Source organism: Minwuia sp., assembly GCF_048263705.1.
In the GTDB taxonomy this organism is placed as follows: Bacteria; Pseudomonadota; Alphaproteobacteria; order Minwuiales; family Minwuiaceae; genus Minwuia.
In genome coordinates, this window is record NZ_JBLXDV010000020.1 from 1 (window position 1) to 44,127 (window position 44,127).

Genomic DNA, 44,127 nt, shown 5'->3' on the forward strand with positions numbered 1-44,127 from the left:
CCACCGCGCCGATGGTACTCCTGCTTAGAGCAGCGGAAGAGTAGGTCGCCGCCAGGTCAATCCAGTCGACATGAAAAAAACCCAAACCAGACACCGCAACACCCAACACACAACACACAACCCGTCAGCCCGTATCAAACCCTCTCCAATGCAAAAATAACCCAAACACAACACCCCCAGACCGCAACGACCAGGCTGCAGCTGCACCCCCGCATGCCCGCCCGACAAGCCCCGGGGGAATACAGCGAACCATCCGTGGCCGGCTACTGCTCCTCTGATATCAGCCGCGCGTAGAGATGCCAGCTGGTGTGCCCGAGTATCGGAAACAGGATGATCACCCCCAGGAAAAGGGGCGCGATCGCGAGCAGCGTCAGCGCGCCAATGGCAGCGCCCCAGCCCAGCATGACCATCGGGCTTTGAAGGACTGTCTTGACGCTTGTGATCATGGCGGTCACGACGTCCACGTTCTTGTCCAGCAACAGCGGCATCGCAATCACGGTCAGCGTGAAGAGAATGGTGGCGAGCACGGCACCGACAAGTGAACCGAGAAGAAGGAAGGTGGCACCTTCGCCGGTAGTGAACAGGCTGTCGAAGAAGTGGTCGATCGATCGGAAGCTGCTGTAATGCAGCGTCAGGGCCAGCACGAGGCGGACCTGATAGGCCCAGATCCAGAAGATGAAGAGCACCAGAAACGACATCCAGCCGAACTGCCGCCGCTGCTGGTTGAAGATGACCAGAAAGATATCCGAAGCGGTATAGGGTTCGTTGCGGCTGTGACGCCGGGACATCTCATACAGCCCGGCGGCAAGAAATGGGGCAACAAGCGGGAAGCCCACGGCGACGGACACAAGGATCCAGATCTGCTCGAAATTCGCCAGTCCGAGGATCAGAGTGGCGCCGAACAAGGCATAGATCAGCCCGAAGAAGATGCTGAGAGCCGGGCGCTTTCCGAGGTCCCGAAGGCCGGCTCGCAGGGCGGCCTTCACATCGGCCAGGCTGGCCGTTCGAACGTCCAGACGGATGGGTTCGGATGTCTGAAGCTGGCTCTGATCGGCTTGCATATCGAGGTCTCCCTTCGGAAATCGATCAACAGCGCGCACTTGCACTGTCCAGTGCGGCCACCCCGTTCAGCCGGTCAGGCCGCCATGGCCGCCTCGGTTTCGGGGTCGCCCGCGATACGGCTGTGCCACATGCGCCGGGCCTGCTTGAAGTTCCAGGGCGTGGCCTGATGCATCAGGCGGCGATTGTCCCAGATGACCACATCGCCGGGTTCCCACTGATGGTGGTAGACGCGCGGCGGCTGGCAGGCGAAATCGACCAGTTCCTGCAACAGTTTCTCCGACTCTTCCGATGACATGCCGATGATGTCATAGGCGTGCCGCCCGATGATCAGGTTCCGGTACCCGGTCTCGGGGTGCACCTTCACCAGCGGCCGGACCGAGACCGGTCCGTCGTGGAAGCCGTAGCCGCCATAGGTCTTGCCCTTCTGGTCCGTCGCCGTGTCGTCGGTGTTGACGCTCGCGTCCTTTACCGGCTTGGCGTCATGGCCGACCTTGGCCTGCGAATGATACAGCGAATGATGCGCGCGCAGGTTCTCGATCTTCGCCCTGGTCACCTCATCGAGTGCGTCGTAGGCCGCGCGCATGTCGGCGAAGCCCGTCGCCCCGCCCTCGTCAGGCACGATCTCGGCGGAGAACACGGCACCCTTGGCCTGCACGGGCATGTAGGTGCTGTCATGATGCCAGCCCATGTTGCCCCGGTTGACCTTCATCATGTCATCGGATCCGTCGTCGGGCCGCAACGTGCCGTCTTTCCGCATGTTGCCGATCTCGGCCATCTCGAATTCCAGGTCGCCGAAGCGTTTCGCAAACGCGATCTGGTCGTCCCGGCCCAGGAACTGTCCTCCGACGACCAGAAGCCCCGCGTCCAGCCAATGGTCATAGAGTGTGCGGAACGCCTTCTCGTCCAGGTCGGTCAGCGTGACGTTCCTGACCCGTGCGCCGAAGCAGGCACCTTCAAGCGGTTCAAAACTCATGTCGGCCATGTCATCCTCCCCGGAGGTCATATTCAACTGCGGACCGATTGTGACGCAGCGGAAAGGCCGTGCCAAGCTGAACGGTTGCAGGTCTGTCATCCGGTACGGGCAGGCGCGACCTGCGTCCCACCGGAACGGAGATAATCATGACCACAGCGCTGACACCGAATGCCGACAACCATGCCGGGCTGGGCCCGATGGCCTCCCGCTTCGTCGGCGTCGACGGCCTGCCGTGGGAAAAGACGGCGTTCGCCGGCGTGGAGACGAAGACGCTGCTGTTCGAGAAGGCATCAGGCCTGCTCACGGCGCTGATGCGTCTGGCACCGGGGGCCGAACTGCCCGATCATGCACACATGCAGATTGAGCAGACCTTCGTGCTGGAAGGCCATCTGGTCTGCGGCGAGGGCGAATGCCGCGCCGGGGACTTCGTCTGGCGTCCCGCTGGCGGCCGTCACCGCGCCTGGAGCCCCGAGGGCGGGATCATGCTCGGCATCTTCATGGTCCCCAACAAGTTTTTCTCGAAAGACGGGGAGACCGACCTGCTGGGTCAGGACTGGAACGAGGTCTGGAAGAGCTGCGGAAACATGCGCTGAGCGGAAGACGATTAGTCCAGCCGATCCAGATACGCCCCGTACCCTTCGGCTTCCATTTCATCCTTCGGGATGAAGCGCAGGGCGGCGGAGTTGATGCAGTAGCGCTTGCCGGTCGGCGGCGGGCCGTCGGGGAAGATGTGGCCCAGATGGCTGTCGCCATGCTTCGAGCGGACCTCGATGCGGACCATGCCGTGGCTCAGGTCGCGTTTCTCGATGATGTTGTCAGGCTCCAGCGCCTCGAAATAGCTGGGCCAGCCGCAGGATGAATCGAATTTCTGCGACGAGGCGAACAGGGGCTCGCCCGAGACGATATCGACATAGATGCCCGGTTCGTCATGGTCCCAGAATGCGTTGCGGAACGGTGGCTCGGTCGCGTCGGTCTGGGTCACGGCGTACTGCATGCGATCCAGTTTCGCGACGGCTTCCTCGGTCTTGCTGTAGGTCTTGCTCATCTCCGCCTTCCGGTTCTGGCTGTCATGCCATCAGAATAGGACCGCGGCGCCGATTTGGCGAGAGCATGGCACAAGGGTTGCTGATCCGGGAACGCCGTCCTGTTTCAGCGTGCCGCCGACGGCCGGAAATTAAGCAATTCTGAAGTTTCGTGTGACCAGATGGTGCCGCAATGGGACAGGTCCTGAAAATATGGGCGCGACGCCTGCGATCCGGGCGGATTCCCCGACTGGGTCAGGCGACCGCCTGCGTCGCGGTGCTCGTGCTGGGATGGATGCTGTTCGCACCCGCCCTGCAGCAGGCGGACGACAGTCGCGCTGTGCCCCAGCAGCCGGAGCTGTCGCTGGCCTATCACATCGGCGAGATCGAACCGTTCTGGCGTTCGGGCAAGTGGCTGACGCACGCGGACGTGGCATGGACCGATGTCGACGATGCGGCAGAGGAGTTGCATCTGGGTTTCCGTCAGGCACCGGTCTGGCTGCGGTTGCGGCTGACAAACCCGACATTGCGGTTTTTCGACGGTGTGCTGGTCTACAAGTTCCCCTACATCGACCACCTGAGATACCAGGGCGTGGGCGAGGACGGCGACAAGGTCGTCTATCGCGCCGGAGACAGCGTGCCGACGGACCCCGCGCTGCCGAAGAGCCATTTCCCCAGCTTTCCGTTACAGCTGTCGCCCGGGGAGACGCAGACGGTGATGCTGCGCGTCGAGAGCACCTCGTTGATACTGGCGCCGCTGCGCCTGTATGAGCAGACGGCGTTCGCGTCGGTCAACCTGCGCGATCAGCTGCTGTTCGCGGCCCTGTTCGGGGCGGTGCTGGCCGTCTGCATGTATGTGGTGACGGTCTATCTGACCGTGCGCGACAAGGCGTTCCTCGATTTCATCGTCTTCAGCCTGACCTACGCGTTCTACGTCGCCGTGGCCTCCGGCATGGGGCAGACCTGGATATGGCCGCACGCTTGGGCCAACGCGAACGACCTGTTCTTCGTCGTTCAGGGGCTGCTGTTCGCATCCGGCGTGCGGTTCTTCCAGCGTTACCTCGGGACCGCCCGGCGCGCACCGCGCATCAATCAGGTCATGCGTGTGCTGATCGCGGTCGGCCTGCTGACCAGCCTGACACCGGTCCTGCCGCCGATCGTGGGCAAGCTGACCATCGCCTTCGTGGCCGGCCCCGGTGCGATCTTCGTGCTGGGACTGTCGCTGTTTCTGGCGGTCAGGGGCATGCACCGCGCCAGGGTCGTGGCCATCGGCTGGGGCTTCAGCCAGATCACCTCGGTGTTCATCTATCTGCGGATCTTCGACGTCACCCCCTATCTGCCGGTCAATCACTATCTGACGGCCATCGGCTGCGCGATCGCGACCCTGTTCTTCGCCATCGCCCTGGCGCTGGGCTTGCGGCGTCAGCAGGAGCAATTGTTGCTCGCCGAGAAGCTGAACGAGACCCGCTCCAGCTTCATGGCGGGGATGAGCCATGAACTGCGCACGCCGCTGAATGCGATCATGGGTTTCTCCGAAATGATGAAGGAACAGATGCTGGGTCCGATCCAGCCGCCGGTCTATCAGGACTATGCCAACGATATTCACGCCAGCAGCCGGAACATGCTGGCGCTGGTCGACAATGTGCTGGACATCTCGCGCATCGAGGGCGGCCTGTTCAGCATCAATCCGGAGCCGCAGAAGCTGAAGCACCTGCTGGATGAACTGGTTACGATGCTGGAAGAGAAGGCAATCGAAGCCCAGGTGAGCCTGCGAATCGGCGATATCGACCCCGAGGCGGAGGCCGACCTGGATCACGACGTGATCCTGCGCGTGCTGGACAATCTGACGGTCAATGCCATCAAGTTCAGCGAGGCGGGAGGTGAAGTCACGGTTTCGGCGAATGTCTCGGATCGCTCGATCGCCTTCGCGATCCGGGACCGGGGGGCGGGTATGAACCCGGACCAGATCGACAAGCTGCTGATCCCGTTCGAGATGGTGCGCGCCAGTGCCTACACGGCGAAATCCGGCGCGGGTCTGGGACTGCCGCTGTCGAACGCGCTGGTGAAACAGCATGGCGGCGAGATGACGTTCGATACCGCGCCCGGACAGGGGACCATGGTGACGGTGGTCCTGCCGCGCGCGGCGTAGGATCCGCTACCGGTAGACCGACAGCTCCAGGCGTTCGGCCAGTGCACCCAGCGCCTTCATGGCCCCGATGGAATTGCCCATGGGGCCCAGCGCGGGTCCGAACCCGGCAATGGTCAGGCGCCCCGGCGCGACGGCGAGCACGGCACCGCTCACCGAGCTTTTCGACGGCAGACCGACTTCGATCGCGTGGCTGCCGACCTCGTCATACATGCCCGACGTCGCCATCAGGGCGACCACACCGTGATTGGTGGCGGGCGTGATCAGCCGCTTGCCGGTCAGCGGATCCTTGCCGCCGTTGGCCAGATAGAGGCTGGTGCGGGCCAGGCTTTCGGCGGTGCAGGTCACGGCGCACTGGCGGAAGTAGGTTTCGACCGCGACCTCGACGTCCGGGATGACCTTGTGATGGCGCATGATCTCGGCCAGGGCGCGGTTGCGGTGGCCGGTATCGGCTTCCGAGCGATAGACGGCCTCGCTGACCGGAAAGGCGTCCCGATCCATGCCGGATGCGCTGGCGAGAAAGGTTCGGAAATGCCGGATCTTCTGGTCGGCGGTTTCTCCGGGCAGGTGGCTGCTGGTCAGGATCGCGCCGGCGTTGATGTAGGGATTGCGGGGCTGTCCCTTCTCTTCCTCCAGCTTGACGATGGAGAAGAAGGCGTCGCCCGATGGCTCGACCGACATGTGCTCGAAAACGGTCTCTCCGCTGTCGGCGACGACCGCCGACAGCGAGAAGACCTTGGACGCGCTTTGCAGGGTGAACCGGTAGTCCGCGTCGCCGGCGCTGAAGCACTGTCCGTCGACCGTGTGGATGGCGATCCCGAACAGGGACGGGTCAACGCGCGCCAGTTCGGGGATATAGTCCGCCACCCGGCCATCGCCGCAGCGGTCGCGGCCGATCCTCCAGGCTTCATCCAGCGCGGCCTGTATCTCGGCTGCTGCTGGAAGGGTGCGTGTCACTGGCATTCGTCCCAGTCGTTCAGGGGCAGGTTGCGCACCATCTCCTGAATGGAACTGCTGTAGCGGCTGCGGATCGTGTGGAAGTAGTCATCGTTTTCCGGAATGCGGCGCGCCTTGACCGGTCCGATGCTGTCACGGCGATAGACCGCCATGTCGAACGGCGGCGCCACCGACAGGTTCGACCGGACTGTGGCATCGAACGAGATCAGGGTCAGCTTCACGGCCTCCGACAGGCTGATGCCGTAGGTCATCGCGCGATCCAGGATCGGCTTGCCGTATTTGGTCTCGCCGATCTGCAGGAACGGCGTGTCCGCCGATGCCTCGATGAAGTTGCCTGCCGAATAGATCTGGAACAGGCGATGCCTGCCGCCCGCGATCTGGCCCGCGAACAGGAAGCTGGCCGACGCATCGCCATAGCCCGCCACATATTTGGCGTTCGTGTCCATGACCTCGCGCAGCACACCACCGACCATGGTGGCGGCATCGAACATGGTGCGCGCCGTGTTCAGGTTGTAGGGGCTGTCCGGCTGCGCCAGGCGCTGGTTCAGCAGGGTGACGACCGCCTGGGTCGTCGCCAGATTGCCGGCGGACGCCAGCATCATCACCCGTTCGCCCGCCGTCTGGAACAGCGAGATCTTCTCGACGGTGGCGACATGATCCACACCGGCGTTGGTGCGGGTGTCGGCGGTCAGCACGATGCCGTCGTGCAGATACAGGCCGAGGCCATAGGTCATTTTCGGTATCCTTCGGGAAACGAGGGCCCCCCAGCCCTTCGCGAATAAAAATGTGCCTGTATGATGTGCAGTGCAAGCATATTCGCATGGTCTTGGGGAGGACAGAACGATGGCGTTGGATCAGGCATGGCTGGATCAGGTGACCGAACCGATCATCGAGCCGGAACGTCGGATCATCGATCCGCATCATCACCTCTGGGACACGCCGAAGGTCAAGGCGCTTGCCGGAAACCGCTATCTGCTGGACGAGCTTCTGGCCGACACCGGATCGGGTCACAACATCGTCGCGACCGTGTTCGTCGAATGCGGCGTATTCTACCGCGCCGACGGTCCGGCGCACCTGAAGCCGGTGGGCGAGACCGAGTTCGTGAACGGCGTCGCGGCCATGAGCGCGTCCGGGGACTACGGACCCATCAGGGCCTGCGCGGGTATCGTCAGCATGGCCGACCTCAATCTGGGCGCGAAGGCCGGGGAGACGCTGGATGCGCATCGCGAGGCCGCGCCGGCCCGCTTTCGCGGCATCCGCCACGCGGGCGGATTCGATGAAAGCCCCGAAGTGCGCAATTCCCACACCGAGCCCTTTCCCGGCATGTTCGCGGACCCGACCTTCCGGGAAGGGTTCGCCGAACTGGGCCCCCGCGGCATGAGCTTCGAAGCCTGGGCCTATCATCATCAGTTGCCGGAGGTGACGGCGCTGGCCCGGGCGTTCCCCGACACCACCATCATCGCCGATCATTTCATCGGCCCTGTCGGGATCGGCCCCTATGCAGGCAAACGCGACGAAATCTTCGAACAGTGGAAACGGGATTTCGCCGACCTGGCGGCCTGCCCGAACGTCGTCGCCAAGCTGGGCGGCATCAACATGGCGATCAACGGGTTCGAATGGCACAAGCGCGACACGCCGCCGACCGCGCGCGATCTGGTCGCGGCCACCGGCGACTGGTACGCCCACGCCATCGACTGTTTCGGCCCGGACCGGTGCATGTTCGAAAGCAACTTCCCCGTCGACAAGGTCTCGGTCAGCTATCCGGTGCTGTGGAACGCGTTCAAGCTGATCGCATCCGCCTATTCGGAGGCCGAGCGCGACGCCCTGTTCTTCGGCACCGCGAACCGGGTCTACCGGCTGGGGCTTTGACGGCCTTCGGTCTGTCGCCTCTGCGATAGTCGCTCTCCGGTGCCTCTGATAGGCTCGGTGTCATGACAGATACGCTTCAGGATATCCGCGAACGGCTGCGCGCTGAGACTCTGGCCGATGAGGCCGTGGTGCTCGAAAGGCTCACGGCGGAGGCGGGCCTTTCCGCCGCCGAACGTGCGGCCATCTGCGACCGGGCGGCGGCACTGGTGCGCAAGGTCCGCGATGCGGGTCCGCCGGTTGCCCTTGAAGCCTTCCTCGGCACTTACGGGCTGTCCACCAGCGAGGGGGTGGCCCTGATGTGTATGGCCGAGGCCATGTTGCGCGTGCCCGATTCCGAGACCGTCGACGAACTGATCCGCGACAAGATCGCGCCGCACGACTGGGGCAGCCATGTGGGCGACTCGGGTTCCATTCTGGTGAACGCATCGACATGGGCGCTGATGCTGACGGGGCGCGTGCTGGAGGATGAGGAGCCGGGGATCACCGGCGCGCTGCGCGGCCTGGTCCGGCGCATGGGCGAGCCTGTAATTCGAACCGCCGTCGCCACGGCCATGAAGGAACTGGGCGGCCAGTTCGTGCTGGGTCAGGATATCGGCGAGGCGATGAAGCGCGCCCGCGAGATGGAGCGCCGGGGCTACACCTATTCCTTCGACATGCTGGGCGAGGCCGCGCGCACCGAGGCGGATGCGGCGCGTTATGGCGAAGCCTATCGCACGGCGATTGCCGGGATCGCGAAACGGGCGGAATCCGAGGAGATCGCCGCCAATCCCGGCATCTCGGTGAAACTGTCCGCGCTGCATCCCCGCTATGAGTACGGGAAGGCCCCTCAGGTCGTCGGCGAACTGGCCGAGCGCACGCTGAAACTGGCGCGTCAGGCAGCGGAAGCGCGCATCGGCTTCAACATCGACGCCGAGGAGGCCGACCGCCTCGACCTGTCGCTGGATGTGATCGAAGCCATCCTCGCCGATTCGTCGCTGAAGGACTGGGACGGGTTCGGCGTGGTGGTTCAGGCTTACGGGCAGCGGGCGGGGCACGTCATCGACTGGCTGCATGCGCTGGCCAGCCACATGGACCGCCGGATCATGGTGCGACTGGTGAAGGGGGCCTACTGGGACACGGAAATCAAGCGTGCCCAGACCCTTGGGCTGGACGGCTTTCCTGTCTTCACGCGCAAGATCAACACCGACATCAGCTACATCGCCAATGCGCGCAAGCTGCTGGACTACCGCGACCGCATCTACCCGCAGTTCGCGACCCACAATGCCCACACGGTGGCGGCGGTGCTGCAGATGGCGGGCGGCGATGTCGATAGCTTCGAGTTCCAGCGCCTGCACGGCATGGGCGAGGCCCTGCACGAAGCGGTCAGGCAGGATCGGGGCACGCGCTGCCGGATCTATGCGCCGGTCGGCCGGCATCGCGATCTGCTGGCCTATCTGGTCCGGCGGCTGCTGGAAAACGGGGCCAACAGTTCCTTCGTCCATCAGATCGCGGACACGGATGTCGCGCCCGAGGCCATCGCCGCCGATCCGTTCGCCGAGGCGGAGGCACTGTCGCAGATCGCGCATCCCGCCATCCGGCGCGGTCCGGACCTCTATGGCGAGGCGCGCCGGAACGCCCGGGGCTGGGATGTGACCGATCCGGTCGATGTATCGGCCATCCAGCACGCCCGCGCTGATTTCGCGCCGCCCCACCGCTGGCGGGCCGGTGGCGACGGCGAGGATCGCGAGGTGCTGAATCCTGCCGATGCTTCCGATGGCGTCGGCGTGGTGGTCGAAGCCTCCGCGGCAGAGGTCGGAGCAGCGGTGAAGCGTGCCTGCGATGCTCAGCCAGCATGGGCGGCGATGCCTGTGGCAGACCGGGCCGCGATCCTGAGAAAGGCCGCCGATCTGTATGAAGCCCACGCGGTTGAGTTCTTCGCGCTTGCGGCGCGCGAGGCGGGCAAGACGCCACTGGATGCCGTGGCCGAGGTGCGCGAGGCCGTGGACTTCCTGCGCTACTACGCGCTTCAGGCCCCGCGCGCCGAGAACGGTACGGTCCCGCGCGGTGTCATCGCCTGCATTTCGCCCTGGAACTTTCCGCTGGCGATCTTCACCGGACAGGTCGCGGCGGCGCTGGCGGCCGGCAATGGCGTCATCGCCAAACCTGCCGAACAGACGCCGCTGATTGCCGCGCGGGCGGTCGAACTGCTGCATCAGACAGGGGTGCCGGCCGACGCGCTTCAGCTTGTGCCGGGCGACGGGCCGTCGGTGGGTGCGCCGCTGACCGCCGATCCGCACATTGCCGGCGTCTGCTTCACCGGGTCGACCGAGGTGGCGCGCCTGATCGAACGGCAACTGGCAGAGACCGCCGCACCCGATGCCATGCTGATCGCGGAAACAGGCGGTCTGAACGCGATGATCGTCGATTCGACGGCGCTGCCGGAACAGGCTGTGCGCGACATTCTCGCCAGTGCTTTCCAGAGCGCCGGGCAGCGCTGCTCGGCGCTGCGGGTGCTGTACCTGCAGGCGGACATCGCCGACGGTTTCCTGGAGATGCTGTCCGGGGCCATGGATGCGCTGGCGCTGGGAGATCCCTGGGCTTTCGCGACCGACGTGGGGCCGGTCATCGACGCCGAGGCGCGCGACGGCATCGAGGCTCATGTCGCGCAGGCGGAACGGGAGGGGCGTCTGCTGAAACGGCTGGATGCCCCGGAAGATGGCCTGTTTGCCGGGCCTGCCGTGATCCGTGTAGGCGGCATCGCCGATATCGAGCGCGAGATCTTCGGACCGGTGCTGCATGTTGCGACCTTCGACCCGGACGATCTCGATCGGGTGGTGGCGGATATCAACGCGCGCGGCTTCGGCCTGACGTTCGGCGTGCACAGCCGGATCGACGGGCGGGTGCAGGAACTGGTCGAGGGCATCGCGGCGGGTAATCTCTACGTCAACCGCAACCAGATCGGTGCCATTGTCGGCTGCCAGCCCTTTGGCGGCGAGGGCCTGTCGGGCACGGGACCGAAGGCGGGCGGGCCGCACTATCTGCGCCGCTTCCGGCGTGTCGAAAGTGCGGCACCGGTTGAGCCGGACGCCGCACCCGTCGCCGCCGAGACGATTGCCCGGGCGCTCGACGATCTGAAGGGTCGCGACTGGCAGGGCGAGGCAGGCCGGGTGCCGGCGCTGCGACAGGCGCTGCGGGGCCGTGCCGAAGACGCCATGACGGCGGCGGCGGCGCTGGACTGCGGCCCGATCGACCTGCCGGGACCGACCGGCGAATCCAATCGCTACTGGCTGCACGGGCGCGGACCGACACTCTGTCTCGGTCCGGGTGCCGAGGCCGCGCTGGATCAGGCCGTTCAGGCGTTGCGGGTCGGATCTGTGGCTGTGCTGGCCGCGCCCGGCGCCGCCGCCGCCGCGCAACCGCTGACCGATGCGAAACTGCCGGTGGTCGCGCTGGACGGGACTGTCGATCCGGCGGCGCTGTCGGAACTGGAGATCGCCGCCGTCGCCTTCTGTGGCGGCGCGGATCGGATGCGGGCACTGCGGCAGGCGCTTGCGGCGCGCGACGGGCCGATGCTGCCGCTGATCGCCGAGCGTATCTACCCGGCCGCCTTTGCACACGAACGTGCGATCTGCATCGACACGACGGCGGCGGGCGGCAATGCGCAACTGCTGGGCAGTGTCTGAACCGGACGATCCTGCGTTCACTCGCCTCGTGTCCGTGACCGTATGGGAGTCTACACCGCCGTTGCCGCCGACAGATCGCTGCCGTCGTGGAAGCGGCTGAAGCGGAAGGCGGACAGGTCCAGGGACGGCTGACCGTCGGCGATGATCTCCGACACCAGCCTGCCGACAATCGGTCCCATGCCGTGGCCATGGCCCGAGAACCCGGTCGCCACGACCAGTCCCTTCGGTGTGTCCATCGCCTCGATGACCGGCAGCAGGTCGGGCGTCATGTCGATATAGCCGGCCCAGCTTTTCGCCATCCTGATGTCGCCCAGCGCAGGCACGGCCCGTTTCAGTTCGGCCAGCGCGCCCTCCAGCACCTTGTGGTTGGGTTCCGGATCCAGCGTCCGGTAGCGCACCAGTTCGCGTTCCAGCGCGGTCTGCGAAAAATGCCCCAGTGCCGTATCGAACGACAGCTTGCGCAGGCGGAAATGGAAATCGCGCAGGTGCTGCGTACCCAGCTTCATGAAGGTTCGGCTGTGCAGCAGCATCTGCATGGTCAGGTCGGCGTCGGCGGACCGCACTGCGAAATTGATGCTGCCGTCCTGACGCTGGCGCAGGGCCACGCCGGCCCAGACGGCAGGCCCCGTGACCTCCGGTGCGGGTCCGGTGCGCCCGACGGAGCCCTTCACCCAGACCTGCGGGAAGACGAGACCCATGTGCGCCATCATCTTCGACGACCAGGCCCCGGAGGCCAGCACGACGTGCGGCGCGCGGATCTCGCCCTTCTCGGTCACGACACCGGCGACCCGGCCCGCCTCGCGGATCAGGCCGAAGACGGCGCAGTTCTCAAGGAACGTTGCACCGCGGCCCTCGGCGGCCCGCGCGATGGAGGGCGTCACCTTCGCGGGTTCCGCGTGGCCGTCGCTGGCGGTGTAGATGCCGCCCAGCGCGCCGAGCGTTGTGCCGGGGATCAGACGCCCGATCTCGGCGCGGTCCACGATTCGGCTGTCGAGACCGTGCGCCTTTGCATGATCCATCCAGCCTTCGAACATCGCCCGCTCGGCTTCGTCGCGAAAGACGACAAGGTTGCCGCGCCGGGTCCATTCCAGATCCGCGTTGAGCTCGCGTTCGAGGCCCTGCCAGATCCGGTTGGCTTCCATCATCAGGGGGATTTCGGCGGGGTCGCGGCCCTGCTGGCGGACGAAGCCCCAGTTGCGGCTGGCCTGCTCGCCCGCGATGCGGCCCTTTTCGCAGACCACGACCTTCAGGCCACGTTTCGCCAGATACCAGGCGCTCGCGGTTCCGGCGGTGCCTGCGCCGATGACGACGACATCGGCTTGCGTCGGGATGTCGCCCATCGTCAGATGCGGGCCAGAAGTTCCGCCTTCTTGGCGTCGAACTCTGCCTCGGTCAGGGCGCCCTTGTCGCGCAGGGATGCCAGTCGCTCGATGGTGTTCAGGATCGAATCGATATCGCCGGAAAGCGCAGCCTGCGGGGCGGGTGCGGGCTGCGTCGGCGCGCTGACAGGCTCATGGGCGTGCACGGGCGCGATCTCCGGTTCCGGCGCAGCTTCCGGTTCTGGACTAGACGCGACAACTTCTTCGGCCGTCACTTCTTCGGGGTCAACGGTCTGCGGTTCGACGGCCTGAGGCTCGGCGGGGCGTTCCTCGTCTTCCGCGCGCGGCAGTTCGACGACGGACATCGTTCCGTACTGGCTCTGGAAACTGAGGGTCGAGAGGCCGCTGCCGCTCTGGCTCTGCGAGACGCCGCCGATCCTGTGATCGCCCGTGTCGAACAGGTGCAGCCGCCCGCCGTAGCGGATGGCCAGCCGCCGGGATGACGGAAAGACGGCATAGCTGATGTCGTTCTGGCCGCCTGTGGAAGTCGGCTGGCCCAGTTCCTCGGGCCACGTGCTGTAGCCGCCGAAACCGCCCATGGCTCCGGCCCTGGGGGCCTCGACCAGCCGTGCCGACGCCATCGCCTGGCTGAGGTCGCTGGCCAGCCCGGACACCGTGGCCTGAAGCCCGTGATTGAACATGTCGCCGACCATGGTCATGCCGCCGGCCAGCCACTGGCCGCTGCCGCCCAGTTCGGGGATGTTGAACTGGGCCATCGTGCCGTTGCCCCGGATGACTGCGTGCAGCATCGCCTCGGCAGCCTGTTCGCTGACGCCGTATCGGGCGGCGGAATCTCTCACCGCCTCGCGGCCGGCCTCGGTAAGTCCATTCATGGCGCGCTCCTTCGGTGCGGGGATATCAGGATGCCGCGCGGCGCTCGTTCTTCTTGCGCTCGTGGCGATCCAGATACCGCTTGCGGATGCGGATGTGGTTCGGCGTGACCTCGACCAGCTCGTCGTCGTCGATATAGGCGATGGCCTGTTCCAGCGACATGATCCGCGGCGGGGTCAGGGTGACGGCGTCATCCTTGCCCGACGCACGCACGTTCGACAGCTTCTTGCCCTTCAGCGGGTTCACTTCCAGATCGTTGCCGCGCGCGTTCTCACCGATCACCATGCCATCGTACAGGTCTTCGCCCGCGCCGACAAACAGGGTGCCGCGTTCTTCCAGGTTCCACAGCGCGTAGGGTACCGACTTGCCCGTCTCCAGGCTGATCAGCACGCCGTTGCGCCGGCCCTGGATCGGCCCCCTGTATTTGTCAAAGCTGTGGAAAACGCGGTTCATGATGCCTGTTCCGCGCGTATCGGTCAGAAATTCGCCGTGATAGCCGATCAGACCGCGCGCCGGCGCCAGGAAGGTGATCCGTGTCCGGCCCTCGCCCGAGGGACGCATGTCGGTCATCTCGCCCTTGCGACCGGCCATCTTCTCGACCACCACACCGGCGTACTCATCGTCCAGATCGATGACCACCTCTTCGATGGGTTCGACCCGATTGCCCTCCTCGTCGGTCTGGAACAGCACGCGGGGGCGGGAAATCGACAGCTCGAAGCCCTCGCGGCGCATGGTCTCGATCAGCACGCCGATCTGCAACTCGCCGCGACCGGCAACCTCGAAGGCGTCCTTGTCGGCGGTTTCGGTGATCCGGATGGCGACGTTACCCTCGGCTTCCTTCATCAGACGGTCGCGGATGACGCGGCTCTGCACCTTGGAGCCGTCGCGGCCCGCCAGCGGTGAATCGTTGATGCCGAAGGTGACGGCCAGGGTCGGCGGGTCCACGGGCTGCGCCGGGATCGGCTCGGTCACCGACGGGTCGCACAGGGTGTTGGCGACGCCTGCCGCCGTTACACCGGCGATGGCGATGATATCGCCCGCGTAGGCCACATCGACCGGCTTGCGCTCCAGCCCGTCGAAGCTCAGCAGCTTGGTCACGCGCAGGCTCTCGACCTGCTTGCCCTCATGGTCCATCGCCTTGATGGTCATGTTCGGGCGGATGGTGCCGTCATAGACCTTGCCGGTCAGCGTCCGGCCCAGGAACGGATCCGCGTCCAGCAGGCTGGCCAGCATCCGGAAGGGCTTGTCGATATCGCCCTGGGGTTCGGGGATATGGCTCAGGATCAGGTCGAACAGGGGCTTCAGGTCGCCGCCGCGATCGTCCGGATCCTCAGCGGCCCAGCCCTCGCGGCCCACGGCATAGAGCACGGGGAAGTCGAGCTGGTCCTCGTTCGCGTCGAGCGCGGCGAACAGGTCGAAGCATTCCTCGTACACTTCCAAAGGCCGCGCATCGCTGCGGTCCACCTTGTTGACGACCACGATGGGACGCAGGCCCAGCTTCAGGGCCTTGGTGGTGACGAACTTGGTCTGGGGCATCGGGCCTTCCGCCGCGTCGACCAGCAGGATCACGCCATCGACCATCGACAGGATGCGTTCCACCTCGCCGCCGAAATCGGCGTGGCCCGGGGTGTCGACGATGTTGATGCGGGTCTCGCCGTACTGCACGGACGTGCACTTGGCCAGAATCGTGATTCCGCGCTCTTTCTCCAGGTCATTGGAATCCATCGCCCGTTCAGCAAGCTGCTGATGCGATTTGACGGTTCCGGCCTGCTGAAACAGGGCGTCAACAAGGGTTGTCTTGCCATGATCGACGTGGGCGATGATGGCTATGTTGCGGCGCGGCATTTTTTCCATGCGCGCGTCATACAGCGCGATGACCCTTACGGCAATGCAACATATTCGGTGCTGTCAGTGACGTCTCAGGCTTCAGTTGCGGAAAATGCTTCAAGCACCTAATCTGATTGAGTCTTTCTGTCACAACTGATTCGCGTCGAGCCAAACCCATGACCAACGCCCGCCTGGACGAACTGAACGAATACCCGTTCCAGCGCCTGCGCGACCTGCTGGACGGGGTTGAAGGCGGCGGGCCGATGCTGAATTTCGCGCTGGGTGAGCCGCAGATCGGGGTGCCCGCGCTGCTGGGCGAGACTCTGGCGAAACATGTGGCCGGGTTCGGCAAGTATCCGGCAGCCAACAGCACGCCGGACCTGCGCCGCGCCATCGCCGACTGGCTGGACCGCCGCTATGGGCTGGACGGTGATGACGCGATGAACGCCGATACCGAGATCATGCCGCTCAACGGGACGCGCGAAGGGCTCTACAATATCGCGCAGCTGGTGGTGCCTCAGGTGCGCGCCGCGACCCGGCCGCTGGTGCTGGTCCCGAACCCCTTCTATCAGTGCTATCTGGGGGCCGCGACCATGGCCGGTGCCGAGGTCGGCCTGATGCCCGCGACCGCGGGGACCGGCTTCCTGCCCGATCTGGACGCGCTGGATGCCGAGATGCTGCGGCGCGCGGCGCTGATGTATGTCTGTACCCCGGCGAACCCGCAGGGTGCGATGGCCGACGAAGCCTATCTCGCGAAGGCCATCGACCTGGCGCGCCGCCATGACATCGTGCTGGCGCTGGATGAATGCTACGCCGAGATCTATGACGAGACGCCGCCGCCGGGCGGGTTGCAGGTCGCGGCGCGGACGGGGGAACGGTTCCGCAATCTGGTGGTCTTCCATTCCCTGTCGAAACGCTCATCGTCGCCGGGCCTGAGGTCGGGTTTCATGGCGGGCGATCCGGATCTGGTGGCCCGTTACGGCAAGCTGCGCGGCTACGGCGGTGCGCCCCTGCCCGACCCGATCGCTGCCGCGTCCGCCGCGCTGTGGCGCGACGAGAAACATGTCGAGGAGGTGCGTGCGCACTATCGGCATCTCTTCGACATCGCCGATGAGACCCTGGGCAACAAGCAGGGCTATTTCCGCCCGCCAGGCGGGTTCTTCCTGTGGCTGGACGTGGGCGACGGCGAAGCCTTCGCGAAAAGGCTGTGGCAGCATTCGGGCGTGCGTTGCCTGCCCGGCGGCTATCTCGCGCGCGACGAGGCCGATGGCACGAATCCCGGCGCGCGGTTCCTCCGCGTTGCGCTGGTACATGATGCGGGAACCGTGCGTCAGGCGCTGACGGCGATTTCCGAACTGATGGAGTAAGCGCGATGTCCAGCACCGATGCAGGCCGCACACCGATCTCGTTCGCACCGCCCGAGCTGAAACGCTTCCTGAAGCGGCGTCTGGTCGAGCTTGGCGGGCTGGCGCTGGCTCTGATCACGCTGGCCGCGATCCTCGCGATCGCAACCTATGATCCTGCCGATCCGAGCTGGAATCACGCGAGCGCGACGCCCGCTGCCAATCTGCTGGGGCTGCCGGGCGCGGTCTTCGCAGATCTGGTGCTTCAGGCCATCGGCCCGATCGCGCTGCTGGCACTGGCCGTGCCGTTCGCGCTGGCGTTGCGGATTGTCGTGCATCAGGTCGCACCGCGCCCGCGCCGCCGGGCCCTTGTCACCGTGCTGGCGGCGATTGCCGGTGCGGCCGGTCTGGGCGGCATCGCGGGCTTTCTCGATCTGTCCGCGACGCAGTTCGGTGGTGTGATGGGGGCAGGCGGCGCTTATCTGAGCGCCTTGCTGCCTGCCACGGTTGCTTGGGTTGCCCTGCTGATTGCAGCCGTCGTGACCATCAGTGCGCTGATGGGGCTTGCCTGGGCGTCCGCGGTCCCGCCCGCATGGATGTCGCTGCCGTTTGTCGCCGTCGTCGGCCTGTTCCGTCGCCGGGATGCGGCGGATGAGCATGACGAAGACGCAGGTTATGGCGGCGCGGCTGAGTGCGGTGCGCCTGCACCGAAGAAGAACAAGGCCGCCAGGGCCGAGAAGCGGGTGAAGCAGAAGGCGGTGAAGCCGAAGGAAAGCAAGCGCGCCGAAAAGGAACGCCAGCCCGAACTGGCGCTTGCCCCCGAACCGGACGATGGCGAACCGAAGCTGCCGCCGCTGTCGCTGCTCTACGAACCGACCGCAGACGATTATCCGGCCCGCGCCAGCGCAGAGGCGCTGGAACAGAACGCGCGGATGCTGGAAAGCGTGCTGGACGATTTCGGCGTGAAGGGCGAGATCACCGACGTGCGCCCCGGCCCGGTCGTGACGCTGTACGAACTGAAGCCTGCACCGGGCACCAAATCGTCCCGCGTGATCGGTCTGGCTGATGACATCGCGCGGTCCATGAGCGCGATTTCCGCCCGCGTGGCCGTGGTGCCGGGGCGCGATGCGCTGGGCATCGAACTGCCGAACAACACCCGTGAGATCGTCTTCCTGCGCGAGATGCTGGCGTCCGCCGATTTCGAGAAGCACAAGGGCACGCTGACCCTGGCGCTGGGCAAGGATATCGGCGGCGATCCGGTCTTCGCCGACCTGGCCAAGATGCCCCATCTGCTGATCGCGGGCACCACCGGCTCGGGCAAGTCCGTCGGCATCAACACGATGATCCTGTCACTGCTCTATCGCCTGACGCCGGACCAGTGCCGCATGATCATGATCGACCCGAAGATGCTGGAACTGTCGGTCTATGAAGGCATCCCGCATCTGCTGACGCCTGTGGTCACCGATCCGAAGAAGGCCGTGGTCGCGCTGAAATGGGCGGTGAAGGAGATGGAGGCCCGCTATCGCAAGATGTCGGACCTGAACGTCCGCAACATCGCCGCCTTCAACGAGCGGGTCGCCGAGGCCGCCGCCAATGGCGAGGATCTGTCCAAGCGCGTGCAGACCGGCTTCGATCCCGAGACCGACGAGCCGATCTTCGAGGACGTGCCCCTGGATACCGCGCGCATGCCGCAGATCGTCATCATCGTGGACGAGATGGCGGACCTGATGCTGGTCGCCGGCAAGGAGATCGAGGGTGCGATCCAGCGGCTGGCCCAGATGGCACGCGCCGCCGGCATCCACCTGATCATGGCGACGCAGCGCCCGTCGGTCGATGTCATCACCGGCACGATCAAGGCCAACTTCCCGACCCGGATCAGCTTCTCGGTCACCTCCAAGATCGACAGCCGTACCATTCTGGGCGAACAGGGCGCGGAACAGTTGCTGGGTCAGGGTGACATGCTGCACATGCCGAACGGCAGCCGCGTCGTGCGCGTGCACGGCCCGTTCGTGTCCGACGGCGACGTCGAGAAGATCACCAAATGGATCGGCAAGACCGGCAAGCCGGAATATCTGGAAGACATCACCCGCGATACGGAAGAAGAGAACGAAGGCGGCTTCGGCGGCGAGGGCGGCGGGTCGTCCGACGAGCCCATGTTCGATGAGGCGGTCGAGATCGTCGCCCGGACGGGCAAGGCATCCACCAGCTTCGTCCAGCGCCAGCTCAAGATCGGCTACAACCGCGCGGCCCGTATCATCGAGGAGATGGAGGCGCAGGGCATGGTCTCGGCAGCCGACCACGTCGGCAAGCGCGAGGTTCTGCTGCGCAATCCCGATGAAGAACAGTGATCTGGAGGGCTCATCCTCGCACAAGGTGAGGACGGGGTTTCCGGGTCAGTCGAGCTTGAGGCGCGACAGCCAGTAGGCCACGAGAGGCATTCCGATCAGTTCCAATGCCAGGGAGCCCAATACCTCGGGGCCGAACAGAATATCCATGTCTGCCGCCGACAGGCGCGCCAGTCCGCCAACAAAAATGGCGAAGAAGCAGGCATAGAGAACCGGTTTCATCGGTCGAGGACAGACGGCACCCAACAGCAGCAACAGGCCAACGGCCAGCCAGACGCCGCCGATGAAACGCACGTGATTGTCCTGCGCCGCGAAAGCATCGGCGTCGGTCACCGCAAGGAACGCGCCACTGGTCTGCCACCCCATCGTCATGATGCCACCGAGGGAGAAATCCAGTCCGGTGAAAACGATGAACAGGCCACCGAGGCACAGGAAGATGCGAAACAATATCAGGCCGGGGCCGCTGTGCTGCTGACTCAATTCCCGCTCCTATCCCGGCTTTGTGTCCGTTTGGCGATCTCTGGCGGGCCGGCGCACCAGATGTTCCGGAATGCTAGCAGGATCACTTCGCGCTGGGGAGGTGGCTGCAATGCGAATGGGCCGTTTTCCCTGAGCGGCGCTCTGTCCTATGCTGTTGCCCATCAACAGATTGGGGAGAGAGAACATGGCCGACACTGCACCGGCAAACGCCTGGGAGAGCATTCAGGAGCCTGACAGCTATGACTGGAAGGCCATCGTCGAGGGCTTGAACACCTATCTGCGGCTGCGCACCACGCCCATCGGCATGAAGATGTTCGAGAAGAAGGCGGACATGGAGGCGATCAACCGCATCCGCCGCCCGAAGGACGTTCACACCACCGACCAGATCGTCGGACAGGCGTCCCGCCTCGGCTGGACCGTGGGCATCACCATGGACGACCTGGTGGGCGCTCAGTGCGGTGCCGTCATCGGCCTGCATCCGCAGAACGACGAATGGCTCGGCGGCGAGCGCATGAAGGGCGTCTGGTACGAGACCGAGGTGGACACCGCCGCGCATCAGGCGGCGATGGATGTCGTGCCCTTCGGCAAGTACGAGGCGATGGCCGTGTCACCGCTGGCCGCGGGCCGTCTGAACCCGCCGGACATCGCGCTGATCTATGCCACGCCGGCGCAGATGATCCTGTTCATCAACGGGCTGCAGTGGGCCGGCTACAGGAAGCTGGAATGGGGCTGCGTCGGTGAAAGCTCGTGCGCCGACAGCTGGGGCCGGGCGCTGTCGACGCGTGAGCCGAGCCTGTCGATCCCCTGCTTTGCCGAGCGCCGCTACGGCGGCGTGATGGAGGATGAGCTGCTGATGGCGATCCCGCCGAAATTCCTGCCGAAGATCATCGAGGGGCTGGGCCGGCTGTCGGCCAACGGGCTGCGCTATCCGATCCCGCCCTATGGTATCCAGAACGACGTCCGCGCGGGCATGGGCGCGTCCTACGACTGACTCAGAAGGACAGGCGGGGCCGGCCGTTCATGGCCGGCCCCGTCGTCCGTCAGATTACAGAAGCTCCTTTGCCAGGATTTCCATGGCCTCGATGGAACCGGCCCGGCAGAGCATGGCGTTGACCTGGCGCTTCCTGCCCGCGTCCTTCCAGACCGAGAGCTGCTCGCGGATGTGACCGGCGGGTCCGACCAGGGCGACCTTGTCGACCAGTTCGTCGGGCACCATCGCGAAGGCCTCCGCCTTGCGACCGCCGAAGAACGCATCCTGGATCGCCTGCGCCTGCTCGCCATAACCCAGGCGCGTCGCATATTCCTTGTAGTAGTTCTTCTTCTTCGACCCCATGCCGCCGATGTAGAAGCCCATGTTCTCCTTCACGGGCACGCGGGCCTTCTCGATGTCGTCGTGCACCGACATGGTCACGAACGGGCAGACATCGAAATCGTCGAGGCTCTTGTTGCCGTCGGCCTGCTCGAAGCCCTGATCGATGTAGACGCCGATGGATTCATAGTTCGACGGGTCCATGTAGACCGGAATCACGCCGTCGCAGACCTTGGCGGCGTTGCGGATGCCGCCCGGTGATACGGACGCCGAATAGACCTTCAGGTCGTGTTCGGGGTGCAGCACGGTCTTCAGCGGCTTGCCCATGCCGGTGGCACCCTCGCCCATGTAGGGGATCTGATAGTGGGTGCCTTCGTGGGTCAGCGGCTCCTTCCGCGCGACCACCTTCTTGACGATGGAGACATACTCCTCGGTCAGTTCCAGCGGCTTGCCGTAGGGGCGGCCGTGCCAGCCTTCGATGACCTGCGGGCCCGACGGGCCGAGCCCCAGGATGAAGCGTCCGCCGGACATGGCCTGCAGGGTCATGGACGTCGTCGCCATCAGGGCGGGGCTGCGCGCCTGCATCTGGCAGATGCCGGTACCGACCTTGATCTTCGTCGTCTGGCCGAGGATCCACGCGGCGGGCGTGATGGCATCCGCGCCCCAGGCTTCCGACGTCCAGACCGAATGGAAGCCCATCGATTCCGCCGCCTTGATCATCTCGATATCGACCCGGTACTTCGCGTTGCCCGTGCCCAGAATCAGTCCGACTTCCATGTTCTTCTCTCCCCGATTGGTGTCTTTCAATGTGGCTGCGGACGTTAAAGGATATTTTCGAACGTGGGAACGTTCTCAATCGGCGCGCCGCGCGCTATCTCCACGGTGTCTCTACTGCAGCCTGACGAAGGGGGATCACCATGGGGCAAAAGAAACTCTGGCAGGTCGATGCCTTCGCCAGCGCAGCCTACAAGGGCAACCCGTGCGCGGTGGTCTTCGATGCCGCCGATCTGTCCACGGATCGGATGCAGACCATCGCCGCCGAAATGAACCTGTCGGAGACGGTGTTCCTGCTGCCGCCGACGACGAACGACGCGGACTACCGTGTTCGCATCTTCACCCCGCGCAGCGAACTGCCCTTCGCCGGGCATCCGACCATCTCCGCGGCCTTCTGCGTGCACCGCAGTCTGATCGACGCGGGCTACGGGCGCGAAATCAATCTTCTGCGGCAACAGTGCGAGGCCGGAATCATTCCAGTTGCCATCACGCAGGATGGAGGGCGGACGATCTACACCATGACCCAGAATCCGGCACGCTTCATTGATCTGGACATCGACCGCGAAACGGTGCGGGCGGCGCTGGGCTGTGCGGATGCCGCTCTGTTGGACCCGCATCTGGAAGCGTCGGATACCGGCATCCCGTGGATGTTCGCGCGCATGGCCGGGCCGGAGGCTTTGGCGGCGCTGGATCCCGACATGACGGCGATCGCCCAGATCTCAAAACAGACCGGCATCACCGGACTGGCGGTCTACAGCATCGGCGCGACCAATGACGGCGTCGATGTGAAACTGCGCGGCTTCGCACCGGCAGAGGGCGTGCCCGAGGATGCCGTGACCGGCTCGGCGAACGGCTGTCTCGCGGCGGTTCTTGCGCGGAACGGTGCGCTGGGTCCGGTGCCGCTCGATTATACCGCCGAACAGGGTGTCGAGATGGGCCGCGACGGGCGCATCCATGCCGCCATCGACGGTGCCGACAGCGGCCCGCGCATCGGCGGCGAGGTCGTTCGCGTCATGGAAGCGGTGCTGGACGTCTGATCGGGCGGTCTTGACCCGGTGCTGCACCTGTAGGATGCAGGGCGCAGCAAGGAATACGGGGACGGAACATGGCCAATCATCTGTTCGACAGGCTGCTGGGGCATCAGGCGACCGAGGACAAGATCTTCATCGACGTGCCCGGCGGTCGCAAGATCAGCTTTCGCACGCTGCATCAGGAAAGCGGTCAGGTCGCGAATGCGCTGATCGGCATGGGTGTCGAGCCCGGTGATCGTGTCGCGGTTCAGGTCGACAAGTCGCCAGAGGCGCTGGCGGTCTATCTGGGCGTTGTCAGGGCGGGCGCGATCTTTCTGCCGCTGAACACGGCCTACACGCCGTCCGAGGTCGACTACTTCATCGGCAACGCTGCGCCCCGCGTCTTCATCGGCGCTCCGGCGAAGGAAGACGCGCTGGAGGACATCGCCGATGCGCACGACTGCCGGCTGGAAACGCTGGCGGCGGACGGGTCGGGTTCATTCTGGGAAACGGTCGCGGCTGCGGAAATCGACTTCGATACCGTCGCGCGCGGGCCGGACGATCTGGCGGCGATCCTGTACACGTCAGGCACCACGGGCCGGTCGAAGGGCGCGATGCTCAGCCACGACAACCTGTATGACAACTCGGCGGTGCTGAAGGATTACTGGGGCTTCACGTCGGACGATGTGCTGCTGCACGCGCTGCCGATCTATCACACGCACGGTCTGTTCGTGGCGACCAACATCTGCCTGCTGGCCGGGGCGTCGATGATCTTCTTCGCGAAGTTCGATCCCGACGCGCTGGTGGCCGAGATGCCGAACGCGACGTCGATGATGGGCGTGCCGACGTTCTATACCCGCCTGCTGAGGACACCGTCCTTCACGCGCGAGGTGGCGGCGCCGATGCGGCTGTTCATCTCCGGCTCGGCACCGCTGCTGGCGGAGACGCACGAACAGTTCAGCGCGCTGACCGGGCACGCCATTCTGGAACGCTACGGCATGACGGAAACCAACATGAACACCTCGAACCCCTACGACGGCGACCGGCGCGCCGGCACGGTGGGCTTTCCGCTGCCGGGCGTCGAGCTGCGGGTCGCCGATCCCGATGACGGGTCGGTGCTGGGTCCGAACGAGATCGGCGTGATCGAGGTGAAGGGGTCGAACGTGTTCAAGGGCTACTGGCAGATGCCCGAGAAGACGGCGGAAGAATTCCGCGAAGACGGTTTCTTCATCACCGGCGATCTGGGCAAGGTCGATGCGGACGGCTATGTCACCATCGTCGGGCGTGGCAAGGATCTGGTGATCTCGGGCGGTTTCAACGTCTATCCAAAAGAGATCGAGGAGAAGATCGACGATCTGCCGGGCGTGCTGGAATCCGCGGTGATCGGTGTGCCCCATCCCGATTTCGGCGAAGGCGTGACGGCGGTGGTGGTGGCCGACGGCTCGCGCGATATTTCCGATGCCGACATCGCTGCGGCCATCAGCAGCGATCTGGCTGCCTTCAAGCGGCCCAAGCAGATCATCTTCGTCGACGAACTGCCCCGCAACACCATGGGCAAGGTGCAGAAGAACGTCCTGCGCGACCGGTACGCGGATATCTACGGCGACTGAGGCCGCGGTGGGGGCGTCGGACCGGGCAATATTTGATATCGATGCTGGCCCGCGATGCCTCGCGCGACGGGATCCCCGGTCAGGCCGGGGACAGGCTTGATCGAAGTTTACTCCGCACCCCGATGCGGGGCTGACCAGACGACGGGCAAATCTGATCCGGTTGATGCAGTGCCGGCTCTGTACTGGGTTCCGGGATCAAGTCCCGGAACAGGGAAGAGTGTATGATGAAGCCTCAACAAACCATCACGTGCAGCGGGACTTGATCCCGCTGCCCAGTGCAGCGTTTCAACCTGATAGAACGGCAATATGTTTCACCATCCGCTGGGTTCCGGGATCGAGTCCCGGAACGCGGGAGAGTTTGCAGAGCTGTTCGTGACAAACCATCGCGCGCATCGGTACCTAGCCCTGCACAGGCAAAAGCTCCTGAACCGCCCGGTCCAGCTGGTTGAAGCTGTCGATCCAGCGGTCCGCGTCCAGATCGCGCGCGGGGGTGTTGCCATAGCCGAAGGTCACGGCAATGACCGGCACGCCCGCATCGCGCGCGGCACCGGTGTCCGTGGGTGAATCGCCGATCATGACGGCGTTTTCCGGATCGCCGCCCGCCAGCCGGATGGTTTCGATCAGATGCCGCCCGTCCGGCTTGCGGAAGGCGAAGGTGTCCGCGCCCGTCACCGCGTCGAACAGATGTCCGATCCGCCATTCGCGCAGCATCTTCTCGGTGAAGCCGATCTTCTTGTTGGTGCAGATGGCGATCCGCGCACCCCGCGCCTTCTGCCGGGCGATGGCGTCCAGTGCTCCTGCGAAGGGCGCACTGTTGTCCGTCAGATGTGCCTGGTAGTACGTCAGGAACATCTCCATCAGGCGGTCATAGTCCGCGCCTTCCGGCACGCCGCCGGTATCGCCGAAGCTGCCCTTGATCATCGGGCCTGCGCCATCGCCGATCAGGCTCTTCATCCGCGCAAAGCTGACCCGCGACCGCCCTTCCTGCGCCAGCAGCCAGCAGACCGTGCCGTACAGATCGGGTGCGGTATCGGCCAGGGTGCCGTCGAGATCGAAAACGATGGTGGGTCGGGTCATGAATGTTCGGCTCCTGCTGGCCCGCAATCTGCAAAGCACTGAAACAGTGTTTGAATTGGCGTTGCGGTTCGGGCCATGCCATAGCATTCCGCAGCGGTCCTTGGGGAGATGAATTCATGGGCGATAGAGCAGTTGCCGCCGTCATTCTGGCGGCGGGTATGGGAACGCGAATGAAATCCGCGCTGCCGAAGGTGCTGCACCCGGTCGCGGGCCGTCCGATGATCCAGCATATCCAGGCGGCCCTTGCGCCGCTCAAGCATGCGCGTACCATCGTGATCACCTCAACGGGCCAGGACGACGTGCGTGCGGCGGTCGCGCCCGCGGGTTCGGCGGTCCAGGATCCGGCCCTGGGCACGGCCCACGCGGTGCTGGCGGCGCGCGAGCAGCTGAAGGATTTCGATGGCACGATCCTGGTGCTGTTCGGTGACACGCCGCTGCTGAAGGCGGAAACCATTCAGGCCATGGCCGAGATCATGGAAGGGCCGGACGATCCGGCGGTCGCCGTGCTGGGGTTCCGCCCCGACGATCCGGCCGCCTATGGCCGCCTGATCACCGACGGGGACGGCACGCTGGAAGCCATCGTCGAGTTCCGCGAGTGTACCGAGGCGCAGAAACAGATCGATTTCTGCAATGCCGGAATCATGGCGCTGGACGGTCGGGTGGCGGTCGACTTCATGGACCGCATCGGCAACGACAATTCCAAGGGCGAATATTATCTGACCGACATCGTCGCCATCGCCCGCGCCGAGGGGCGGACATGCGTCACCGTCGAGGGCAACCCGGAAGAGGTCATGGGCGTGGACCATCGCGGCAAGCTGGCCGAGGCCGAGGCAGTTGCGCAGCGACGTCTGCGCGAGGCCGCCATGGCGGGCGGGGCGACGCTGATCGCCCCTGAAACGGTCTTCTTCTGCCACGACACCGAGATCGGTCAGGACGTCACCATCGAACCGCATGTCGTCTTCGGTCCCGGCGTGAAGCTGCATGACAACGTCCACGTGAAGGCCTTCAGCCATCTGGAAGGCGCGGAAGTCTTCCCCGAAGCATCGGTCGGTCCCTACGCGCGGCTGCGTCCCGGTGCCGAGATCCATCAGGGCGCGAAGATCGGCAATTTCGTCGAGGTGAAGAAAGCGACCATCGAGAAGGGCGCGAAGGTCAGCCACCTGACCTATATCGGTGACGCACGCGTCGGGGCAGAGGCCAATATCGGCGCGGGCACGATCACCTGCAATTACGACGGCTATTTCAAGTATCGCACCGACATCGGTGCCGGTGCCTTCATCGGCTCCAACACGGCCCTGGTGGCCCCGGTGACCATCGGCGACGGCGCGATCGTCGGCGCGGGCAGCACGATCGCGAAGGATGTCGAGGCCGACGCGATGGCCCTGACGCGTGGCGACCATACCCTGAAGGCGGGCTGGGCGGCGCGGTTCCGCAAGGCGGCGCTGGCGAAGAAAGCGAAGAAATAGGACGGCGCAATATTGCGTACAGAATGTCGTCCCGGCTCTGTGCCGGGATCCATAGCGGCGTTGCCGCACGTTCTCAGTTTGCCGGATACCGGTACGAGCCCGGCATGACAGGCCCAGCAGCATAGGAAGAAGATCATGTGTGGAATCGTTGGCGTCATCGGGCGCGAGGATGCGACCCCCCGGCTGGTCGAGGGGCTGAAGCGTCTCGAATATCGCGGCTATGATTCCGCAGGCGTTGCGACGCTGACCGGCGACGAGATCGGCCGCCGTCGCGCCGAGGGCAAGCTGAAGAATCTGGAGGCCGTGCTGAAGGACAGCCCGCTGGACGGCGATACCGGCATCGGCCACACGCGCTGGGCGACCCACGGTGTGCCGAACGAGGCCAACGCCCACCCGCACGCGACCGACAGGGTCGCCCTGGTCCACAACGGCATCATCGAGAACTACCGCGAACTGGCGAACGAACTGAAGGAGGCGGGCCGGACGTTCGCTTCCGAGACCGACACCGAGATCGTGGCGCATCTGATCACCGTGAACCTGGAGAAGGGCCTGTCCCCGCAGGAGGCCGTCGCGACCTCGCTGAAACGGCTGGAGGGCGCCTTCGCGCTGGCCATCATCTTCACCGGTGAGCACGAACTGATGATCGGCGCGCGGCGCGGCAGCCCGCTGGCGGTCGGTGTGGGCGACGGCGAGATGTATCTCGGGTCCGACGCCATGGCGCTGGCCCACATGACCAACCGCATCGCCTATCTGGATGAGGGCGATTATGTCGTCCTGACCCGCGACAAGGCGTGCTTCTACGACGAGAACGACAATCAGGTCGAGCGGGCGGTTACGCTGTCGTCGGTCTCCGGAGCCGCCATCGGCAAGGGCAACCATGCCCATTTCATGCTGAAGGAAATCTACGAACAGCCTGCCGTCATGGGCGATACGCTGCATTCGTACCTGACGCCCGCGACCGGCGAGATCAAACTGCCGGAGATGCCGTTCGACATGGCCGAGGTGCCGAAGATCACCATCATCGCCTGCGGCACCAGCTTCTATGCCGCGATGGTCGCGAAATACTGGTTCGAGGAGGTGGCGCGCATCTCCGTCGAGATCGATGTCGCGTCCGAGTTCCGTTACCGCGAGGCGCCGATGCCCGAGGGTGGCGTCGCCATCTTCATCTCGCAGTCGGGCGAGACGGCCGACACGCTGGCGGCGCTGAAGTACTGCAAGTCGCAGGACCAGAAGATCGTCGCCATCGTCAATGTGCCCGAAAGTTCCATCGCGCGTGAGGCGGATGTCATCCTGCAGACCCTGGCCGGCCCGGAAATCGGCGTGGCCTCCACCAAGGCGTTCACCTGTCAGCTTTCGACCCTGGCCTGTCTGGTGATCTGGGCCGCCCGCGCCCGGAACGCCATCGACGATGCGGAAGAAGACCGGCTGGCGCTGGCGCTCGCCCATGTGCCGGCCATGGCCGCGCAGGTGCTGAACCACGATGAGGAGATCCGCACGCTGGCCAAGTCGATCTTCGAGGCCCGTGACGTGCTCTATCTGGGGCGCGGCACGGGGTATCCGCTGGCGCTGGAAGGGGCGCTGAAGCTGAAGGAGATCAGCTACATCCACGCCGAAGGCTATGCGTCCGGCGAGATGAAGCACGGGCCGATCGCCCTGATCGACGAGACGGTGCCGGTCATCGTCATCGCGCCGTCGGACCGGCTGTTCGACAAGACCGTGTCCAACATGCGCGAGGTCATGGCGCGGGGCGGCAAGGTCATCTTCCTGTCGGATGCCGACGGCCTGGCGGAAGTCGGCTCGGAAGCCTTTGCGACCATCGAACTGCCGGATGTGGACCCGTTCGTGGCACCCCTGCTCTACGCCATTCCGGTGCAGTTGCTGGCCTATCACGTCGCCGTCCTGAAGGGCACAGACGTCGATCAGCCGCGCAATCTGGCGAAATCGGTGACGGTGGAATAGGGCCGCGACCGGCGGGTTCAGCCAAAAAAATGCGGACCCGCCCGCGCCATCCGGTTCAAGCGCGTGGCGGCTAACTCGCTGCAACAGATGGATGATTTCGGACGGCCGCAATTTATCCGGCATTTTTCGTAAACACTGCGAAAAGGCCGTCCGAAATTTTCGGAGAGTTTAACGGGTTCCCGCCAGATTGCAGATGTTCACTGCGGCGTGAGAGTGGCACATCATTGGCATCCCGTCGTATCAGGAACGAAATTCGGACCCCGAACTGGCAGAAGCCGGTACACCCGAATCAAAAATGCAAGAAACTGTCCCAAAACCGGACAGATGAGGAGTGGTAAAGATGTCGATGCTGTTTGAGATTTCCGGTCTGGATGCGCTGCGCGGCGTGGCGCGCGCGACGATCAACGGTACGCCCGGCGATGACAATCTCACGGGCACGAACGACGATGACCGCATTTTCGGCGGCGACGGCAACGACACGGCGAACGGCCTGGGCGGCGATGACACCATCCGGGGCGGCGAGGGCGACGATGTTCTGAACGGTCGCGGCGGCGATGACCGCGTGCGCGGCGACGGCGGCGACGACACGCTGACCGGCGGGCCGGGCGATGACTTCATCACCGGTGAAGACGGCAATGACAGCCTGGTCGGCAACGATGGCGACGACACGCTGGGCGGCAACAACGGCGACGACACGATCAAGGGCGACGCGGGCAACGATGACATCGCCGGCGGCGCGGGCCGCGACGAGGTCGATTACCGAGGCACCGATGGCGATGTGAACGTCGATCTGGGCGCGGGCGGCAATGACAATGGTCTGGCCACCAGCGATGACTTCGGCACCGACACGCTGGAATCCATCGAGATCGTGAAAACCGGCGACGGCAATGACTTCGTGGCGGGCGACAACGCCAACGAAGAGATCGAGACCGGCGCGGGCGACGACACGCTGGTCGGCAACGACGGCGACGATCTGCTGGAAGCGGGTGACGGCACCGATGAACTGTTCGGGGGCAATGGCGAAGACACCCTGCGCGGTGATGCTGGCGACGACTATGCCGAGGGCGGTGCCGACAATGACGTGCTGTTCGGCGGCCTTGGCATCGACAATCTGATCGGCGGCGACGGCAACGACACCATCAGCGGCGAGGAGGGCGGCGACTTTCTGTTCGGCGGCCTGGGACTGGATGTCATCAACGGCAATGACGGCGACGACGACATCGAAGGCGGCGACGGCAATGACAACCTGCGCGGCGGCGCCGGTGACGACACGATCCAGGGTCAGGGCGGCGACGACCGCATCGTCGGCGAAGACGGCAACGACTTCCTGGACGGCGGCGACGGCAATGACACCATCAACGGCAATGACGGTCTGGACGATATCGTCGGCGGTCTGCTGAATGATCTGCTGTTCGGCGGCAACGGCGATGACACGCTGAACGGTGACGAAGGCGACGACACCCTGTTCGGCGAGGCCGGAGACGACGATCTGGACGGCGGCGAAGGCAACGACAACGTCCGCGGCGGCATCGGTTCCGACATCCTGTCCGGCGGCGCGGGCGATGACTTCCTCGAAGGTCTGCTGGGGCTGGACGAACTGTTTGGCGGCAGCGGCTCCGATACCCTGCGCGGCAGCGAGGACGACGACTTCCTGGACGGCGGTGACGGCGACGACACCGTGCGTGGTGATGACGGCAATGACTGTGTGCACGGCGGCGAAGGCAACGACTTCGTCACCGGCGGCGCGGGCGACGATTCCATGGAAGGCGGTGCCGGGGCCGACCTGATGCAGGGCGATGACGGCGACGACTTCATGGCCGGCGAAGACGGCGACGATTCCATGCAGGGCGGCGACGGCAACGACGACATGCTGGGCGGTGCCGGTGCGGACACGCTGCTGGGCCAGGCCGGCAACGACATTCTGAACGGTGGCGATGGTGCTGACCTGCTGAACGGCGATGTCGGCGAAGACACGCTGTTCGGCGGCGACGGCGACGACGAGCTGCGCGGCGGTGACGGCGACGACGAGATCAATGGCGGCGACGGCTATGACACGCTGACCGGCGGTGCGGGCAACGACCTGCTGAACGGTGACGGCGGCCGCGACTCGCTGGAAGGCGGTGAGGGCGACGACACCATCGACGGCGGTGACGGACGCGACACGATCGACGGCGGCATCGGCAACGATGTGCTGGACGGCGGCGCGGACGATGACGACATCATTGCCGGCGAGGGCAACGACACCGTGTTTGGCGGCGACGGTGCTGACGTGATCGAAGGCAATACCGGCGACGACGTCATCGAAGGCGGCAGCGGCATCGACTTCGTCTCGGGCGGCGCCGGAGACGACAAGATCAGCGGCGGCGACAACGGCTTCTTCCTGGGCGAGAACCTGATCGTCAATGGCGATTTCGAGGATCACGGCACCCTGAACCGCGGGTCGTGGGGCACCTTCACCGAGATCAACGGCTGGAATGCCGCGTCTCAGTGGGACCCGTTCGAGATCCAGGAAGGCACCCACGGCGGCACGCCCTGGAATCCGGCCGACAATGCCGTGATGGAGCTGGATGGCCATCCGACCTACTATTGCGACTACAACACCAACGCGACGGCGATCCAGCAGGTCGACATCGACTGCACGGGCATCTTTCGCCTGGAGCTGGATTACTCGCCGCGCTTCAAGGACTGGTGCACGGACGTCGGCGACACCAGCAAGCTGGAAATCCGGGTGGGCGGCGAAACCGTTGCGCTGATCTCCAGCGACACGGTCGGTTTCGAAACCTATTCGTTCGATATCCTGATCGAGCAGGGTACGGCGGACATCGAACTGATCGGCCGCGGCATCGACGACACCTACGGCGCGCTGGTCGACAACATCTCGCTGAAGAAGATCAACACCGAAACGCTGTTCGGCAACGAAGGCGAAGACACCATCTACGGTGACGGTGGCAAGGACTTCATCGACGGCGGTGACGGCGACGACACGGTTGACGGTGGCGAAGGCGACGATCTGGTCTGTGGCGGCAACGGTGATGACATCATCATCGGCGGCAAGGGCGCGGACACGCTGCATGGCGGCGAAGGCTACGACACGGCCGACTACTCCGGCGCGCATTACGGTGTTGCAGTCGCCTTCTCCGACGTGGATCGCTATGGCATCGACGGTGAGTTCGCCTGGGCCGACGAAGGCGGTCTGGCGGGTGAAGCGACCGGTGACCAGTTCATCGAGATCGAGCGCTTCGTGGGTTCGGCCTTCGATGACAGCGTCTTCGGCGCCGAGACCGAGATGAAGTACGAACTGGGTGACGGCAACGACAGCTTCGACAGCCGCTATTACAACGACACCGACGACAAGGTGTTCGGCGGTCTGGGCGACGACCGTATCGAGGCTTCGGCGGGCGATGACGAACTGTTCGGCGGTGCCGGCAACGACACCATCGAAGGCCAGAAGGGTGACGATACGATCAATGGCGGTTCGGGCGACGACAGGCTTTCGGGCGGGTCGGGCAACGACACCTACATCTTCGACGAAGGCAACTTCGGCTGTGACGTGATCACCGACTTCTGCCACGGCGATACGCTGGACTTCACCGCGCTGAACCTCAGCTTCTCGGATCTGAAGATCTCGTCGGTTGGCTGGTACGGTCGCGACACGCTGATCGAGACGCCGGACGGCAGCCAGATCCACCTGAAGAACTTCTCCAAGCGCTATCTCGGCGAAGATGACTTCACCGGCCTGGTGCCGGGCGAGGACGATGGCGGCTTCGGCGAGGATGCGATCGTCGGCAACGACTGGTCGGAGCGTCTGTATGGCACAAACGGCGATGACGAAATGCATGGCCTGGGCGGTCACGACAAGCTCTACGGTGGCCGGGGCGACGACGAGATCTTCGGCGGCGACGGCAATGACAAGCTGATCGGCAGCAGCGGCAATGACACGCTGGATGGCGGTGCCGGTGACGACTATCTCTACGGTGGCTGGGGTGCCGACACCTTCAGGTTCTCGGGCGACCACACGGGGTATGACCGGATCAAGGACTGGAACGAGCACGCCGGCGACAAGATGGACGTGAGCGATCTGGGCCTGTCGTTCGACGACATCCAGATCATCGACATCGGTCGCGACGTCCTGGTGAAGCTGGGCGACAAGGGATCGATCCGGATCGAGGATACCTACACCAGTTCGATCGGTGAGGATGACTTCGTCGGTCTCGTGTGATCGATACCGATATTTCGGGAAAACCCGCGGTCAGAAATGGTCGCGGGTTTTTTTTTGAGCGCATGGCCGATGGTTAAGAAAGTGTGATGAATGCCGGGCACAATCTGAGGTAGGTTGCCTGCGGGTGCGGAGCGTGAGGAGTGAAGTTCATGGGTGACCAGACCGCCGTTGAGTGGACGATTGTCGAGGCGATTGCCTTCGAGCCCCAAACCATCGAGGTTCCCCGCATTTGCGCCCATTGCGGCTGCGATCATGACGAAGCCGATGGCGCGCATGGTGCCGCGCTGGGCGGACCTTCTCCGGATTTCGTCACGCAAGGCGGCAAGTGGGGCGACGCGGGCCTGGGCAACGCGGGCGGCGTGGTCACCTGGTCGATCGGAACTGCTGCCGTTTCCGACGGTCAGGGCGGCAACATCAATCCGCTGGCCAATTTCATGCCCACCGGGTTCGAGGCCGATATCCAGGCTGCGTTTGACGCCTGGGAGGCGGTCAGCGACATTCGCTTCGTGCGCGTGGAGGATGGCGGCGGCACCGCCGGCGTCGATCCGACTGCCGACATCCGAATCGGTGGCGGCACCATCGACGGTGCCGGGGACGCCAACGGCAATACGCTGGCCTTCGCCTTCTTTCCCGGAGCCGCCGGCGGATCCGGAGAGTTCAACGGGGTGAACGCCTTCAATGGCGATGTCCTTTTTGACGACTCGGAACCCTGGAAGACTTCCAGTGCCGGACCTTCGGACGGAATCTCGGTATTTCTGGTGGCTCTGCACGAGATCGGACATTCCATCGGACTGGATCACGAGGAAACCAACCTCGCGATCATGAACGCCGTCATCAACGAATCCCTGACCGGGCTTCAATCCGATGACATCAACGGCGTGCGCGCGATTTACGGCAATGCCGGCACGGTGGCCGATCCGACCGAAGTCACGGGCACCGCGAACGGCGATACGATCACCGGTGCGGGCGCGACCAACGCGATCTTCGGCGGCGATGGCAGCGACAGCCTGACCGGCGGTGCAAGTTTTGACGTGCTGCAGGGCGGTGCGGGCGACGACACGCTGGTCGGCGGGGCATCACGCGACAAGATGGCAGGCGGCGCAGGCAATGACCGGCTGGACGGCGGCAGCGGCGGCGATGTGATGTCGGGTGGTGCGGGAAACGATCTCTTCACCGTCGATGATGTCAATGATCAGGTGCATGAGGTCGGGGGCGAGGGGCAGGACACGGTCGAGGTTAGCGGCGGTGTCACCTATGCGGTCGACGACAACATCGAGCTCACCCGTATCGTGGACAACATCGGCACCCTGATCTTCGGTTCCGCCGGCAATGACAGCATCGTGGGCGGCGGCGGCGGCGATCAACTCCAGGGACAGGCGGGCAACGACACCATCCAGGGCGGTGGCGGCGACGATACGATTTTCGGCATCGCCGGCACGAATCTGCTGGAAGGTGGCGAGGGAAGCGATTTCCTTCAGGCTGGCGGTGGCGACGATACGCTGGACGGCGGCGTCGGCAACGATCAACTCGAAGGGCAGGGCGGCAACGAGACATTCGTCTATGGCGAAGGCCGCGACTCCCTGGTCGGGTTCACGGCCGGCAGCGGCAGCCTCGACGTGCTGGACCTGACCGCACGCACTGAAGTACGCAGCCTGGCCGACGTTCAGGCCATCTCCTTCGACATCAGCAACGGCATGATCATCCGCTTCAGCGCCAACGTCGACGAGATCATCCTGTTCGACGTCAGCGAAGCCGATCTGGTCGAAAGCGACTTCATCTTCGCCGCCGGGCTGAACCTGGTCGGCGACGGCGGCGCGAACACACTGACCGGCAGCGCCGACGACGACACGCTGGACGGTCAGGGCGGGCCTGACCTGCTACAGGGGCTCGGCGGAAACGACAGTCTGATCGGCGGTGCGGGTGGCGATACCCTCGAAGGTGGCGACGGCAACGACACGCTGCGCGGCGATGTCGGTACGGACCGGCTGCGCGGCGGGGCGGGCGACGATCTGCTGGACGGCGGCGATACGGCCAACGACGTGGCGGACTACGGCACCGCGACGGTCGCGATTACGGCGGATCTGGCGGCGGGCACGGCGACCGGCGAGGGCAACGACACGCTGATCGGGATCGAGCGGCTGGAAGGCGGTTCGGGCGACGACACCCTTCTGGGCGACGATCTGGATAACACGATCTCCGGCGGCATCGGCGCGGACTCGATGGACGGCCGGGGCGGCGACGACCTGTTCGGCGCGAACCTGGGCACCGGCAACGATACCATCAACGGCGGAACGGGGACGGACCGGTTCCTGCTGGTGAACGCGGATGACCGCGTGGCGACGCTCGATATCGTTCAGGATCAGAATCTTGCGAATGCGGCGAACATTCAGGTGGGGACCGAAACGTTTCTCACTCAGTTCGTGGAAACCCTCGATTACCGCGGGGGCGCAAACGCCGATATCCTGATCCTGCAGGACTTCGTTTCGTTCAGTGCTGTTCTGGGCGATCTGGGCGGTGGCGACGATCAGGCCTTCATCCGGTTTGCGAATACCACGCTCTCGGGTGGCGATGGCAACGACTATCTTGAAACCACCTCAAGCACTGTCTCCTTCGACGGTGGGGCGGGCAACGATACGCTGGTCGCCGGCGCGGACAACAATGGTGGCAATGGCACCATGACGCTGGGTGCGGGCGACGATGTCGTCCGAATCCGGACGGGGTCCTTCACGATCACCGACTTCGTCGCGGGTGCGGGATCGAATGACGTCATCGACCTTGTCGCGTTCTTCGATGCGGGGATCCAGGACCTGCAGGATGTGGTGGGCACGACCACGCAGAACGGCGATGGCTCGGCGACGATCAACCTGCTGGGTGCGGGGATTACGCTGTCCAACGTGACCGTTGGCGACCTTGTCGCCAGTGACTTTCTGTTTGGGGGCGACGCGCAGACGATCACCGGCAGCGACGGGGACAATACCCTGTTCGGCGGTGCGGGCGCCGACACGATCTCGGGTCTCGGCGGTGCCGACAGCGTCACGGCCAACGCGGGCAACGACAGCGTCGATGGCGGCGAAGGAAACGACACGCTGCTGGGCGAGGCCGGCAGTGACCTTCTGAACGGCGGTCTCGGCAACGACAGCATTTTCGGCGGCGATGGCGAGGATACGGCATCGGGCGATGAGGGTGACGATACCCTTTCTGGCGGTGCCGGTGCCGACAGCCTGGCCGGCGGCGTAGACGATGATTCCATTCTGGGCGATGCCGGCCGGGACACGCTGATCGGCGATGCAGGTAACGATTCGCTGTTCGGAGGCGACGACGATGACCGCCTGTTCGGCGGGGATGGCGATGATTCCATCCGGGGCGGTGCCGGCAACGACGTGTTCTTTGGTGGTGCCGGGGACGACCGGTTCTTTGGCGACTCCGGTTTCGATATCGTTGATTTTTCCGATGTGACGACGGGCTTCGAACTGACTGGGTTCTTTGGCGTGGTCACTGTCCAGGGGAACGATTTCTTCAGTTCCATCGATGGTGTTATCGGTGGGTCCGGCGACGACACGATCACCGGCGACAATGGTGCCGACATCATCGTCGGCGGGTTCGGCGCCGACCAGATATTCGGCGGTAACGGCGATGATCTGCTGAGTGCGATCCTGGGTCAGGGCGGCGACACCATGACCGGGGGAGACGGTACCGACCGGGCGCAGTTCGACAACAGTGCCGGCCCCGCCACGACCTTGACCGCAAGCAGCGCGGGCGGCACGGATACCGTCACCGATGGCACCGACACATACACCCTGCATACCATCGAGAGCCTTGAGTTCACGGGTGGCGTCACAGGTGAGACGCTGGAGGCCTCCGGCTATGACAGGACGGTCAGCGGCTTCCTTGGCGCGGGTGATGACGATGCCACGGGTGGATCGGTCGGGGATTCGCTGGAAGGTGGCGACGGCAACGACACGCTGACCGGCGGCAGCGGTGCCGACAGCCTGTTCGGCGGTGCTGGAATCGATGCGGCTGACTACAGCCGGGACGGTGGTGATCAGGGCGTCGAGATTCGCCTTGAAACGAATCTCTTCCGCGATACGCATGGCCAGAATGACACGCTGACATCGATTGAACAGATCGTGGGTACGGCATTCGCTGACCTGTTGGAAGGCAGTGTCGGCGCGCAGGAAACCCTCTTCGGCGGTGGGGGCGCAGATCTGCTTATCGGACGTGGTGCGGGGGACGATGTTCGCGGTGGTGCCGGAAATGACACCGTCTCAATCTTTGACGGCTCGGGGACCATTCGCGGTGGTGCTGGCAGCGACCTGTTCATGGTCGTCGACGGATCAGGCGATGATGTGTTCGATCTGGACAATGAAGGTGACACCGGCTTCACCTCCGATGTCGTGCGCGCCACGGTCGGCAACGATACCTATGATTTCGGCGGGATCGGACCGAACGGCAGCGCCTTGCTGCAGTTTGACCAGCTCGGCTCGGGTCTGGATTTCTCTCAGGGAATCCAGTTCCAGATGTCTGCCGGCTCTGGGTCGATCGACAAGGGGATCCATGGTGTCGACCAGATCCTCAATATCGCAGATCTGACGCGCTCGCTCTCGATCAACGGTACAGACTCGGCAGACAGCTTCGTGTTCGGCAACGACCTGGCGAGTATCTCGACCACCGTAACCGCAGGTGCGGGCAACGATACGATCGATGGCGGGAGTACCCGGCTGTCCATCAGTTTCAACGGCGCAACGCAGGGCATCGTGGCCGATCTTGGAACAGGCGTCGTGTCGAACGATGGCTTTGGCGATCAGGATCAGGTCAGCAATGTCCGGGCCGTCTTTGCGACCCAGCAATCGGACTCCATTGCGGGTGGTGCAGCCGACGAAGCGCTCTTCGGGCAGGGTGGTGATGACACGATCAGCGGCGGCGGTGGTGACGATTTCATTTCCGGCTTCCTGGGCAATGACAGCCTTGATGGCGGCGATGGCAATGACACGCTGGATGGCGGTTCAGGCAATGACACGCTTCGGGGCGGTGCGGGCAACAACACGTTACTTGGCGGCGCGGGTTCGGACCGGTTCGAAGGCGGTTCGGGCAATGACGCCATCGTCATCGCGACCGGCGGCGATGCCAGTTCGCAGTTCGACCTGATCACGGCAAGCGCAGGCGACGATACGGTTGATCTGGCGGATGCCGGCGGCACGTTCGCGCGGCTGGATTATTCGGCTCAGGGCGGCGCGATCACCGCGAACATCGGCGCGACGACGGGCACGATCGTCAAGTCCGCCGGTGGCACGGACACGCTGAACAATATCGATGCACTGGACGGCTTTGTCGGGGGCCTGAGCATTCAGGGCACCGGTGTTGCAGACAGTGTGACCATCAACCTGCAGAGTGATATCGAGTTCGCCGAGGTGATCGGCGGCCTTGGCAACGATACAGTGACGGTCGGGTCCGGTGTCGTGCGCATCAGCTATTTCGCCTCCGGCAACGCCATCAACGCCAATCTGTCGACGGGTCAGGTCGCCGACGGCCTCGGCGGCATCGACAGCGTCAGCGGTATCACCCAGGTGCAGGGGTCGAATTTCGCAGATGTCTATCTGGGATCGGATGCGGATGAGGATTTCATCCCGCGCAGCGGCAACGATACCGTCGACGGCGGCGGCGGATCGGACAGCGTGCGCTACGACCGGTCCGGCCAGGGGCCCGTGTCCGTCGATCTCGAGGCCGGCACTGCGACAGGCGCGTTCCTGGGGCAGGCGTTCACGCACACGCTGCTGAACATCGAGGAAGTCCGAGGGTCGCGGGACGACAATGACACCCTGCTGGGCAGCACCGCCGACAATGTCTTCCGCGGTGGCGGAGGCAGCGACATCATCGATGGTCGCGGCGGCACCGATACGGTGGAATTCCGGGACCGCACGGTCGGCGTGAACGTCGACCTGTCGACCGGCACGGCAGATGACAATCAGGGCGGTGTCGATACGCTGACCTCGATCGAGAATGTGGACGGTTCGAACCTGGCCGACAGCATTCTGGGCGCAACGGGCCAGAACCTGCTGCGCGGTCTGGCGGGCGACGACACCCTGGACGGTGGCACGGGTGCGGACACGCTGGACGGTGGTGAAGGCAACGATACGCTGCGCGGCGGCGTGGGCAGCGACCGGCTGATCGGCGGTGCGGGCAATGACAGCCTCGACGGCGGTGACGGCGCGACGGACGTCGCTGATTTCACGGCGTCCACTGGTGCCATCACGGCTGATCTGGCGGCAGGTACGGCGACAGGCGAGGGCACGGACACGCTGACCGGGATCGAGCGGCTGGAGGGTGGTTCGGGGAACGACACCCTGCTGGGCGACGACAACAACAACACGATCTCGGGCGCGCTGGGTTCGGATTCGATTGACGGCCGGGGCGGCGACGACGTCTTTGGCGCGAACCTGGGCACCGGCAACGACACCATCATCGGCGGCACGGGGACGGACCGGTTCCTGCTGGTGAACGCGGATGACCGGGTTGCTGCGCTGACCGTGGCGACCGCGGGTGCCACGACGACAATCACGAGCGGGGCCGAAAACTTTCAACTCACCACGGTCGAGACCATCGATTATCGCGGCGGTGCGCTGGTCGACTCGCTCGACGGCAGCGGTTCGACCGTGGCGATCACGGCACAGCTGGGCGATGGTGCCGACCACGCGGTCGGCGGTACGGGCGATGACAGTCTCGACGGCGAGGCGGGCAACGATACGCTGACGGGCGGTGCGGGCGACGACACGTTGGACGGACAGGGTGGTGACGACAGTCTGAGTGGCGGTGCGGGCGATGACAGCCTGATCGGCGGTGCGGGCGATGACAGTCTGGACGGCGGCGCAGGGACGGATATCGCCAGCTACACCGGCAGTGTGTCCGGGTCGTTCGTGTTTTCCGCGGGTGCTGCCGGGGAACTGGTGATCACCGACACGGTGGGTGGCAGTGGCACAGACACGCTGGTTGGCATAGAGACCTTGCGCTTCGACGATCGCGACATCCCGGTTTCTGTGGCCGCAAATGCCGGAGACGACGTGTTCGGCGTCGATGGCGTCGATGACATTCTGATCGGGCTCGACGGCGATGAAACGTTCCGTCCCGGCACAGGCAACGATCTGGTTTTCGCAGGCGACGGTGATGACGACATTCTGGAGAACAGCGCCCCCAGCGGCGACGACACGCTGCATGGCGGCGCCGGAAACGATCTGATCATCGCGCAGACGGGCGACGATGTGCTGTTTGGCGGTACGGGCAATGACTTTCTGGACGGGCGCGACGGCAATGACTCTGTCGAAGGTGGCGCGGGCGACGACACGCTGGACGGTGTCGGGGGAAGTGACACTCTGTTCGGCGGTGAGGGTAACGATGCGCTGGACGGTGACGCCAATGATGACAGCCTGTCCGGCGGCGCAGGCACGGACACCCTGTTTGCCGGTGCGGGCAATGACGTTCTGTCGGGCGGATCCGGGACGGATTCGCTGCGCGGTGAATCCGGTGACGACCTGCTGGAAGGTGATGCCGGCAATGACACGCTGCAGGGTGACGGCGGCAATGACACGCTGTCCGGCGGTACCGGAAATGACAGCCTGAACGCGGGCGCGGGCGACACGATCGTCTTCACCGCCGGTCTGGACACACTGGCCGGGTTCACGGCCGGGTCGGCGGGGACTGACCTGATCGACATCACGTCCCAGACCCAGATTCAGAATTTCAATGACCTGCTGGCCATCTCGCGTGACTCCGGCACGAATCTGGTCATCGAATTCAATGACGGCATTGACGAACTGATCGTGCGCAGCACGTCGGTCAACGATCTGGAAGCCACCGACTTCATCCTCGCAGGCGGCGGCAACCAGAACCTCAATCTCGTCGGCGATGCCAATGCGAACACGCTGACGGGCGGCGCGGGCGACGACACCCTGGACGGACAGGGCGGCAACGACAGTCTGACGGGCGCACAGGGGGCGGATTCCCTGATCGGCGGCGCGGATGACGACACGCTGGACGGCGGCGCAGGTGACGACACACTGCTGGGCGGCGACGGTGCAGACCGGCTGATCGGCGGAGCTGGCGATGACAGTGTGGACGGCGGTGCGTCGGCAGCCGATATCGCTGACTACAGCGGCGCGGGCGGTGCTGTACTCGCGGACCTGCAGGCGGGGACCGCCACGGGCGACGGCAACGATACCCTGTCCAATATCGAGCATCTGATCGGCACAAGCGGTGACGATACCCTGCGCGGCGATGACGGCAACAACACGATTTCCGGTGCGTTCGGTGCGGATCTGATCGAAGGCCGTGGCGGTGACGACCTGCTTCAGGTCGAGGTCGCCGTAGGCGATGATACGATCGATGGCGGCGCGGGCAATGACAGGTTCCTTCTCGAGCGTGTCCCCGCCAATGGTGTCGCCCCGATCACGCTGAACATTTCCACGGCGGCGGCGACAACGACGATTTCCCGCAATGGCCAGACCTACGAACTCACCGCGGTGGAGACCATCGAGTACCGCGGCGATGACAATGTCGACGTCGTGAACGGCGCCGCTTCGGATACGGTGATCCAGACGCAACTGGGCGGCGGCAACGATACGGCGAGCGGCGGCGCGGGTGCGGATACGCTGAGCGGTGACGGTGGCGACGATTCCCTGTCCGGCGGCGCGGGCAACGACAGTCTGGATGGCGGGGAGGGGACGGATTCCGGCAGCTTCACCGGCAATCTGGCGAACTTCAGCCTGAATTTCTTCGGCACCACGGGCGTCACGGCGGCCGACACGGTTGGCGGCGAGGGCACGGACACGCTGATCGGCATCGAAAGCCTCATCTTCGGGGATGCGAGCGTTGGCGTCGGGATTCTGAGCGATGCAGTCGACAGTTTCTTTGGCGGTGCGACCGACGATCTGATCTCCGGGCTGGACGGTGCCGACGACCTGCGCGGCAACAACGGCGATGACCGGATCCTTGGCGGTGGCGGCGCGGATCTCATCCTCGGAAACGCGGGCGCGGACGATCTGCAGGGCGGCCTGGACCGCGACACGATCTTCGGCGGCGACGGTAACGACAGCATCACCGGCGGTGACGATGTGGATTCGCTGCGCGGCGATGGCGGCAACGATTTCCTGGATGGCGGCGCGACCCTGGACTTCATCTCGGGCAACGACGGCGACGACACGCTGATCGGCGGCGACGGCAATGACCGCATGTTCGCCGGCGCGGATGCCGATTCCCTGCAGGGGGATGCCGGCAATGACCAGATGTTCGGCGAAGCCGGGGCGGACTCCCTGTTCGGAGGTGCGGGCGTTGACAGGCTGGATGGCGGCACCGGGAATGACAGCCTGGATGGCGGCGACGACGGCGATGTGCTGCTGGCCGGTGCCGGCGACGACACGCTGCTGGGCGGTGCTGCGCTGGATGAACTGTTCGGCGGGGCCGGTGCCGATCAGCTGTTCGGCGGTACGGGCAATGATCTGCTGCGCGGCGGCAGCGAGAACGACACGCTGAACGGCGATGCGGGCGTGGACCAGATGCTGGGCGAGGAAGGCGACGACAGCATGTCCGGCGGCGACGATACCGACATCATGCAGGGTGGCGACGGCAACGACACCATGGCCGGCGATGCGGGCGACGACCGGCTGTTCGGCGATGCGGGGCAGGATGTCCTGTCCGGCGGGGCGGGGATCGACCGTCTGGCCGGCGGCACCGAGAACGACAGTCTGGACGGCGGGATCGGCGACGACATCCTGCTGGGTGACGGCGGCAATGATACGCTGATCGGTGGCGACGGACTGGACCGGCTGTTCGGCGATATCGGCGACGACAGCCTGGTCGGCGGTGACGGTCCGGACCGGCTGGATGCCGGTGCGGGCAACGATACGATCTTTGGCGGTGCCGGGGCGGACACGGTGCTGGGCCGCGACGGTGACGATTCGCTCAATGCCGGGGCGGACAATGACCTGATCTTCGCCGAGGCAGGCGCCGACATCATCGTCAGCGGCGACGGCGCGGATACGGCGCTGGCCGGTACCGGCAACGACACGGTGACCGGCGACGGCGGCAACGACTCGCTGTTCGGTCAGGACGGCAACGACAGCCTGTCCGGCGGCACCGGCGATGACCGGCTGGATGGCGGCGCGGATGATGACGTCGTGAACGGCGATGACGGCAACGATGTCGTCATCGGCCGTGGCGGTCAGGATACGCTGTCAGGCGGTACCGGAGATGACGTGATCTTCGCCGGCTCCGGCAATGACAGCGCATCCGGCGGCGACGATGCGGACCGGCTGATCGGCGAGGCAGGCAACGACACGCTGAACGGCGACGCGGGCAATGACACGCTGGAAGGGCGCGCGGACGATGATGCGCTGGCCGGCGGGACGGGCAATGACCTGCTGCTCGGCGATGCGGGTGCCGATGCGCTCGATGGTGGCGCGGGCGTCGATACGCTGGCGGGCGGCGCGGATGATGACACGCTGACCGGTGGCGCGGATGCGGACCGGTTCCAGTTCTCGTCGGCGGACGGGGCGACGAGCAACGATCTGGTGACGGATTTCGTCGTCGACACCGACACGTTCCAGCTGGTCGGCCTCACCGTGGATACGGTGGCCGATGCCGATGTGGACGGCGATTCGGCGGTCGACGATACGCTGGTCACTTTTTCGAATGGTGCGACCGTGGGCCTGATCGGTGTCACAGGCCTGCAGGAAAGCGACCTGTTCTAGAGCGTCCCCATATTTGATTGAATCGATTTAGGATTCCCAAATCAGTCTGGTTCTGATTCAACATGCTGGCT

The 44,127-nt window shown here is 64.9% G+C and carries 24 protein-coding genes; 13 read left to right on the forward strand and 11 right to left on the reverse strand.

Features of this window, described 5'->3' with window-relative positions; translation table 11 throughout:
* Positions 1-263: 263 nt before the first annotated feature.
* Both ACN0X7_RS19525 and ACN0X7_RS19530 read right to left on the reverse strand, forming a co-directional pair.
* Positions 264-1,061, reverse strand: coding sequence for a DUF2189 domain-containing protein (locus ACN0X7_RS19525; protein ID WP_417520153.1), 798 nt, complete (start codon positions 1,059-1,061; stop codon positions 264-266).
* Positions 1,062-1,135: 74 nt separating this feature from the next.
* Entirely contained in the window at positions 1,136-2,044 is a 909-nt protein-coding gene (locus ACN0X7_RS19530; protein ID WP_417520154.1) for a TauD/TfdA dioxygenase family protein, read from the reverse strand.
* A 137-nt stretch (positions 2,045-2,181) separates the two neighbouring features.
* On the opposite strand from ACN0X7_RS19530, the gene ACN0X7_RS19535 reads away from it, so the two are divergent.
* The gene (locus ACN0X7_RS19535; protein WP_417520155.1) at positions 2,182-2,628 is read left to right on the forward strand and encodes a cupin domain-containing protein; all 447 of its coding nucleotides are present in this window, start codon (positions 2,182-2,184) and stop codon (positions 2,626-2,628) included.
* Positions 2,629-2,639: 11 nt separating this feature from the next.
* Here the strand turns inward: ACN0X7_RS19535 and msrB are convergent, their stop codons facing one another.
* On the reverse strand, positions 2,640-3,080 hold the full coding sequence (gene msrB / locus ACN0X7_RS19540; protein WP_417520156.1) for a peptide-methionine (R)-S-oxide reductase MsrB: 441 nt from the start codon (positions 3,078-3,080) through the stop codon (positions 2,640-2,642).
* Positions 3,081-3,250: 170 nt separating this feature from the next.
* Between msrB and ACN0X7_RS19545 the strand changes: the two genes are divergently transcribed.
* Entirely contained in the window at positions 3,251-5,206 is a 1,956-nt protein-coding gene (locus ACN0X7_RS19545) for a 7TM diverse intracellular signaling domain-containing protein (RefSeq protein ID WP_417520157.1), read from the forward strand.
* Between the two features lie 6 nt (positions 5,207-5,212).
* Here the strand turns inward: ACN0X7_RS19545 and glsA are convergent, their stop codons facing one another.
* Entirely contained in the window at positions 5,213-6,160 is a 948-nt protein-coding gene (gene glsA / locus ACN0X7_RS19550) for a glutaminase A (RefSeq protein WP_417520158.1), read from the reverse strand.
* Positions 6,157-6,894 carry a peptidase gene (locus ACN0X7_RS19555; RefSeq protein ID WP_417520159.1) on the reverse strand — a complete coding sequence of 246 codons (738 nt, stop codon included), beginning with the start codon at positions 6,892-6,894 and terminating at the stop codon, positions 6,157-6,159. The genes glsA and ACN0X7_RS19555 overlap by 4 nt, the downstream gene beginning before the upstream one ends.
* A 109-nt stretch (positions 6,895-7,003) precedes the next feature.
* On the opposite strand from ACN0X7_RS19555, the gene ACN0X7_RS19560 reads away from it, so the two are divergent.
* Both ACN0X7_RS19560 and putA read left to right on the forward strand, forming a co-directional pair.
* On the forward strand, positions 7,004-8,029 hold the full coding sequence (locus ACN0X7_RS19560; RefSeq protein WP_417520160.1) for an amidohydrolase family protein: 1,026 nt from the start codon (positions 7,004-7,006) through the stop codon (positions 8,027-8,029).
* Positions 8,030-8,091: 62 nt separating this feature from the next.
* Positions 8,092-11,691, forward strand: a complete 3,600-nt coding sequence (gene putA / locus ACN0X7_RS19565) for a bifunctional proline dehydrogenase/L-glutamate gamma-semialdehyde dehydrogenase PutA (protein ID WP_417520161.1) — start codon at positions 8,092-8,094, stop codon at positions 11,689-11,691.
* Between the two features lie 50 nt (positions 11,692-11,741).
* On the opposite strand, the gene ACN0X7_RS19570 is transcribed toward putA, so the two are convergent.
* The 3 genes from ACN0X7_RS19570 to typA are packed head-to-tail and all read right to left on the reverse strand — an operon-like array spanning position 11,742 to position 15,746.
* Complete coding sequence (locus ACN0X7_RS19570) at positions 11,742-13,031, reverse strand: NAD(P)/FAD-dependent oxidoreductase (RefSeq protein WP_417520162.1); 1,290 nt, start codon at positions 13,029-13,031, stop codon at positions 11,742-11,744.
* 2 nt (positions 13,032-13,033) lie between these two features.
* On the reverse strand, positions 13,034-13,903 hold the full coding sequence (locus ACN0X7_RS19575) for an SHOCT domain-containing protein (RefSeq protein ID WP_417520163.1): 870 nt from the start codon (positions 13,901-13,903) through the stop codon (positions 13,034-13,036).
* A gap of 25 nt (positions 13,904-13,928) precedes the next feature.
* Positions 13,929-15,746: a translational GTPase TypA gene (typA, locus tag ACN0X7_RS19580; protein WP_417520176.1), complete on the reverse strand. Its 1,818-nt coding sequence runs from the start codon at positions 15,744-15,746 to the stop codon at positions 13,929-13,931.
* 158 nt (positions 15,747-15,904) lie between these two features.
* On the opposite strand from typA, the gene ACN0X7_RS19585 reads away from it, so the two are divergent.
* On the forward strand, positions 15,905-17,095 hold the full coding sequence (locus ACN0X7_RS19585; RefSeq protein ID WP_417520164.1) for an aminotransferase class I/II-fold pyridoxal phosphate-dependent enzyme: 1,191 nt from the start codon (positions 15,905-15,907) through the stop codon (positions 17,093-17,095).
* Positions 17,096-17,100: 5 nt separating this feature from the next.
* A complete protein-coding gene (locus tag ACN0X7_RS19590) occupies positions 17,101-19,419 on the forward strand; it encodes a DNA translocase FtsK 4TM domain-containing protein (protein WP_417520165.1) in 2,319 nt (772 codons plus the stop codon).
* 45 nt (positions 19,420-19,464) lie between these two features.
* On the opposite strand, the gene ACN0X7_RS19595 is transcribed toward ACN0X7_RS19590, so the two are convergent.
* A complete protein-coding gene (locus ACN0X7_RS19595) occupies positions 19,465-19,896 on the reverse strand; it encodes a DUF4345 domain-containing protein (protein ID WP_417520166.1) in 432 nt (143 codons plus the stop codon).
* Between the two features lie 184 nt (positions 19,897-20,080).
* Between ACN0X7_RS19595 and ACN0X7_RS19600 the strand changes: the two genes are divergently transcribed.
* The gene (locus ACN0X7_RS19600; RefSeq protein ID WP_417520167.1) at positions 20,081-20,887 is read left to right on the forward strand and encodes a DUF169 domain-containing protein; all 807 of its coding nucleotides are present in this window, start codon (positions 20,081-20,083) and stop codon (positions 20,885-20,887) included.
* Positions 20,888-20,941: 54 nt separating this feature from the next.
* On the opposite strand, the gene ACN0X7_RS19605 is transcribed toward ACN0X7_RS19600, so the two are convergent.
* Positions 20,942-21,982: an LLM class F420-dependent oxidoreductase gene (locus tag ACN0X7_RS19605; protein WP_417520168.1), complete on the reverse strand. Its 1,041-nt coding sequence runs from the start codon at positions 21,980-21,982 to the stop codon at positions 20,942-20,944.
* A gap of 140 nt (positions 21,983-22,122) precedes the next feature.
* Here ACN0X7_RS19605 and ACN0X7_RS19610 point away from each other — a divergent pair, with 140 nt between their 5' ends.
* Together ACN0X7_RS19610 and ACN0X7_RS19615 are read left to right on the forward strand one after the other, a co-directional pair.
* Positions 22,123-23,016 (forward strand): PhzF family phenazine biosynthesis protein, encoded by an 894-nt coding sequence (locus tag ACN0X7_RS19610; protein WP_417520169.1) that lies wholly within the window; start codon positions 22,123-22,125, stop codon positions 23,014-23,016.
* Positions 23,017-23,084: 68 nt separating this feature from the next.
* Positions 23,085-24,599: a malonate--CoA ligase gene (locus ACN0X7_RS19615; protein WP_417520170.1), complete on the forward strand. Its 1,515-nt coding sequence runs from the start codon at positions 23,085-23,087 to the stop codon at positions 24,597-24,599.
* Between the two features lie 399 nt (positions 24,600-24,998).
* On the opposite strand, the gene ACN0X7_RS19620 is transcribed toward ACN0X7_RS19615, so the two are convergent.
* Entirely contained in the window at positions 24,999-25,676 is a 678-nt protein-coding gene (locus ACN0X7_RS19620) for an HAD hydrolase-like protein (protein ID WP_417520171.1), read from the reverse strand.
* A gap of 116 nt (positions 25,677-25,792) precedes the next feature.
* On the opposite strand from ACN0X7_RS19620, the gene glmU reads away from it, so the two are divergent.
* From glmU to ACN0X7_RS19640, 4 genes are all read left to right on the forward strand, one after another.
* Positions 25,793-27,142: a bifunctional UDP-N-acetylglucosamine diphosphorylase/glucosamine-1-phosphate N-acetyltransferase GlmU gene (gene glmU / locus ACN0X7_RS19625; protein WP_417520172.1), complete on the forward strand. Its 1,350-nt coding sequence runs from the start codon at positions 25,793-25,795 to the stop codon at positions 27,140-27,142.
* A gap of 135 nt (positions 27,143-27,277) precedes the next feature.
* On the forward strand, positions 27,278-29,101 hold the full coding sequence (glmS, locus tag ACN0X7_RS19630) for a glutamine--fructose-6-phosphate transaminase (isomerizing) (RefSeq protein ID WP_417520173.1): 1,824 nt from the start codon (positions 27,278-27,280) through the stop codon (positions 29,099-29,101).
* A gap of 340 nt (positions 29,102-29,441) precedes the next feature.
* Positions 29,442-33,320, forward strand: coding sequence for a calcium-binding protein (locus ACN0X7_RS19635; RefSeq protein WP_417520174.1), 3,879 nt, complete (start codon positions 29,442-29,444; stop codon positions 33,318-33,320).
* A 149-nt stretch (positions 33,321-33,469) separates the two neighbouring features.
* On the forward strand, positions 33,470-44,056 hold the full coding sequence (locus ACN0X7_RS19640) for a matrixin family metalloprotease (protein WP_417520175.1): 10,587 nt from the start codon (positions 33,470-33,472) through the stop codon (positions 44,054-44,056).
* Positions 44,057-44,127: the final 71 nt, after the last annotated feature.

Excerpts from the sequence above, each read along its gene's own strand:
- ACN0X7_RS19610 (WP_417520169.1), top strand. The coding sequence starts at position 22,123 with ATGGGGCAAAAGAAACTCTGGCAGGTCGATGCCTTCGCCAGCGCAGCC.
- ACN0X7_RS19590 (WP_417520165.1), top strand. The coding sequence starts at position 17,101 with ATGTCCAGCACCGATGCAGGCCGCACACCGATCTCGTTCGCACCGCCC.
- ACN0X7_RS19600 (WP_417520167.1), top strand. The coding sequence starts at position 20,081 with ATGGCCGACACTGCACCGGCAAACGCCTGGGAGAGCATTCAGGAGCCT.
- glmU (WP_417520172.1), top strand. The coding sequence starts at position 25,793 with ATGGGCGATAGAGCAGTTGCCGCCGTCATTCTGGCGGCGGGTATGGGA.
- ACN0X7_RS19585 (WP_417520164.1), top strand. The coding sequence starts at position 15,905 with ATGACCAACGCCCGCCTGGACGAACTGAACGAATACCCGTTCCAGCGC.
- ACN0X7_RS19615 (WP_417520170.1), top strand. The coding sequence starts at position 23,085 with ATGGCCAATCATCTGTTCGACAGGCTGCTGGGGCATCAGGCGACCGAG.
- msrB (WP_417520156.1), bottom strand. The coding sequence starts at position 3,080 with ATGAGCAAGACCTACAGCAAGACCGAGGAAGCCGTCGCGAAACTGGAT.
- ACN0X7_RS19555 (WP_417520159.1), bottom strand. The coding sequence starts at position 6,894 with ATGACCTATGGCCTCGGCCTGTATCTGCACGACGGCATCGTGCTGACC.
- glmS (WP_417520173.1), top strand. The coding sequence starts at position 27,278 with ATGTGTGGAATCGTTGGCGTCATCGGGCGCGAGGATGCGACCCCCCGG.
- ACN0X7_RS19570 (WP_417520162.1), bottom strand. The coding sequence starts at position 13,031 with ATGGGCGACATCCCGACGCAAGCCGATGTCGTCGTCATCGGCGCAGGC.
- ACN0X7_RS19535 (WP_417520155.1), top strand. The coding sequence starts at position 2,182 with ATGACCACAGCGCTGACACCGAATGCCGACAACCATGCCGGGCTGGGC.
- ACN0X7_RS19635 (WP_417520174.1), top strand. The coding sequence starts at position 29,442 with ATGTCGATGCTGTTTGAGATTTCCGGTCTGGATGCGCTGCGCGGCGTG.
- ACN0X7_RS19545 (WP_417520157.1), top strand. The coding sequence starts at position 3,251 with ATGGGACAGGTCCTGAAAATATGGGCGCGACGCCTGCGATCCGGGCGG.
- ACN0X7_RS19605 (WP_417520168.1), bottom strand. The coding sequence starts at position 21,982 with ATGGAAGTCGGACTGATTCTGGGCACGGGCAACGCGAAGTACCGGGTC.
- ACN0X7_RS19575 (WP_417520163.1), bottom strand. The coding sequence starts at position 13,903 with ATGAATGGACTTACCGAGGCCGGCCGCGAGGCGGTGAGAGATTCCGCC.
- ACN0X7_RS19620 (WP_417520171.1), bottom strand. The coding sequence starts at position 25,676 with ATGACCCGACCCACCATCGTTTTCGATCTCGACGGCACCCTGGCCGAT.
- ACN0X7_RS19560 (WP_417520160.1), top strand. The coding sequence starts at position 7,004 with ATGGCGTTGGATCAGGCATGGCTGGATCAGGTGACCGAACCGATCATC.
- typA (WP_417520176.1), bottom strand. The coding sequence starts at position 15,746 with ATGCCGCGCCGCAACATAGCCATCATCGCCCACGTCGATCATGGCAAG.
- putA (WP_417520161.1), top strand. The coding sequence starts at position 8,092 with ATGACAGATACGCTTCAGGATATCCGCGAACGGCTGCGCGCTGAGACT.
- ACN0X7_RS19525 (WP_417520153.1), bottom strand. The coding sequence starts at position 1,061 with ATGCAAGCCGATCAGAGCCAGCTTCAGACATCCGAACCCATCCGTCTG.
- ACN0X7_RS19530 (WP_417520154.1), bottom strand. The coding sequence starts at position 2,044 with ATGGCCGACATGAGTTTTGAACCGCTTGAAGGTGCCTGCTTCGGCGCA.
- ACN0X7_RS19640 (WP_417520175.1), top strand. The coding sequence starts at position 33,470 with ATGGGTGACCAGACCGCCGTTGAGTGGACGATTGTCGAGGCGATTGCC.